This window comes from Streptomyces sp. NRRL WC-3605, assembly GCF_001509795.1.
Classification (GTDB): domain Bacteria; phylum Actinomycetota; class Actinomycetes; order Streptomycetales; family Streptomycetaceae; genus Streptomyces; species Streptomyces viridochromogenes.
On sequence record NZ_LLZN01000037.1, the window covers coordinates 57672 to 113786 of the forward strand.

The following is a 56115-nucleotide window of genomic DNA, read 5'->3' on the forward strand; positions in this document are numbered from 1 at the left end:
ACGCGGGGTAGCCGTGCTCCAGCAGGTGCGCGGTCCGCTCGGCGCGGCCGGGCTCGGCGCGGCGCAGGATGTCCAGGGCCTCGTCGCGGGTGAGGGCGTCCTGGAGGTAGCGGAAGTCGACCAGGTCGACCAGCTGTTCGGGGGAGAGTTCGGCCAGCAGCCGCCAGACCGGCTTGCCGGTGCGGCGTCCGTACAGGTCCCAGACGGCGTTGACGATGGCCGCCGCGGCCATGTGGATGGCCCCCTTCTCCGGTCCGAGCCAGCGCAGTTGGCTGTCGCCGGTCAACCGCCGCGAGAAGGCGCCGAGATCGGCCAGCACCTCCGCCACCGGGAGGCCCACGATCAGCGGAGCCAGGGCGCGTACGGCGGCGACCTCCACGTCGTTGCCGCGTCCCACGGTGAAGGCGAGGCCGTGTCCCCGGCCGCCGGCGCTCGTGCGGAGCGTCACGTACGCCGCCGAGTAGTCGGGTTCGGGGTTCATGGCGTCGGAGCCGTCGAGGTCGCGCGAGGTCGGGAACCGTACGTCCACGGCCTCGACCGCGCTGATGAGCTCACTCATCGCGTCCGGCAATGTCGGTTCGCAGGGTCCGGTGTCGTCCCGGCTCCATGGCCACCACCCTTCGTCGTGTGTCAACGAGATGTCCGCCCTGCTACGGCAGAGGCTGGACATGGGATGGATTTATAGAGTCACCCCTGCTCGGTGTCCATACCTCGGGAGGGAAATATGCAAGCGCCCGCGCTTCACCTGCTCGTTTGTGGTGAACGAATGAGTGAGGACTCCTTCGGTCCTCCCGTCTCTTCCTGAGTGATGGGATGTATTGCTACGCTGCCGCCGCCTGGGCAACGAGCAGGGAGCAGCCGCATGTCACTGACCGACAAGGCCATCGACCGCATCAGGGACCTCATCCAGTCGGGCGAGCTGCCGCCGGGCGCGAAACTGCCGCCCGAGCAGCAGCTCGCGGCGGAGCTGGGACTGTCCCGCAATCTGATGCGGGAGGCGGTCAAGGCACTGGTGGTCGCACGCGTCCTGGAGATCCGCCGGGGCGACGGCACCTACGTGACCAGCCTGGAACCGGAGCTGCTGCTGAGCAGCATCGGATCGGCGGTGGAACTGCTGCGCGGCGACACCCTGCTGGAGCTGACCGAGGTGCGCCGGCTGTTCGAACCGGTCGCCACGGGACTGGCCGCCACCCGCATCTCGGCCGGGGAACTGGCCGAGGTGGAGCGGCACCTGGACGCGATGCGGGCGGCCCGGGAGGACATCGAGCGGCTCACCGAACACGACGCGGCGTTCCACCGGGCGGTGGTGGCGGCCACCGGCAACGCCACCCTCGCCACCCTGCTGGAGGGGATCTCCAGCAGGACGGTGCGCGCACGCGTCTGGCGCGGTCTGGTCGACGACAACGCCGCCGCGCGCACCGTCGCCGAACACGAGGCGATCTTCCAGGCACTGGTCGCCGGCGACGCCGGCCTGGCGCAGGCCGCCGCACTACTGCACGTCAGCACCACCGAACAGTGGCTGCGCGAGCACCTGGAGCCGAACAGCGCCGTCCCGGACCTGCCGTGAACACCGGGTGGTGCACCACCCACCCTTTTCCATCACACGTCACCAGCCCCGTGCCCGGCCCGGACAGCCGTGGGCCACGGCCAGGCACGTCCGCTCAGTGAGGAGCACTTCGATGAGGTTTCTGCGCGTGGGCCCCGCGGGCTCGGAACGTCCCGCCGTCCTCGACACCGACGGCCTCGCCTACGACCTGACCCCGCTGACCGCCGACATCGATGGCGCCTTCCTGTCCGGTGACGGCGTGGAGCGCGCACGCACCGCGCTGGCCGGGGGAAGCCTGCCGCGCATCGACCTGCGCGGGCAGCGCACAGGCGCACCCGTGGCCCGCCCGGGCAAGGTCGTGTGCGTCGGGCTGAACTACGCCGATCACGCCGAGGAGACCGCGACCCCGCCGCCGGCGGAGCCGGTGATCTTCATGAAGGCGTCCAACACGGTGGTCGGACCCGACGACACCGTCCTCATACCGCGCACCAGCACCCGGACGGACTACGAGATCGAGCTCGCGGTCGTCATCGGCCGCACCGCCCGCTACCTGGACTCCCCGGCCGCCGCCGACGACGTCGTGGCGGGCTACGCCATCGCCGACGACGTCAGCGAACGTGCCTTCCAGCACGAACGCGGCGGCCAGTGGGACAAGGGCAAGTCGTGCGAGACCTTCAACCCCCTCGGCCCCTGGCTGGTCACCCCCGACGAGACCGGGGACCCCCAGGACCTGGCGCTGCGGCTCTGGGTCAACGGCGAGCCGCGTCAGCACGGCCACACCAAGAACATGATCTTCGGGGTACGCCATGTCGTCTGGTACCTGAGCCAGTTCATGGTGCTGGATCCCGGCGACGTGATCAACACGGGAACCCCTGCGGGCGTGGCCTTCGGCGCCAACGACTTCCCCTACCTGCGGGCCGGTGACGTGGTCGAGGCCGAGATCGACCGGCTCGGCCGTCAGCGGCACGTCGTCGGGCAGGCCTGATGTCCACCGCGGCGCACCCCTGGTATGCCGAACGGGTCCCCCTCGGACGCTCCCGCGTCACCGTCAGCCGCGTCGGGCTGGGCACCGCACCGCTGGGCGGTCTGTACTCCGCGGTCGGCGGCCGGGACGCCACCGGCACGCTGGAGGCGGCCTGGGCGGCCGGGATCCGCTACTTCGACACCGCCCCGCACTACGGTGCCGGGCTCGCCGAGCGACGGCTCGGCGCCTTCCTGACCGGTCTCGGCCCGGCGCGCGCGGACTGCACCGTGTCCACCAAGGTCGGCCGGCTGCTCGTGCCGGGAGAACCCGCACCGGGGGAGGAGGACTTCCACGGCGACCCCGACCTGGTCAGGATCCGCGACTACAGTGCCGACGGCGTGTACCGCTCTCTCACCGAGAGTCTGGAGCGCTCCGGCCTCGACGCCTTCGACATCGTGCTCATCCACGACCCGGACGACCACTGGAAGGAGGCTCTCACCGGCGCCTACCCGGCGCTGGCCCGGCTGCGCGCCGAGGGAGCCGTCCGGGCGATCGGCGTCGGGATGAACCAGACGGCGATGCTCACCCGCTTCGTCATCGAGACGGATCTCGACTGCGTCCTCGTGGCCGGCCGCTACTCCCTGCTGGACCGCAGCGCGGCCGACGAACTGTTGCCCGCGTGCGCCGAACGCGAGGTGGGCGTGCTGGTCGGCGGTGTCTTCAACAGCGGCATCCTGGCGAACCTCGCACCCGACGCCACCTACGACTACACGCCGGCCTCCGAAGCGGTGCGCCGCCACGCCCTCGCCCTAGGCGAGCGCTGCGCCGCCCACGGGGTGGCGCTGGCCGCCGCCGCCCTGCGGTTCCCGCTGCGGCACCCCGCTGTGACCGGCGTCGTCGTCGGAGCGCGCAGTTCCCAGGAGATCACCGTCAACATCGCACACGCCGGCGCGACGATCCCGGAAGAACTGTGGGCGGACCTCGACGCCCTCGACCGCGAACGGGACGGATCATGAACAGGGTCGACGCACACCACCACGTCTGGCGGCCCGCCTCGGCCCCCGGGCCCGCCCCGGGCTCCGGCCCGCGGCGCCGGGTGCACACCTGGCTCGACGCGCCCGGCATGGCCGACCTGCGCAGGGACTTCACGATGGCGGACCTTGCGCCGTCCGCCCGGGCGGCGGGCATCGACCGTACGGTCCTGGTCCAGGTCCTGCCCGACCTCGACGAGACCACCGAGTTCCTGTCCCTGGCCTCGGCGGACGATCTGATCGCCGGCGTCGTCGGCTGGGCCGACCTCACCTCGGACGGCCTCGCGGACACCCTGGACGCCCTGCGGGCCGCGCCGGGCGGCGACCGTCTGGTCGGCCTGCGGCACCTGGTGCAGAGCGAACCGGACCCCGGCTGGCTGAACCGGCCCGACGTGCGCCGGGGCCTGCGAACGATCGCGCGGGCGAACCTCGCCTACGACCTGCTCGTCCTCCCGCACCAACTGCCCGCCGCCATCAGCACCGTCCGGGAGCTGCCGGAACTCACGTTCGTCCTCGACCACCTGGCCAAGCCGCCCATCGCCACGGGCGCACTCGAGCCCTGGGCCTCGCTGGTCCGTGAACTGGCGGCCCAGCCCCACGTGTTCTGCAAGTTGTCCGGCATGGTCACGGAGGCCGACCGGGACGACCGGAGCGTGACCGCCCTGCGTCCCTACGCCGACGTCGTGCTCGAGGCCTTCGGCCCGCAGCGGGTGATGTTCGGTTCCGACTGGCCGGTCTGCCTGCCGGCCGCCTCCTACGCGGAGGTCGTCGGCGCCGCCGAGGCACTGACCGCCCGCCTCACTCCCGCCGAGCGCACCGAGGTCTTCGCCACGACGGCGGAACGCGCCTACGGACTGGCCGGAAGCGACCAGCCGGGACGATCCCCGGACGACGGCCCGCGGGGGGTGGCCCGGTGAAAGTACGCCTGGCCTACGGCCGGTCGGGGCTCGACATCGAGGTCGATCCGCACACGGCGACGGTCGTCGAACCCGTCCACCACGAAGCAGCCACCGACCAGATGGCCGCCCTGCGCGCGGCGCTGCGCGACCCGGTCGCCGGGCCACCGCTGCGCGAGCGGGTCCGCCCGGGGCAGACGGTGGCCATCTCGGCCTGCGACGGAACCCGCCCGCAGCCCCGCCACCTGATGATCCCGGCGGTCCTGGACGAACTGGAGGACGTCGTCCGCCGGGAGGACGTGGTCGTCCTCGTCGCGACCGGCACGCATCGCGGCAACGACGAGGCCGAACTGCGGGCGATGTTCGGCGACGAGATCGTCGACGGGGTACGGATCGTCAACCACGACGCCCGCGACGCCGGACAGCTGGCGTGGATCGGCACCTTCGGCAACGGCGTACCGGTGTGGCTCAACCGCGAGTGGTGGGAGGCGGACGTCCGCATCACCACCGGCTTCGTCGAACCCCACTTCTTCGCCGGCTTCTCCGGCGGCCCGAAGCTCGTCGCCCCCGGGCTCGCCGCCCTGGAGACCGTGCTGGTGCTCCACGACGCGGCCCGCATCGGGGACCCGCGCGCCACCTGGGGCATCACCCACGGCAACCCGGTCCACGACGACGTGCGCGCCATCGCCGAGGCCACCGGCGTCACCTTCGCGCTGGACGTGGTGCTCAACCGGGACAAGGACATCGTGGCCGCCTTCGGCGGTGACCTGCTGCCCATGCACGCGGCCGCGACGGCCACGGCCAAGCGGATGGCGATGCGCCCCGTCGAGGCCCCGTTCGACGTCGTCGTCACCACCAACTCCGGGTTCCCGCTGGACCAGAACCTGTACCAGGCCGTCAAGGGGATGTCGGCGGCCTACCAGGTGGTCCGGCCCGGAGGAACGATCGTGTGCGCGGCCGAGTGCCGTGACGGCTTCCCCGACCACGGCTCCTACCGCCGGGTGCTTGCCTCCGCGCCCTCTCCCCAGGCCCTGTTCGCCGACATCGGCGCGCGCACCGAAACGGTTCCCGACCAGTGGCAGGTGCAGATCCAGGCCCGCATCCAGTCGGGCAGCCGCGTCATCATGCACACCTCCTTCCTGAGCGACGAGGAGCTGGTCACGGCCCATCTGCGGCAGACCCACGACATCTCGGCCACCGTCGCCGAGGCGCTGGCCGCCGCGGGCCCCGACGCCCGCGTGTGCGTCCTGCCCGAAGGCCCGCAGACCATTCCCTACATCGGACGGGGGCGGCCGTGAACGACGTGCTGGACCTGGGATACGCCCGGCTCGACCTCGGCCGTGAGGCCCGGCAGGGGCTGCCGGAAGTGGTCTATGGCCCCGGCAAGACGGTGGAGCAGATCGCCGGGATCGTCACCGGGCTCCTGCGCCACAACACCGGTCCCGTCCTCGCCACCCGTGTCGCCTCCGAGACCGCGGCGGCTGTCCTGGGTCAGGTGGAAGGCGGCGTGTACGACGAGAAGGCCCGGCTGCTGACCTGGCGGACGGCCGCCACCGGAACGTTCTCCGTCGTGGTCGCGGCCGCCGGCACCTCCGACGGCCCGGTGGCCGCGGAAGCCGCCGCCGTGGCCTCGGCCGTCGGGCTGGACACGACGGTCGTCCACGACGTCGGAGTGGCGGGAATCGACCGCGTCCTGCAAGTACGCGGTCTGCTGCAGGAAGCCGACGCGGTGATCGTGGCGGCCGGCATGGAAGGCGCCCTCGCCAGCGTCGTCGGCGGTCTGGTCCGCACCCCGGTCGTGGCGGTGCCCGTCTCCACCGGATACGGCGCCTCACTGGAAGGCGTCACCGCATTGCTCGCCATGCACGCCTCCTGCGCCGCCGGGGTGACCGTGGTCAACATCGATTCCGGTTTCTCCGCGGCCATGGCGGTCCACCGCATCGCCCAGGCCCGGCCGGCGGCGGACCGCGGAGGTGCCGAGTGATCTGCTGGATCAACCCGTTCACCGGACTGGCCGGAGACATGCTGCTGGCCGCCCTGATCGACGCCGGGGCACCGCTGGACCGGATCCGGTCCGCCGTCGCCGCGACCGGCCTGACCGGCTGGAACCTGACCGCCGAGCGCATCACCGACCACGGACTGGCCGCCACCCGGGTTTATGTCGAGGTCACCGACCTCCACACCGAGCGCCGGGCCACCGAGGTGCTGGAGATGGCCACCCGGGCGACCCCCCGCCCCGTCGCGGCCCTCGCCACCGCCGCCGTCACCGCGATCGCCGAGGCGGAGGGGCGGCTCCACGACGCCGACCCGGCCGACGTCCACCTGCACGAACTCGGCGGCCACGACACCCTTGTCGACATCGTCGGCTGCTCCGCGGCCCTGCACGCCCTCGAAGTCACCGACGTCGTCAGCGCACCCCTGCCCCTCGGTCGGGGCCGGATCGACGCCGCGCACGGCGTCCTGCCCTGCCCCGCACCGGCCACGCTCGCCCTCCTGGCGGGAGCCGCCGTCACGGGCAGCGACCTGCCGGGCGAAACGGTGACGCCCACCGGCGCCGCGCTGCTGCACGCCCCCGGAGCCCGCTACGGCCCGCCCCCTTCCATGGCCCTGGGCACCACGGGCTACGGCGCAGGCACCCGCCGCCTGTCCGACCGTCCCAACGTCGTCTCCGTCAGCCTCGGTTCCCCCCTTCCCGGCGGGGCGGACGAGGACGTGGTCGTGCTGGAGACCAACCTCGACGACGTCACCGGCGAACTCCTCGGGCACGTCATCACCCGGGCACTGGACGCCGGCGCCCTCGACGCCTGGACGACTCCGGCAGTGATGAAGAAGGGCAGACCCGCGCAGATCCTGCACGTCCTCCTCCACCCGCACCACGAACGGCCGCTGCGCGACCTGTTGCTGACCGAGACCGGAGCCCTCGGCATCCGCCGCGTCGCCGCCACCCGCACCACGCTGCCGCGCGCCTTCGAGACGGTGCAGGTCGACGGGCATCCCGTACGGGTCAAGCACGGACCCTACGCGGCCAAGCCGGAACACGACGACGTGGTCGCCGCGGCCGCCGCGCTGGGCCTGCCTCTGCGCGTCGTCGCCGCGCGCGCACTGCGCCTCAGCCGGGCGGGAACGACGACGAGCCAGGAGGAAGAACGTGCCCGGTGACGCCACCTTGGAGCACCGGCTCACGGACCGCGTGCGCGCGCTCGGCGGCCCCGTGGCCGTCGCCTATTCCGGCGGCGCCGACTCCGCGCTGGTCCTCGCCGCGGCCGCACGGGTACTCGGTCCCGAGCAGGTCCTGGCGGTCACGGCCGTGTCGGAGAGCCTGGCCGAGGGGGAGGTCCGTGCCGCCCGGCGTCTCGCCGACGACTTCGGGGTCACCCATCTCACGCCGCGCACGCACGAGTTGGCCCGCCCCGGCTACCGGGCCAACGGCCCCGACCGCTGCTACTTCTGCAAGTCCGAGGTGCTGGACACCATCGCGGCGCTGGCCCACGAGCACGGCTTCGACACGGTGGCCACGGGCACCAACGCGGACGACGCCGCGGACCCCTACCGGCCGGGTATCCGCGCCGGCCGGGAGCGGGGCATCCGCACCCCGCTCCTCGACGCGGGGCTGACCAAGGCGGAGGTACGCCGCCTCAGCCGGCTCTGGTCGCTGCCCACCTGGAACAAACCGGCGACACCATGTCTCGCCAGCCGGGTTCGCTACGGCATCGAGGTCACTCCCTACCGCCTGGCCCGCGTCGACCGCGCCGAGGCGGCCGTCCGGACTCTGCTGGCCGGGGCCGGACTGCAGGTGACCGACCTTCGGGTCCGCGACCTCGGCGACCGGGCACGGGTCGAGGTGGACCCCGCGCTCGTATCCCGGACCGCGGCACTTCCGACACTCGGCGAGGTCCTCGCCGCCGCAGGCTTCGCCGGCCTGCCCCACCAGGTCGAACCGTTCCGCTCGGGACGGCTCAACACCGAGCCCTGAGACCAAGGCGGGGTCGCCAAAGGAGGGGCCGGCCTGTGTTTCTTCGGCCAAGTCGGTCGGGTGCGGGTGTGTGCCGTCCGCAACGCTGTGCCCGTGCATGTTGATGATCAGGTCGGTGCGGGTGTCCCTACGGAGCTCGCGCCGTTGCGAGAGGCGTCGGTGACGAGCCGCTGCCGAGGGCTGTCACCAGGCGCGCTCCACGGGAACTTGCCGAAGCTGAGGAGGGCCCTTCGCGAAGGTGGGCGTGGGGCAGCTATGCAGAGCCGTGGGGCCTGGTGTCCGAGGCGCCGTGGGCATCCGGCGTCCCGTATCGCGCGAGCATGGTCAGCACCGCTTGGTCGACCGCGTTGGCGACGGCGGTGTCGTCGGGCTCCCAGTGGGCGAGCAGCATCCGCGGCCAGAACACGTAGTTGGAGATCATCCCGAGGAATTGGGTCGCCGCCGTCTCCGCATCGTCGAGCCGGGCTGTTCCGGCGGCGTTCTCCGCTGCCAGGTAGCGGCGGACCGTTTCGAAGTAGGGCATCTTGCCGAGCTTGAACTGGGTCTCCCCGAGTTCGGGGAAGCGCGGTACCTCGGCGATGACGATACGGAAGAGGGCGGCCATGCCGGGCTGGGTGAGCAGGGCCACGTATCGGCGTCCGATGGTCTCAAGTCCGGCGCGGAGGTTCCCGGGCTCGGGGAGGGGCGCCTCCCCGTCGTCCACTTTCCAGTATTCGGTGACGATCGCCTCGAACAGGGCCGCCTTGGTGGTGAACTGCTTGAACAGGGTCGCCCTCGACACTCCGGCCGCCTCCGCGATGCGGGCCAGCGAGGTGCCATCGTAGCCGGAGTCGAGGAACAGCTTCGTCGCTGCCTCGATGATGGACGTCCGCTTCTGCGCTGCCACGCGCCGGTGGTACTCCGAAGGCTGTGCCGTCATGCCCCCAGTATGCCCTCCGTTCCGAGGTGAGTCACTTGACTCGCCTCTAGTCCTGCTCCTACCGTGAATAGGGAGGTGAGTCACTCGGCTCACCATTGTGCGAGCCTGGAGGAGGAGGCAGCATGGAACGCTTCGAGGGCCAGACCGTCGTCGTCACCGGCGGCAGCGGTGGTATGGGCAGCAGCCATGTGCGGGGCTACCACGCCGAAGGGGCGAACGTCGTCATCGCCGGCCGCGACGACGACGCCGGCCGCGATCTCGCTGCCCGTCTCGGTCAGCGAGCCCTGTCCGTCCACCTGGATGTCACCAGCGAGGCCGACTGGGCGGCACTGGTACGAGAGGTCGAAGACCACTTCGGGCCGATCACCATCCTGGTGAACAACGCGGGCATCCAGAACCCGGCGGCCCTTGTCGAACACACTGAACTCCGGGCCTGGGAGCAAACCTTTGGTGTGAACGTCACCGGTCAGTTCCTCGGTATCAGGGCCGTGGCTCCGTCGATGCGCAGGGGCGGTGGCGGAAGCATCGTCAACGTGGCCTCGACCATGGCCCACGTCGGCACGGCCTTCTACGCCCCCTACACCGCAAGCAAGTGGGCCGTGCGCGGGCTGACCAAGACGGCCGCGCTGGAACTGGGGCGGGACAACATCCGGGTCAACTCCATCCACCCCGGCGTCGTCTCCACACCGCTGATCCACGAACCCACCGTCGCAGGCCAGCCGGCCATCGCCGACCTCTACTCGCCCGATCCCTTCGCCATTCCCCGGCTCGCCGAACCGTCCGACGTCACCCGTCTGTTGCTCTTCATCACGTCCCAGGACGCATCCTTCGCCACGGGCTCGGAATTCGTCCTGGACGGGGGTCTGCTGCTCGGCCCCGCACTCCGACCCGAATCCGACATCGCAGCTTGACCCGGCATTGCAGGTCGGAGCGTGGAGTCGCGGCCGCCCATCAGGACCGCACGCTGTCGAGCGCGACACTTTCGCGGGCGAGTACGAACAGGAGGGTGAGGAGGGCGGCGCGTGCATTGCCGTCGTCGAAGGGGTGGAAGAAGCAGATGTCGAGGTAGGCGCGTGCGGCCCGGGCGGTCAGGGGGAGAGCCGGGTGGTGCTCTTGGCGCGTTGGGTGAGGCAGGCGTCGAGGCGGGCGTGGGTGTCGTCGGCGATGCCGTAGCGTTCCCGGCCGCCCCTGGCGAGAGCGCGCAGTCTGCGGTGTCGCTTCGGGCCGGAACGGCTTGGGTGACCGCCGCCCCCTTCCCGCGCGGCGAGATGCCTGAACGGTCAGTTCGAGATCTCCCACCACGGACTCCGGCGCTCGTGTGCGTCTGTGATCCGGATCGGTTCGTGCGGGGTGCTGTGCTGGTACCGCGAACGCTCATCGTCGGTCACGAACCATGGGGTCGCGGGCAGGTCGGCTTCGGGGAAGGACTCCTGCACGCAGAGGTACGTGAAGCCGATGGCGGCCCGCTGGCTGTCCGTGAGCGAGCGCACTGCACTGTCCGGGGCGCCGTCGAGGAGACCGCGAGTTCCTGCCGGGGGAGCCGCGGCGTCTTCGATCGGCAGGGGGTGGTCGATCAGCCGCCGGTAGACGCTGACGACCTCCTCCATCCCGAAGCGTGGCCAGGTCGAGGACACAGGAGGGAGGAGGCTGGACAGTTCGCGTACGGTGAACGAACCCCGGGCCCGGGTCCGCGCAGTCTGCCGGACTGCGTCCAGCCGGGACAGCCCGATCAGCCACCTGCTGCCCGCCCACCAGTTGATCAATGTCAACACGAACGCGAGAGCCACCAGCCAGCCATTGCCGCCCCAGTGAATCCCCGACGTGCCCCACCACCACGGTGGGACGGCAAGAAGGAGAAGGGCGCCGGCACCCCGGGCCACCCAGGCGGACGGATCGCGATGCGACATCCGATAGCCGAACAGGGGTCGGCGTCGAGGAATCGCCCGCGAGACCAAACCGTGGACGAAAGCGTTGGCACCGGTGGTGATCTCGTCGAACACCCAGCCCGCACGCTCAGCCGACGGCATGGCGGTCAGGTACTCCTCGATCTGGAGGGCGAGGAACCTGGCCGTGAACACGTGGGCGGCCGTCAACGCGGTGAAGACGAGCCACATCCGATCGACAGGCACGGAGACCGCGGCCACTTGAAGGGACTGACCACCCGCAAGAAGGCGGGTGAGGACGACGGCGACGGCGAGCAGACCGCCGACGGCCAGGATCCGTTCCGCATTACGGGCTCCGGCCACGAGTCGCCGTTGCGCAGGACTGGGATCACTCACCGGCACACGATCGCTCATCTGCGGTGGCATTGCCAAGCTTCCACCCGCGCAGCGACGCCTGGTGGCCCGGGCATTCGGTCGTAGGAGCGACGACGCCCGTCGTTGACGTCCGGGGCCCCGACATCCTGGCCCGATGGCGGACAGAACCGGCGGCGAGCCCCCTATCGACAGGCGCTCCACCCGATGGGAGGGGCACAAGGCGCAGCGTCAGCTCGAACTGGTGGACGCCGCCGTCGCCCTCATCGAGGAGGAGGGCCTGGAACATCTGGGTGTGGTGGGTCTCCTCGGTGCAGCGGTTGTTCCCGGTACCAGGGATGCGCGCCGAGGGCGTCCGCGCTGGTGAGGACCCAGCGCGGGTCGCTCGTGTCGGAACTCGCCTTCAGCACTCCCGCCACCAGTGCGGTGCGCGCCGGTACGTCGCATCCGCGGTTACGGCCCCTGGGGTCCCGGCATCACGCGACACCCCACTCCGAGATGACCGGCACATCAGCCGTACACCGTAATCAGCCTTCAGACGTCGAATGGCGGCGAGGCCTCGTCCGAACCACCGGCCCGGACGCAGTTCCTGACCCTGGACGACTCCCGCGTACGACTCGTCGGTACGACCGTCCCCGGTGACGCCAGCCTCATGGTGCGGGTGCAGTCGCTGGCCGACACCCCCCGTCACCTGCCGACTGCGCACCCCCTTCACCGTCACCCAGGCCGTACGCACCAACTACCTGGGCCTGGCTCCGCGCGACATCGAGCCGGACCCGGACCACGCCATCCCGATCGACATCGCGCCCCTCGGAACGGCAGCCGTGGTCCTGCACCTCGCGGCTCCGACCGGCGCTGATCGCGTGCGCGGCAGCTGACGCTGTGTCGCCGTACGGAGGGCGTGCGACGCAGAGTGCCGGCGGCCTGTCAGATCAGTTCGATGGTGTCGCCGAGTCGCACGCACCCCGTTCGCGTGACGGTGGCCAGTGCGTCCAGTCTCAGATCGTGGGCCTGCGCGATCACTCGGAGGATCAGTGGTGTGAGTGGGGCAGGCCCTCCTGGGCCTCGTTGGTCATCACGCATCGCTCGCTGGAGCGCACGAACCTGACGTGCAGTGCGTCGCCTATCTGTGCCGTGCTGCCGAGCCACGTGTCCTCCACGAACGGAGGTGTGCCCGGCGGTGTCCGCACCAGCAGGTTCGGCCGGAACCGGCGCTCGTCGACGGGCACGCCCGGAACGGCCGTGCGGACCCAGTCGAGGGTCGCCGTGGTGAGAAGGCTCAGCGGCAGCTGGTCGAAGTGCGAGATCGTGCCCTCGCGGGCCACTTCGACGTCGTTCCGGTCTAGGTAGCGCCGAACGAAGTCGCTGGGATCGGGTACCGGGATGCCGTCCGGGCCCAGCAGCTCGGGCACCGCGGTGACGACTCCTCCGGGGTATCGGGACCGCAGCCGCAGCAACCCCGGCATCCGCCGGAACCGGCGCGTGGCCTTGCCCGAACCGAACTTCCCCTCGGCGTCCCGCACCGCGTAGAGCCTGTCGCCAACGAGGCCCCGCGCGTCGACGGCGGCCTCACTCAACTGCTCGCCGCCGGTGGACTTGACGGGATACCGCCAGATCCGCTCGATCGTGCCGAGCGCTTTGCTCATGTCCGTCCCTTCAAGGACCGTCGGCATCGGGCAATCGGAGGATCCTGCACAACTGACCGACGCTGAGCGAGCGGGACCACAGACGATAGGGGTCACGCCCGAGAAGGATCAAGAATTCTGCCCGAATCCGGGCAGGGCATGGGGGTTACGGTGCGGTCCATGTGTGCTGTCGGTGCTCCGAGACGTGCATTGCCGTTGGCTTCCTGCGGGCCCGGGCCGGTCTCTTCACGGAGGGCGCGCCCCCGGCACCGAGACTTGTGACCACGTCCCCCCTTCGACCCGGCACCGTGGGAGATACCTCCGTATGCCGTCCGCCCGCTCCTTGAGCAGTTCGTGAACGACTCCGGACTGACCGCGCAGCTCACCCAGTTCGCGGCGACGCCCTGGCCCAACGGTGCCTTCGTCAGCGTGTACGCGGGGGAGGAGCGGCTGTTGTTGATCAGCTTGGTCTGGCTGCGGAGAACCCTGGGAGGGGTCATGGAGCGGCTGCAAGGCCCTGAATGAGTGATAACGGCACTGTGTCCAGCGACAGTTGCGGCTCCGAACGGCGAAGACACGAGGTTGGCGTCGTGCCAGTGCGGACGGATGAGGTCGGGTGCGCTCACCTTGGCGAGACGGGCCACCTCTTCCGGTGTCAGTCTCAACCCGCTGCCCCGGGTGCAGGGAAAAATGATGAGGGACAGGTCCCCCGTCGACGCTCAAGGCGGCGCCCGTGGTGGCCGCTGCCCGGTCCGACGCCAGGTAGGTGGAGAGACTCGCCACTTCCCCGCGAACTTGCGTTCCTGCTCGGCGGGGTCGACGCCCGGCTAGAGGTCGTTCCACATCGCCCGTACACCGGCGCTCAATGTCGGCCCAGGCAGCACACAGTTGACGCTCACACCGCTTCCGAGTGCGGGCCGCCTCGCACACCGCGCTTCCCCTGAATCGACGCCCTTATGATCCCTGGGGCCGGTCCGGTCCCAAGGACCGCTTCGCCGAGACTGTACTGATTCACAGCGGGCTCCTTGAGCGAACCGGGACAGCTAGTTGGCTCAAAATGTTCGTTTCCCGAGCTGCATCTGGCCCCTATGCGGCCTCAGTTGGCCTCTTCGGCGCCGAATCATGGCATGACGGTCGCCCCAAAGCTGTCACGATGAGCCGACTTCAGATATCACACGGGCACGTGACAGTGGATGTTTCCCGACGAATTCAACCGGTGCCGGGTCAGGGCACTCAGGTCGGGCCTTCGGGCACGGCTCGGTGACTAGCATGGCGGCGTGCTTGACCCGGAAGGGTCGCGAGTATCGCCCACCGCCGCCCTGATCAACGGCGACCCCCAGTCGTCACCAGGACTCCTGCCGCCAAGGACCGAGGGACCCCGGAATGTCAGTGCCTGCCCGCCCCCGCCAGCGCCGGAGTGCGAGAGGGGCGCGCTCCTCGCCGACCGTGTTCCCTGTCGCCCTCCTCGTCACTGCCGTGAGCGCCGCGGCCGTCATCGTCGTCGCCCCGGCCGAGGCCCGCGGCTGGGTGACCGGCACCGCGGTCGTCGCCTGGGTGTGCTCGGCGCTTCTCGTCGCCGTCGCCGCCCGTCTGCTGCGCAACGCCCGTCGGGATGCCGAATCCCGCAGCGACGAGCTGGAGATGGCCCGCAAGCACTCGATGCAGCAGGGCGCGGACACGTCGCAGCTGGTCAACGTCACTCTGCCGGGCCTCGTCCATCAGATGAAGGGCGGGACCCGGACCGCCGATGCCCTCGCTCGCCTCACGCCGCCGTCCGATCCGCACCTGCGCCAGGTGCTGGAGGTCTTCGCCACCGAGCTCGACGGGCTGGTCCGCAGAGCCGGCCACGCCGAGTCCGAACTGGACACCCTGCGCGGCGAACTGGCCCAGGGCAGCGCCGAGCTCAAGCGTCTGACCGCCGAGACGCTGCCGTCCGCCGTCGCGTTGCTGCGCGAAGGAAGTTCCGCGGACACCGTCCTGGCCAAGTTCGACTGGCCGCGCAGTCCGCTGCTGCGCGACCCCGCCGAGTGGTTCGTGCGCGAACTCGCCTACAGCGAACGCCGTTCGGCCGCCGCGCAGGCAGCGTCCGCCAAGGCTCTGAGCCGGGTGCAGGCCAAGACCGTCGGCATGCTCGCCGACCTGCGCGACATGCAGGAGCGGCACGGTGAGGACGTCTTCGGCGACCTGCTGCGCCTGGACCACAGCACCTCGCAGTTGGGCCTGATGACCGACCGGCTGGCCCTCCTGATGGGCGGCCGTTCCAGCCGCGTCTGGAACAAGCCGATCGTGGTCGAGAGCGTTCTGCGCGGCGCGGTCGGCCGGATCGCCGCCTACCGGCGGGTGCGCCTGCACAACTCCAGCAAGGCCGCCATCTCGGGCTTCGCCGCCGAGGGCGTGATGCACCTGCTGGCCGAACTCATGGACAACGCTGCCAATTTCTCGCCGCCCATCGACGAGGTCCACGTGTACGTGGAGGAGCGCAGCGCCGGACTTGTCGTCACGATCGAGGACAGCGGCCTGAAGATGTCCGACGCCGCCATGCACCGCGCGGAGGAGGCCGTCGCGGGCCGGGTGACCGACCTGGCCTCGCTGCAGGGCACCCGGCTGGGCCTGGCGGTCGTGGGACGGGTCGCCACCAAGTACGGCATCAGCGTCAACTACCGCCCCTCCTCCCGCGGCGGCACCGGCGTCGTCGTCCTCCTGCCGCCTCAACTGATGGCCCAGCAGCGCGAGCCCGTCGCCCCGGCGAGTCCCCGCCGCGGTCGGGAAGCGGCAGCCTCCGCGCCGGTCCCCGCCCCCGGACCGGCCCCGGCCACGGAGAGGCCGCTGCCGGTCCGCTCCCGATCAGCCGACACGGACACCGCCGCGACCGGCTCTCGTGGGCGCGGCCCGGCCACTCCGGGGGGCCTGCCCGTGCGGGCCCCCGGCCGCACCATGGCCGAGGCCGAGCGGGGACGCCCCCGGCCGGCCGCCGACACGTCCCCCGCTCAGCAGGGGGAGCCGGGCCCGGCCCGCGACGCGGGAAGCCGCTTCGGCGCCTTCCACCGCGGTCGGCACGGCACCGGGGAGGCCGGTGCCGAGGACCCGCGCGAGGCGTCGCCCGACGAGTAGATCGCGCACCCCAGCCCATCGGGCTCCCCCGCCCACCACTCCCGTACTGATCGCCCCCCTCGTTGGATTGGAGGTACGGGCCGGGTGACCCGCGAACGGTCGCACCCCGCCCCACCCACCATGGAGACCACTGACACCAGCCTGAGCTGGCTCCTGACGAACCTCATGGAGCGCACGCCGGGCACGCGCCACGCCCTCGTCCTGTCCCGTGACGGACTGAAGCTGTGCTGGACGGAGCACATGACGCTCGACCAGGCCGACCAACTGGCCGCCATCTGTTCCGGAATCCAGGCGCTGTCCCAGGGCGCCTCAGTGGAGTTCGGCGACGGAACGGGCGGCGTGCGGCACGCCATGACCGAGTTCCACGGTGGCCTGCTGTTCATCGTGGAGGCCGGTGACGGCGCCCACCTGGCGGTCATCGCCGACGAGAGCGCCGACCCGGGCGTGGTGGGCCACCAGATGACCGAACTGGTCCAGCAGATCGGCGACCACCTGCGGGCCGAGCCCCGCACTCCCGCCACCAGGGGTGCGACCACGTGATCCGCAAACCCGTGGACGTCGGTGATCCCGACCGGCTCTACATGGTCACGGGTGGGCGCAGCGAGGCCGACGACTTCTTCGACCTGGTGACGCTGGTCGTCAGCGAGAGCGAGCCCGCCTCCGGGATGCAGTCCGAACACGTCCGCATCCTGGAGATGTGCCGGCATCCCACGGCCGTGGTCGAGATCTCGGCCGAGCTGGCGCTGCCCGTCACCGTGGTGCGGATCCTGCTCGGCGACCTGCACGACATGGGCAAGGTCAGCGCCCGCCATCCCCGCGCCGCCGCATCCGTCGCCGGCCTCCCCGAAACCGCCCTGCTCCAGGAGGTCCTCCATGGGCTCCGTAACCTCTGAGCTGCCTTCTCAGCGCACGCCGCTGGCCGATGCCGCCGAGACCGGCCTGAAGATCGTCGTCGTAGGCGGTTTCGGTGTCGGAAAGACCACCATGGTGCGCTCGGTGAGCGAGATCCGGCCCCTGAACACCGAGGAGGTGATGACGCAGGCCGGGTACGGCATCGACGAGACCAAAGGCGTGGAGAACAAGAACACCACCACCGTGGCCTTCGACTTCGGGCGCATCAGTCTCAGTCAGCGCATGGTGTTGTACCTGTTCGGCGCCCCCGGCCAGGAGCGCTTCTGGTTCCTGTGGGACCGCCTGTTCTCCGGCACGCTGGGCGCCGTGGTGCTGGTCGACACCCGCCGCATGGAGGACTCCTGGTACGCGATAGACCGGCTCGAGCACCACGGCACGCCGTTCGTGGTGGCCGTCAACCGCTTCGACGGCGACGACGCCCGCTTCTCGCTCGAAGAGATCCGCCAAGCGCTCGCCCTGGGCGAGCACGTACCGATGGTCGACTGCGACGCCCGGCTCAGATCGTCCTGCAAAGAGGTCCTCATCACCCTGGTGAACCACCTGTACGCGCTGGCACTGTCCCAGGAGAGCACAGCATGAGCGACACCGACGGCTCCGCTCCCGGGGCCACTCCTCCGCCCGGCTGTCCGGCCCACTCCTCGGCCGTGCACCTGGGCGGCCTGGAGTACCAGCAGACGCCCGCCCAGTTGTACCGCGCCCTGCGGCGCGAACACGGTGCCGTCGCGCCGGTGCTGCTCGACAACGACATCCCCGCCTGGCTCGTGCTCGGCTATCCCGAGGTCACCTTCGTCACGAGCCACGACGAACTGTTCGCCCGGGACTCCAGGCGCTGGAACCAGTGGCCGAACATCCCGCCGGACTGGCCCCTGATGCCCTTCGTCGGCTACCAGCCCTCCGTCCTGTTCACCGAGGGTGCCGAACACCAGCGCCGCGCCGGGGTGATCACCCAGGCACTGGAGGGTGTCGACCAGTTCGAACTGGCCCGCGAATGCCAGCTGATCGCCGAGCAGCTCATCGCCGGCTTCTCCGGCAGGGGCCACGCCGAGCTGATGGGCACGTACGCCCACGCGCTGCCGGCGCGCGCCGTGCTGTGGATGTGCGGTATGACGCAGGGCAGCGCGGACACCGAGCAACTCGTCGAGGACCTTCGCATCTCACTCGACGCCGGTGAGGGCGAGGACCCCGTGGCCGCCTACGGGCGTGTCGGTGCGCGCATCATGCAGCTGGTGAAGGAGAAGCGGGACCGGCCCGGCCCCGACGTCACCTCGCGGATGCTGCTGGATCCGGCCGGGCTCACCGACGAGGAGATCGTCCAGGACCTGATCTCCGTCATCGCCGCCGCGCAGCAGCCCACTGCCAACTGGATCTGCAACACCCTGCGTCTGCTGCTCACCGACGAGCGCTTCGCGGTCAACGTCTCCGGCGGCCGGGTCAGCGTCGGCGACGCCCTCAACGAGGTGCTGTGGCTGGACACACCCACCCAGAACTTCATCGGCCGCTGGGCCGTGCGTGACACCCAGCTGGGGGGCCGGCTCATCCGCGAGGGCGACTGCCTCGTGCTGGGCCTCGCCGCCGCCAACACCGACCCGCAGATCTGGCCGGACTCCCATGTCGGTGCGGAGAACTCCGCCCACCTGTCCTTCAGCAACGGCGAACACCGCTGCCCCTACCCAGCCCCCCTCCTGGCGGACGTGATGGCGCGGACGGCCGTCGAGACGCTCATGGAGCATCTGCCCGACCTTGTGCTGAGTGTCGAGCCGGAGGAGCTGGCCTGGCGCCCGTCCATCTGGATGCGCGGACTGAAGTCCCTGCCCGTGGAGTTCACCCCGGCCGCACACTAGGCAGGCCGCTCACCCGTCCGGTCCGGCCGCCGCTCCGGTGCCTGCGAGATCGCGGGCACCGGAAGTCCCCGGCGTACGGCGGCCCTGGCGGCGGGCACCGCAGCCCTGGGAACGAGGCGCCGGCCGGGTGGAATCAGGTGGTGACCGGCGTGAAGCGCACCGGCAGCGACTGCGGGCCACGGGTGAAGACGCCTTGCTCCACCGGGTCGAACCCGTCGGCGAGCCGCAGATCGGGCATGGCGTCCAGCAGCTGGTCGACCCCGATCTCCACCTCGGCCTTGGCCAGCAGGGCGCCGACACAGAAGTGCCGGCCGAGTGCGAAGGCGAGATGGTCGGCGGCGGCGGAGAACGCCGAGGTCGTGCTGAGGTCGTCGCGGAAGATGTCGAAACGGTCGGGCTCGCGGTAGCGTCGCTCGTCCCGGTTGGCGGCACCGATCAGGCAGGTCACCGTGGCCCCGGCCGGGATGGTCCCGCCGCTGACCTCGACGTCCACGGCCGACTGGCGCATGATCATGTGGACCGGCGGGGTGTAGCGAAGCGTCTCGGCGAACGCCGACGGAATCAGGCTCCGGTCCTCCCTGACCGCTGCCAGCTGCTCGGGATGCGCCAGCAGGTTGGCCAGGATGCTGGCGATCGCCTTGTCCGTGGTCTCGCCTCCGGCGGCGAGCAGCAGACTGCAGAACGCCTTGATGTCCTCGTCGCTCATCCGGACACCGTCCACCTCGGCGGCGCACAGCGCCGACAGCAGGTCGTCGCCCGGCTTCTCGCGCCGCTCCTGGATGATCGGGATCATGTACTCGGCGAACTCGACCCGGGTCCGTTCCCCCGCGGCCGTTACCTCCGGGTCGCCCGAGAGGTTGCCGAGGAAGGCGATCACGGCCGTGTACCACCCGTGGAAGCGGGCGTGGTCGGCCTTGTCCAGCCCGAGCATGTCGGCGATGACGTTGACCGGAAATCGAGTTGCGTAGTCGCTGACGATGTCGGCGGACCCGGAGTCGCGGAAGGCGTCTATGAGTTCGCGGGAGTTGCGCTCGATGACCGGCAGGAACTTCTCCTGGAGGTCGCTGCCCCGGAAGGCGGGGGCCACGAGGGCCCGGCGCACCGCGTGCTCACGCCCGCTCATCTGCAGGATCGTCTTGCCGTGTACCGGCTCCAGCTGCCAGTTGTAGTTGTCCGTGGTGAACTCGGACTTCTTGTCCTTGAAGACGCGCTCGACGTCGTCGTAGCGGGAGAGGATGTAGCTCTGGGTCGCCTCGTGCCAGATCAAGGGCTCCTTCTCCCGCATCACCGCGTAGGCGGGGTAGGGATCCGCCGCGAACGCGGGGGAGAGGATGTCGAGAGGCTGCGGGGCAGCGGACACGGGACTCCTTGAGGTAGACGCTTGTGCTCCCGGGTCACACTATTGATCTTTCAATGTCTCAAACAGTCGAGCCTTGGCCGAAGTTGATGGAGCGTGTGGCTGTTCTCGGCCCAGGGAGAGCTCGTCTGAAGGCCGGGAGTGGACCACCACGGCCCCGAGGCCGTCCTCTGCCGCGTGGACGAAGACGCTGCCGTCGTCGGCGACGACTGCCGAACGGTGCGGCACGACCCGTGGTCCGCGGACACGCGGCTCCCCGTCGTCCGGGCATCGCGCCACCGGGGCCGTCGTGAGTCCGCGCACCGCCGCCGAACCCCCGGCCGAGACCAGGGGGCGGCCCTCTCCGCCACCGCTTCCATACCGACCGGGGGGGCGTCGGTCTCCCAGGCGGCAGTCGTCCTCGAGGGACGGCCGGAGCGAAGAGTGCGCGGGCCGCCACCACCGCCGACGTGCGGAGGGTCGAGCAGGCGATCCAGCGCGCCGGCGAAACGGCCCGCGGTCACCGGCACCGCCATCAGCGTCGAACAGCTCGATCTGTGCCCGCCCACGGAGGTGACCGACCTCTCGGCATGCTGGTTCCCGTCGGTGCAGCCGACCACACCCTTCAGGAAGGGCTCGACCTCACCAGCGTCCCCCAGCGCGTCGCCCTGCTGGCCCCTCCCGTGGCGAAGCTCGGCGACGCCACCGACACACCGCCCTGACCAGCCTCACCGGCGCCTCGCGGTGGGTGCCTGGGACTTCGCCGCATGCGTCCGCCCGCTTGCGGACACCTCCTGGGTTCGGAGGCTGGTGCCGTGAGTCTCGTCGATGACGCCCGTGCTGTCGGTCTCACGGATACCGAAGGGATGGCGATCAGGTCCCGATCAACGACGTCCACGTTTCGGCCGTGCGGAACCCGAGGCTCTCGAAGAGACCTGCTGCCTCATCGGTGGCGTGGAGGTAGGCCGTGTGTGCGCCAGAGGCCCTGCCGTCCTGCAGAATCCTTTCGACCATGACTCGGGCGTGTCCCCTTCTCCGGTGCTGCGGTGTCGTGGCGACGTTGATGACACCGAGGTGGCCATCTACCACGACCCCCAGGCCCGCGGCTACGGCGACCCCGTCCACCTCGGCCATGTAGGCGGTGATCCCCTGCGCGTCCAGAACAGCCGGCGTGTACAGACTGGAGATGATCACCGCAGGCGCGCCGAACCCTGCGGCCAGCACCTCGGCGAAGCCGCTGTACTCGTCACCGCTCAGAGCACGTACCCGCACCGGGCCGGTCTTTGGCGGGAGCGCCGAGGCGTCCTGCAGAGGCAGCACCATGAAGGGCTGCTCGGACCTGCCGGTGAGCCCGTACTCGGTTGCCGTGCGGGTCATCGCCTCGTCCGGGCCGCCGCGCAAGCGGATACTCCAGGGAAAGCCGCCGCGGCCTGCCTCCGCTGCCGCCACGGCGGCCAGTTCTGCGATCTCCTCCGCGTCGGGCTTCTTCAGCGTGCTCATCACGACGTTGAGAGCGGGTATCTGCGAGCGGGTGAGGGCGAGGAGAGTGCCCTGGGAGCCGCTGCGCCCGGTGGCGCCGGGCACGACGCTCACCAGCCGCTCCATGGCCGACCCGAAAGCGTACGCTGCCGCATCGGCCTGGGAAGCGAGAGACGTGTGATCCATGTGAACTCCACTGTCGAGGTGCTGTGCTGCCGGCGGGATGCCGGACGTGGGAGAAGAGCGATGGTGAGCGATGAGTGCGCCTGAGGTCGGATCCTGGGTTCAGGATGTCCGCGATCATGCGCGGAACTGGTGGGCCATGACGGCTGTTCTCCCCGGGAGAATCGCCGACGAGGGTGACGTCCCTGCCGGTGCCGTCCGTGCGAGGCGACGGAAGTCGACTGCCGGCGCCTCGCGGGCTCTGGCGGCGTGGTGCCCAACTTGTGCGGCACGGCGGTTCATTGGTGCTTTCCGTCAGGCCACCACGATTCGATAGTCGGAGACGGGCCGGTACCCGATGCGCCTGTACATACTGTTGCTCGTCGGGTTGGCGAGGTCGGTGAAGAGAAGTACGTGTTCCGCACCGGCGTCGCGAGCTGCCCGGGAGACGGCTGTGGTGACAGCGGCTCCGTAGCCCCGGCCCCGGTGTTCGGGGAGCGTGTAGACGGGGGTGATGCGAGCCGTGCCGGCTAGGACCGACGTCATGGCCGCCATGGCCACTGGTTCGTCCCCGACCGTCCACAACCGCCAGCCATCCCGGCTCATCCGCTCGTCGATGAATGCGTCGAGATCCACTCCGAGTGAGCCGGCCTCCGCGACGAAGCGGGTGCACCAAGCGTGGAGAAGAGCCCGGTCGGCGTCGGTCACCGGCCGCGGCGCCCCGGGCGGTACGACGCCAGGGCACTCAAGACGTCCAAGACGATGGAGGCGAAGCTGCGGTCCGCTGCTCGGCGCGGAGCCGGTGGCCGTCCGCCACGCTTCGGAGAAGGTGCGAGCCGATGAGTCGTCGGCCAGGAGGTGTGTGAACGGCTCAGACCGAGCGGACAGGAACACGGCCAGGTGTGTTGCCGCCGCCTGGTTGAGGCGGCTCGCGGTCAGCAGGTGCGGTGGCATCCACACGAACGCGGCTGTCGTCGCCGCCTCATCCGGCTCCCGCCACCAGCCCAGCACCGAGGCCGGGGGTTCACCCTGAGCCCGCAACTGCTCGATCGTCCCCAGTCCGGACAGCAGCATGGTGTGCAGGTCGGGACGTGCGGCGAGAAATTTCCCCGCCTCGACGCGAAACACTTCTGGCTTGTCCGTAATGAACCAGGTCACGAGAGTACGTCTCCTGCGAGGGTTGGCCGTCGATGCCGGTGTGGGGTCGGTGGTAGTCGTGCCCGTTGCAGATGCTCGGGGTCGAGCCACGCTGCAGGCGCCGGCGACGGCAGGGTCATTCGGACCTCGTGAGGCAGGTGGCGCGTTGCGCATGATGTGCGGGCCCATCATGTCGGCCGTCACCGCAGAGTGTCCACGTGATAGATGTCACTGACAATCTAAGCTGTCGGCCGTGTCGGGAGGCCATGCGGGCGCCTGGGTGGATGCCGGCCTGGAGCGGGACAGGTCATGACCGTCCCCGCCTCGCAGGCGTCGAGGGGTCCTCTGAGATCTGCCGTCTCCTGAGTTGCGGGACTTGTCACTCCGGAGTTAGATGATACTGGTAATCTAACGCCGCTGCGCGCCAAGCACGCGTGGCCTCCTCAAAGGAACCTTCCATGAGCGCCTACCTGATCAACCATCTCCGCATCCCTGGCGACATCCCGAACGAGCAGGGACTTTCGTACCTGGAGCAGGTCGAGGCCACGGTCCAGCCGTTCGGCGGCAAGTGGCTGGCGAACGGCGCCCCCGACGTGATCGAGGGCGCGTGGCCGGGCCTGGTCGTGCTGATGGAGTTCCCCGACCGTGCCGCGGCGGAGGCCTGGTACCGCTCGCCCGAGTATCAGGCGATCCTGCCGCTGCGTGTGCGCAACGCGATCTCGGACCTCGTCCTGATCGACAGCCTGCCCCCGGGGTACACCGTGAAGGGGTTCGCCCAGGAGGTGCGCGCCGCGGTCGCGGGGGCGGCCGGCACCTCTGAGTAACGTCGTCATCCCGGCCGCCGTCCAGGTGAGCGGCCGGGGACGTGAGGCGTAACGGCCGTTGTCCTTCCGGGCCGCCCGAGGGAGGGCGGTTGCCTCTACGTCATCGAACGCACGACGTCGTATGCGTGCGGCATGCACAGTCTGGCGGCGGCACTGCGGCCGGTGCACCACCTGAGCGGCTCATCACCAAAGAGGCGTGGTTGGCCGGGGACGCAGCGCCGCCGGCGTAGTGGGCCACGGCCTTGGCGGCGGCGCATGGCGCCCTTGATGGCCATGCCCCTGACCCTCGTGTACGGCACCGAGGGTTCGGCCGGCGGCTTGGGGCCTCAGCCGTCCGCCGACTCAGTACTGTCGGCAGCCCTCGTCGCCGCGGCATGTGAAGCCCGCAGGATCTGTTCCGACAAAGGCGTGCCCGCGGTGGCGCGGGCAAGGATTATGCCGCCGACGAGCGTGGCGTAAGCGGCCAGGCCGGCGTCACCGGGCGCAATCCACTCCGCGAGTTCCTGGACGCCCTTGGCGTAGGTCTCCCTGTGTTTGGGCTCTCGCGCGACATCGCCGGCGAACCCGGCCGCGGGGCAACCGGTACCAGGGTTGTCGCGATGCTCGACCGAGAAGTAGGACTCGAGCAGCGACTGCCACGCCGCCTCATGCTCCCCGGCCTCCTGGTCCAAAGCCAGGAGGTCTCGCAGATTGTCGGCGAACGCCTTGGCGGCCGCTTCGTCGACCAGCGCGGCTTTGGAGGCGAACTGCTTGTAGAAGCCGCCCTGGGTGAGTCCGATGGACTTCATCACGTCCGCGATGCCTACATTCGCCACCCCGTCTTCACGGAACAGCCGCGCGGCCGCGGCCACCACGCGCTCCCGGTTGGCACGCGCTTCTGCTTGCGAGACGCGGCTCATCCAACACCCTCCGTGACGTCGAGAAGTCATCCACTGCACTCTAAAGATTACGCCCACCGTCTATCGGTCGACGCAGTCGACGGCCTCCCGCACTGCCGACAGGCGCACGCCCGGTGGCAGCCCGCAGGCCGGTGGTGGATCGGGCCGGCACTACGACCATCCGCGGCACCGGCGAGAACAGGCAAAGCCGTCTCGTTGAAGATGGTCGCTGTCCCGCCGCATGGAAGATGGTGAACGCAATCTGGCGTGTGGTGCGCCATGATCGCATGCGCCTCCTCCGGCACGGGCGGAGTCGGCGGGTTGGTGACCACCGGCGAGGCCGCGTCCCTGTGGTGCACCTGCTCGGCGACCGCCGCGAAGGGCCCAGGCCCTGGGGCGCCGGTCAGGGGAGGATGACATCAGGCCCCACAGGCCCGAATCGGCTTGGTAGCCGCTCAAGTGCGGGGTCGGCACACTGTTCTCGCATCACGCGCCGCGTGGCTGGGCGGACCGCTCACCAAGGCGGCGATCCGCATCGGCGGGCAACAGCGGCCTGCGCTGCTGACGTCGCACGCCACGTCCACCCGGCCCATGTCCGAGGAGCGGTCGAAGGCCGCCGCCGACGCGCAGGTGGGCGTGCGGTTGCGGCTTCCTGGCAGGCAGATAAAGGGGCGTCTGTGCGCTGCGACCGGCATGGGCGGGGAGACGGCACCGGCCGCAGCGCCTTGAACGGGCCCGTCCGGAGACCTGTGGACTGTGGACCGGGCGAGCGAGTCTGACCCCTGGCGCCGGCACGGCACTGCCCGGTGGCCGAATGCCGTCAGCCGGGCGGAATGTTGTGGTTCACCCGGAACATGTTGGTCGGGTCGTACGCCTTCTTCGCGGCGGTCAGACGCCGGTAGCGCTCAGCGCCGTAGACCTCTCTCAACCGCTCGCTGTCGGTTGCCTCCTCGGTGGACAGGAAGTTGACCATCCGGCGCCTGTCTGCCCAGGGCTCCATCGCGTTCATCACCTCTTCGAGTTCGGCGCTCAGGAACTCGCCCCGCTCGGAGGTGCCCACGCCGAAGCCGAAGAGGACGAAGGGAAGCCCTCGGCTGGACACGGCGTTGGGGACCTCGGGCTCACGGTCGAGCGCACCGCCGAGCATGCGAATCTCGACACTCGCCAGAGGGGAGTCCGACCCGGGGCCGAGCAGTTCGATCAACCTGTCGGCCGCTTCGGCGGGAAACGCGCGCAACAGCGTCGTGCGATCGTAATAGGGCATCGGCGTCGGCGGGTCCATGTGGACGGCGCCCACGGCGGTGCAGGGCGTCTCCTCCACGGTGTCGATGAGCGCCGGGGCGGCCGCGCGAACAGGTGCGATCAGCCGTTCCCCTTCGACCGAAGGGCCGAGATAGGCGAAGCGCACATGCACCACGAAGGCCCCCCGGAGGGGCTCCGGCAATGCGGGCAGCGGAGGGAGCCGTTGCACGGCGACCGAGGAGGACATCTCCTCCGGCATGTCTGCTTGCCAGATGCGCCAGGTGTGGAGCACCTCGGCGAGTCGTTCGCCGGGGAAGTAGATGCCGCCGCCGTAGAAACTGGTCACCGGGAACAGGTCGAACTCCAGCGCGGTGACGACGCCGAAATTGCCCTTTCCTCCGAGCAGGCACCAGAAGAGTTCGGGATCGTTGTCCGGCGTGACATGCCGCAACTCGCCGTCAGCGGTCACCACCTCCAGTGAGCGGACATGGTCCGCCGCGTATCCCTGGCTCCGGCCGAAGACCGGGCTGAGTCCACCTCCGAGGGTGTAGCCGGTGACGCCCACCAGCGGAGCCGAGCCGCTCATCGGGGCCAGGCCGACCTTGGCGGCCTGGTCCATGACCTCCTGCCAGATCACTCCGGCCTCGACCCTCGCGCGTCTGCGGCCTGCGTCGACGGCGATGCCCTTCATCCGCCGGGTGCTGATCAACACGCCGCCCCGGGCAGGACGGACCTGTTGATGCCCCGTGGTCTTCACCGATACAGGCCGCCCCTGGCGGGCCGCGAAGCGGACGGCCGCCTGTACGTCGGCCGCGTCGTCGGCACCGACCACGAGGGCCGGCTCCAAGGGGACATTGAGGTTGTAGGTCCGGCACTCGGCGTCGTACCCCTCGTCGCCGGGCAGCAGAACAGGACCGCTCGCCAGCGATGCGAGTTCGGCCGCTTCGGCGGGCGAAACGCGTGGCAGCAGCAGATCGTCAAAGGTCATGGGTCCCTCGTCACTTGGCGCCAGGCTGAGCAGGCAGCTCCCCGCTGGTTCATCGCGACCTTGCGAACCGAGCCCACACGGGGCGAGCAAGAAGCCACATCCCTGGCGGGCGGACAACGGACACTTACATTACACCTATAATCTAACGTGTCTGCTGCGAGATGCCGGTGCTGGCGGGAACTACGGTGCTGGGATGAGTGATCTTGATGTCGCGGCGCGTCGCGCCCTGCCCGTCGTGTCCGTCGGTCTGCCGCATCACATCGCCGCTCGGCGGATCGAACTCGCGGCGGGCGGCCATGGGCGCCAACGAGGTGTCCCGACCGCCGGAGGCGCGGACCTAGACAGGTCGTGGCGGGTGAAGGGCAAAAGCAGGTGGAACGCCGCGCCCAGCCGGGAAGGGCGGGGCTCGGCTCTCCTGCTGTGGACCGACCGGGCTGTCCATCCGCTGTGCGCCAAGGCGTGAGTAACAGGGTGCTTGTCGTGAGTCAATCGTGACCCGGGCAGGCCGCGCGTGCCCACGATCTGGCTCGAGACGGCAGTGGCTCGGCTGGAGTCCCGAGCCGAGCCACTGCCGCTCGAGCGGAAGCGATGTCCTCCGGACTGGCGGGCGGACCCGCGGGGGCCTGGGTGGCGAGAGCTCTCAGATCCTCGCCCATTCCGGCGGTTCCCTCGGTCCGTTCGGAGCGACCCTGACGGCATTGACCCGGACGCCCTGCGGGGCCATACTCGGCTGCCCACGATTTCGTCAGCAGGTTCACGGCGGCCTTGCTCGGTCCGTACAGACCCATGCCCGCCATGCCGAAGTCGGCGACCATCGTGCTGACATTGACGATGGAGCCGCGGCCGCGTCAGCTTCGTATCGGGAATCCACGGTGGCGCGTTCGGGGCCGACATCGTGCTCCAAGTCCACCTCTCCGCAGCCGGCGAAGCAGGCCGGGGCGAGGCGTCCCGAACTGCTTCTGACCGGGCCGGCACTGACCGGTCAAGCGCGCCTGGTGACCGTGATACTTCCGGCCGGCTGGAGCCCTGAGCAGTTGCGGCACATCATCACCGACCGGACACTGCCGAACCAGGTGCGCACTTCGATCGGCGCGGTCATCGCTGCCCGGCTGCGCCCGGCCCACGGGTGAGCATAATTTCTGGCAATAGTGCTCATGGTGAGAAGTGAAGCGCCGCGAGGGCCTGTGAGGTCCACGGGGGTGGGGACCGTCTGGACCCAACGGATGGATGCCAGTCGACGGCCAGGTCTGTCCCTGGGCCAGGCGCCTGGCCCAGGCGCCACGAAGCCACACGGTGGCCCGAGACCCCTTCCGGCACAAGTCGTTCCATGGCCGACACAGGCCGTTTCCGGCGTCTTCAAGATGTCGTGGCACTTGGCGTGGATCTATAGGCTGCACTCGAGATGAGTGCGGAAGCAGCAGGGCTGGGACCTGTTGGAGCAGATGGTGCAGATCCCGTCGCGGTGGCGATGATGTGGATGACCTTCGATCCCCTCACGCTCCCGGCGGCGGCGTCAGCCCGAACCGCGCGATGACGTCCGGCAGCCAGTCAGGCTGACCGAATTCGAGCCCATATTTGGACGCGAGTGCGGGGATGGCGTCCGGGGAGGGGGGCGGGCCGTCGGCGAGCATCTCGGCGATCTCGCGGAAGCAGTTCTCGAAGCCGGCCGGGCTGATGATCTCGATCATGCGGGCAGGGACCGAGCCGGCGTTCCACATGGCGTGCAGTTCGCCGCGAGGTTTGGTGATGTAGCCGCCGGGGCCCAGCACGGCTTCGCGGTCGCCTGAGCGGAAGCCGATCTCGCCTTCGGTGACGATCGAGTACTCGTCCTCGCGGGTGTGCAGGTGGGGCGGCACCAGCGCACCGATCGGGAACGGGTGCTCGACGACCGACAAGGCGCCGTTGGTATCGGCACCCCGGAGCTTGAAGACCACACCAATGGAACCGAGGAAGCCCTCGGTGCCCTCGCCTGGGCGGACGACCGTGAGCGGAGGTACCAGTTCCTCGGTCATGGCGATCACTCCTCTGATCGTTTCGAGAAACACTGGTGTCCTACTAAAAGTGTCCACCTCGGACTTCCTGGGGCGCATCTCGGCGACCTCGATGATGAACGCCTCGTCGCCTCGCGAGTGACTGCCGACAGGACACTGATCCGGCGGTACGCCTCGGCCGCGGTGATGGGTCCCTGCAGCTACTGAACTTGAACCCGTGATGTCGGTCGTCTCGTGGTGACGGCGTCAGGGTCCGAGACCGCCAGCTGCTACCGGCTCGGGTTCAGGACGATGGCTGTAGCCAGCGCCGCGCTGCGGTGAGATTCACCTCGACGTCATCGCTCCAAGAACAGACCTCAAGCCATGAGAGGTAGCCGCCTCGCGCGAAGACCAGGACCTCGCCAGGGCACTCGCCGGTTTCGGTGAACAGCTGCACGTCGGCAGCCACGACGGTGCCGGGGCCCGTTGGCGCGGGCTCCACCGCGTCGGCGTCAAGGTCGAAGTAGGCAGTGCCGCAACCGCACTCACAGCGGGATTGCACCCTGAGTCGGGGCACCTGCCGTCGGAGGGCGACGTGAACGGCCTCGTCCGGGTTCAGGACGAGGCCAAGCACGTCGGCTACGTCCTCGGGCAGGCTGCCAGTCATGCCGCCACGTTAGCTGACCAGCAGCTTTGGGCTTCGATCAATTTCGGGTCGGCCGACCCCATGCTCACAGCTCCAGGGCCAGGTCGGTGCCGGCGAGGCAGCCGTCGATGGCCTCCGGTCGGCTCTGCGGCATCGACCTGGAACCCAGGTCGTCGGAAGCCACATAGGTGCCGCTGAACGGCAGCGCATCCGAGGGCACAGAACCCGTCGAGCACCGGAGCTGTCCTGCCTGCCTGTCGTGCCACATGTAGAACGTCGCCACCTCAGAGAAGCGCAGATCGCGAATGCGTTCTCGGATATCCGCAGCGGTCCGCTCGAAGGCGGCCACCGCCTCGGCGACGGACAGCGAACTCCTGTCCTCGTCAGTCGCATCCAGCGACCGGGTGTTGGTCTCCCACTCCACGCGCCGGTTCGCCGGCTCCAGTACCAGAGGCCCGTCCGCCACTTCAGCGATCCACGTCAACAGCACCACGGCAGTATCCCTGCACAGCTCAACCCGACGGCAAAGGGATCGAGGTCTCAGACTGCGGCCGCCCGGTTCGTGGAACGGACCAGTGGCCTGGCCGCGATCGGAGCGCTCGACGCCGCGTACGCCGTCGCCCACGGAACTTCGGCTCGTACGACCCGAACTCGCCATCGGATGACAAGCAGCAGGCGGCGAGCCGGAGAGTCGGAATGCGGGACGGTCGGCTCGTGGCCAAGGACCAGTGGCCCCTGCTGTCGACGCCTGGCGGGATCAAGACTCACAGCAGCCTGAAGGAGGACTTCCATGACCCGCACCATCACCGTCGGACTGGACGGCTCGCCGGCGAGCCTGGCTGCCGCGGACTGGGCCGCGCACGAGGCACAGTTCAGGAACCTGCCTCTGAGGCTCGTGACCGCGTGGGAGTGGCAGGCCCCAGCCTTCGCACCGGCGACCGGACTCGGCGTGCCGGTGCCGCCGAGCGAGCTCCAGCGGGCATCGGCACAGCACCTACTGGCCCAAGCGCGCTCCCGCGTCGGCGAAGCCCGCCCCGGGCTGCGGATCGACACGGACGAGATCCCCGGTCTGCCCGTCGCGGCTCTGCTGAAGGCCGCTGAGGAGGCCGAACTGCTCGTACTGGGCTCCCGGGGACTGAGCAAGACGGCGGGATACCTGCTCGGCTCCGTCTCCCAGGCGGTTCTGTCCTCGTGCGAGCGGCCGGTCGTCATCGTCCGTGCTGCCGAGCACGGCGAGGAGGAGGCACTGCCGGCGACCTCGGAACGCGAGGCCGCCGCCGTCTCCGGCCACCGTGACGTCGTCCTGGGCCTGGATCTGCACAAGCCCAATGACGCGGTGATCGATTTCGCGTTCGACGCGGCTTCACGGCGCGCAGCCCGCCTGCGGATCATTCACGGCTGGACGCTGCCGCCCTACTACTACGGCGGCGAGCTGATGCCCGACATGAACGACGACATGGTCAAGCAGGTACGGAGCGAACTGTCCGACGTCCTGCGACCGTGGCAGGACAGGTACCCCGCCGTTGAGATCCACGCGCAGGCAACGATCGGTGGCGCCGGGCGCCACCTGGTCGACGCCTCCTACGACGCCGCCCTGGTGGTGGTGGGCAGGCAGACCCGCCGGGCGGCGGTCGGCGCTCATATCGGTCCGGTGACCCAGGCGCTGCTGCACCATGCCGTCGCTCCAGTGGCGGTGATCCCGCACGACTGACCGAGAAGGACTGCTCAGGACAGGGAACGCCACCAAAAGGCATCCCCTGTTCGATCGACAGCCCGCCTGTACGCGAAGGGTGAGACACCGCCGCGTACAGGCGGGCTGTTCCATCGCCGGTGGTGGCCGAAGGTCCCTGTGGATTGGGGCTGTTGAGTCCCTGGGGTGTGGACCTTCGGCGTCGGGTGCGTGGTGGTGGAGTCCGGGAGGGTGAGTGGTGTCAGGAACCAGCCGGGTCTTCTTTGAAGGAGTCACTGTCATGGCCGTGCACCAGTCCACGCACCGTGGTTCGGGTTTCCATCTGCTGTCCCTCCGCCGTAACGGCGTGGATTCCGCGTCGGGGGCGGCGAGTTCACAGGCCGGCGTGCTCACTGCGCGGGCTTACGTCTTCGCTTCGGCGCGGGTGCTGATGGGGTTCGTGTTCCTGTGGGCGTTCCTGGACAAGACGTTCGGGTTCGGCTACGCGACCGTGTCCGGGAAGGGCTGGGTCGAGGGGGGTTCGCCGACGGAGGGGTTCCTGGGGCATGTGGCCGTCGGTCCGATGGAGTCGACGTTCCACTCGTGGGCCGGGGCGGCGTGGGCGGACTGGCTGTTCATGCTGGGTCTGTTGGGGATCGGGTTGGCGTTGACGGTGGGCGTGGCGCTGCGTCTGGCCGCTGTGGCGGGCAGCGTGATGATGGCGTTGATGTGGGTGGCGGAGTGGCCGCCGGCGAAGCACTTGTCGGACGGGTCGGCGAGCATGTCGACGAACCCGTTCGCCGACTACCACCTGGTGTACGCGGTGGTGCTGATCGCGTTGGCCGTGGCATCGGCCGGTGACGCGCTCGGCCTGGGCCGACTGTGGGCCAGGCTCCCGATCATCCGCGACTACACATGGCTGCGCTGAACACCACTGGCGGTAGGGACCGCCGGCCCCATTCCGGGACCACAGGCCCCTGCCCCCCGGGAACGCCCGAAGAGACGCTGAGAACAGAACCAATGACACAGGAGGTGTCCGGAATGGCCCGCACGATCACCGTAGGACTCGACGGCTCGGCCGAAAGCCGGGCAGCCGCAGAGTGGGCGGCCCGCGAGGCCGCGCTGCGCCAAGTGCCGGTACGGTTGCTTCACGTGTGGCAGCCGGTCCCGGAGCCGCTGGCCCAGGCACCGCTCCTCGGCGCCGAGACGCATCAGCACTGGACCGAGCGGATCCCCCGGGACGCCGCCGAGGGGCTGAGGCTGCGGCACCCCGGTGTCGAGGTGATCACCGAGCAGCGGGCCGGGGCTCCGGCGGAGGTGCTGCTTGAAGCCTCTCGGGACGCGGAACTGCTGGTGCTGGGCTCGCGTGCCCTGAGCGGCCTCACCGGCTTCCTGATCGGGTCCGTCGGCCAGTCGGTGGTCGCACGTGCCGAGGTGCCGGTTGTTCTCGTCCGGGCCGGCGAACAGGCCGCCGACGAACACGTCAAGGACCCCGCCGGCATACCGTCCTCCGCCACCGGCTTCCGGCCCGTGGTCCTGGGCCTCGACATCGAGAACCCCGACGACACGGTCATCACCTTCGCGTTCGAGGAGGCTCGCCGCCGAAGGGCCGTGCTGACCGTCGTCACCGGCTGGAACCTGCCGCCCTACTACGTCTACAGCCTGGCCGTCGGCGTCGACCCCCGCGAGGAGATGATCCGCGAGCAGGCCGCCGCCCTCACAGAAGCGCTGCTCCCGTGGCGGGAGAAGTACCCGGACGTCGAGGTGACCGAACAGTCCCGACTGGGCAGCCCCGCCAACCACCTCGTCGACGCGGCCCACGAGGCGTCCCTCGTCGTCGTCGGCCGCCGCGTCCGCCGCAACCCGTTCGGCGTGCACATCGGCGCCGTCGCCCACGCGGTCATGCACCACGCCACCACCCCCGTCGCCGTCGTCGCGCACGCCTGACGCGGCACACCGAGGACAAGCGGAGAAGAAGGAGCAGCACCATGAAGGCAGCGGTCGTCCGGAAGTTCGGCGAGCCCCTGGTCATCGAGGACAGGCCCGATCCGGAACCCGGCCCGGGGCAGGTGCTCGTGGCCGTCGAGGCGTCCGGGCTGTGCCACACCGACATCCACGCCGCGCACGGCGACTGGCCGGTCAAGCCCACCCCGCCGTTCGTCCCCGGGCACGAGGGCGTCGGCCTGGTCGAGAAGCTGGGCGACGGCGTCACCCACCTCGCCGTCGGACAACGAGTCGCCGTGCCCTGGCTCGGCAAGGCATGCGGGCGGTGCGAGCACTGCCGGTCCGGCTGGGAGACCCTGTGTGAGAGCCAGATCAACACCGGGTACGGCTGCGACGGCGGTTACGCCGAAAAGATGCTGGCCTGGGCCGACTTCGCGCAACCGGTGCCCGAGGGCGTCAGCGCCCTCGACGCCGCCCCGCTCACCTGCGCGGGCGTCACCACCTACAAGGCCCTGAAGGTCGCCGGGGTCGGGCCCGCCCAGCTCGTCGCCATCTCGGGTGTGGGCGGACTCGGGCACCTCGCGGTGCAGTACGCGAAGATCGCCGGTGCACGGGTCGCCGCGATCGACGTGACCGACGACAAGCTGCAACTGGCCCGGGAACTCGGCGCGGACATCGTCATCGACGCCCGCACCCAGGACGTCGGCGCCGAGCTGAAGCGACACGGCGGCGCGCACGCCGCGCTCGCCCTCGCGGTGAACCCGGCCGCCTTCCAGGCCGTCAACTCCGGTCTGCGGCGCGGCGGGAAACTCGTCATGGTCGCCCTGCCGGCGCACGGCACCCTCCAGGTCCCGATCTTCGACACCGTCCTCAATGGAACTTCGGTCATCGGCTCCATCGTCGGCACCCGCCAGGACCTCGCCGAGGTCTTCCAACTGCACGCCGAGGGCCGCACGAAGGTCATCAGGGAGCCCCGGCCGCTCGCCGCCGTCAACGAGTGCACCGACGAGGTCCTCAGCGGACAGGTGAAGGCCCGGATCGTGTTCGACCTCAACGCGGGAGGCTGAGAACGATGTCCCTGCCCATGGTCGTCGGCGTCGACGGCTCCGAGGCGAGCCTGCGGGCCGTCGACTGGGCGGCCGACGAGGCCGCGCTGCACGGAGCACCCCTGCGGATCGTCCACGCCTACCATTGGGACCGCTACGAGGGAGCCTCCCTCGCCCAAGAGCTCGGCGGGCCGTCCGGTCACGTCACCTCCGACGACATCCTCGTCGTCGCCACCCGCCGCGCCCGCCGTCACAACCCGGACCTCGCCGTCACCACCGAAGCGGTGGCCGAAGAACCGGAGTACGTCCTCCTGCGCGAGGCGCACCACGCCTCCGCCGTGATCGTGGGTACCCGCGGGCGCGGCGAGCTCGCCGACCTCCTGCTCGGTTCCGTGAGCCTGGCCGTGGCCACCACGGCGGACTGTCCCGTCATCGTGATCCGCGGGAACCACGACAACCGGGCCGCTCACGGCAGGCGCGGCCGCCTGGTCGTCGGCGTGGCCGACGCACCCACCGGGGCGGTGGTCTTCGCCTACGAGGAGGCCCGGCGGCGCGGCGCCGCCCTGGACGCGGTACGGGCATGGCGATGCCCCACCCACGACACTGTCGACCACCCGCTGCTCGCCGGCACGCCCGAGCGAGTGCACGAGGAACGGGCGGCCAAGGAACTGGAGGCCGCGCTCGCCGACGCTCCGGCAGACGTACGCCTGCACCGCCACACGGTCGAGGGACCCGCCCGCCGAGTGCTGCTGACCGCCTCGCACGAGGCGGACCTGCTGGTCGTCGGCCGACGGCGTCCCGGGCAGTTCGGGCACCGCCTCGGCCGGGTCGCGCACACGCTCCTGCACCACTCCGCCTGTCCGGTCGCGGTCGTACCCGACACGGCGTGACCACCCGGTCTCCCGCCGCCCGGGACGGCCGGCGGGAGACCAGGGCCGACCGGCCCCGCGGGCACCCCCGGCCGGTCCCTGGGCCGCGACCGACGCTCGACAGGGCGAAGAAGCCGAGCGGCTCGAAGCAGAACCGCCCTGAAGGACGACATGCCACCCCGCCCCGCGGTCCACGCACACTTCACGTACGGCACCACCGTCCGTATCCGCGCCGTCGAGCCCGGGGGCCGCGACCAACTGGATGGGCTCTACGCGGAGATGTCGCCGGACAACGCCTGCTGCCTCTCGTCTGCGGTACCGACCAACTCGTCGACCAGCAGATGACATCGATTGAGGTGGGTGCGATGCTGTGGCCATGATCACGATCGCTGGCTCTTCGGCCGCAGATACATCCGACCCGATAGGGGTCCTGATCCTCTTCGCAGTCCTCGGCGTTGCGGCTGTCTGTCTCGGAGGGAGGTGGGCGTTCAATCTGCGCGGTGCTGTTGAGTCGACGCTGGCGCGAAGACGGGCTGCTCTGGAGGTGAGGGGTCGGCGCATGGGTGACCTGAGCCTGGCAGACACCGAAAGTCTCAGTCCCTTCTTCTTCAGGTTTCTCGGCAGCGTCATTGCTGCGGCGGGACTCGCCATGGTGGGTTTGAGTCTGATCCTCGCGACCCGCTGAGTCACCTGTGAGGTTGTCCGGATGAGAGTGGTCTCTCGAGTAGGGGATCGGTCGTGGACTCGGGTGCTGGCAGGCATGCCCTGGTGAACGCGGTCGCCCTGAAGCCCACGATCCAGCCGTGACTTGGTCTCGCTGAGTTCGCATCATGCCCCTCAGGGGTGGTCCGGGATGAGTGCCTCCAGCGCTCGGGCGAGGACGAGTCCTGGAAGAGGATCCGCGAAGACGCCTGCGCGCTGACCGCGCCGTAGGGATGCGACGGCTTCGGCGCGGGCCCGGTGCCAGGATGGTGCGGGTCTCGCCCTCGCAGCTCACCCTCCGCTTCCTGTGTCAGGTCGGCCGAAAGCGGATGTCGGCCGGGGAAGTGTCCGCAGAGGGTGCGCCGGGCGACGCCGGCCGCCTGCGCGATGCTGTCGAGGCTCGTGGCCGGACCCCCGGCGGGTTCTGCCGGGTGGTCGCGAGGATGCGTCGGCGGCCTCGACGAGCGGGATGTGATCCGTGATGAGGGGGCCAGGTCGAGGCGGCCGGCCGAGGTCGGCTGCACCAGCTCGGAGACGGACTCGGGGAAGCCGCCGTAGTGGCCGCGCACCTGCTTCTGCAGGTAGTTGAAGGTCAGGCCTTCGGTGATGGCCAGCGGTCGAGAGAACCGGCAGCGCGGGTTGCCGACGTTCAGTGGCGGTAGGCAACTGTCGCGGTCTTGATGAAGGACCGGATCAGAGGGTTGGTGTCACCCTTGTTCCACACCGCCACCACGCGGCTCGGCGCCATGTCGATCAGCGGTACGACCGCCAACTCCGCGGGCAGGTCGTGCCCGAGCGGGGCCAGGCCGACCGTGCCGTTCCACAGCACGGCGTGCAGACATTCCTGGACGGCGCGCACCACCGGCCCCTCGCGTGGCGTGCCGCCGTTCCAGTACGACTGCCAGAGGGGATCGGTGCCCTGCGGGAACTGGAACCAGCGGCGATGGCCCAGCTCGGCCAGCCGCAGCCGGTCGTGGCGAGCCAGCGGATCGTCGGCGCGCAGGACCACGCCGACCGGATCGCTTCGCAGCGTACGCACCGTCAGGGCGGTCTCGTCGAACGGCGCCCGGGTCAGGGCGACGTCGACCAGTCCGGCGCGCAGCCCGCACGTCGGGTCGGTCAGATCGGTGTCACGGACGCGGATGTCGATGCCGGGGTGGGTGCGGCGGTAGGCGGCGGCCAGCCTGGCCACTCCCGGGTCGGTGCCGTCGCCCAGGATGCCGACGGTGATGGCCGCGGCGCCGGCGGCCTCGCTCACGCGTGCACGGACGCGGTCGGCGTGCTCGAGCAGGGCCCGCGCCTCGTCGAGCAGCACCGTGCCCACCGCGGTGAGCGTGACGCCGGTGGGTGAGCGGGCGAGCAGCAGGGCCCCGGTATCGGCCTCCAACTGCTTGATCGCCCGGCTCAGCGGCGGCTGGCTCATGTGCAGGCGGGCGGCGGCCCGGCCGAAGTGGAGTTCCTCGGCGACGGCCACGAAATAGCGCAAGGTTCGCAGCTCCACACTGCAACGATACCCACGAGGTATCGGCGCTGCGGGACGGGTCTTGGACACGGCCGGGCCAGCGGCGGTGCACTGATGGCATGACCGAACAAGCAGCGGCTCACACGCCGCAGGCCGACCCCGCCCCATCGGTGGTGGGTCCCGACGACGGCGAGACGATCGTCCTGGGCACCACGCGCATGCGCGTCCTGGAGGACGGCAGCCACACCGGGCACCGCCTCGCGATCACCGAGTCCGTCCTCGCCCCGCACACCCAGGGACCGCCCCAGCACCGCCACGCCTGGCACGACGAGGGCTTCTACATCCTCTCCGGCACCGTGCGGTTCACCGTCGGCCACGACACCTACGACGCCGCCGCAGGCACGCTCGTGATGGTTCCGCCCGGTACTCCGCACACCTTCGCCAACCTGAGCGACCAGCCCGCCGTCATGCTCAGCACCTTCACCCCCGACCTGTACGTGCAGTACTTCCGAGACCTTCAGGAGGGCCTCGCCGGCGGCCAGCCGCCGACCTCTCGGTCCGGCATCGAGGCGATGAGCCGCTACGCGACCGAACCTGCCGCCGACCTCGCCTGAAGCAGTCGACGACTTGTGTGAACCACTGACCCATGAACGGGAGCCATGAACATCGCCTACTGGATCGTCGCGGGCCTGCTCGCCCTCTTCTACGGCTACGCGGGCACGCTGAAGGTGATCCACAGCCCCGATCAGCTCCGGCCGATGATGGCCTGGGTCGACCGCCTCCCCTTGCCCGCCCTCAGGGCACTGGGGACGGTCGAAATCCTCGGCGCGGCCGGCCTGATCCTGCCCCCGCTGACGGGCATCGCACCCGTGCTGGCGCCGGCCGCGGCCATCGGCCTCGTCCTCCTCCAGGCCGGTGCGATCGCCGTCCACCTGACCGGCGAAGACCGCCGGATCGCACTCAACGTCGGCCTTGCCACCACCGCGGCGGTGACCTTCTGGCTGGCCACCACACGGTGACGCAGTACAACGCTCGACCGGTGGAAGCACCCCCAGGGACAGCCGTCACACGGCCGCTGTCAGGCGTCTCCCGCCGTTGACTGGGCCCACACTTCCTCGACTGCACCCTGCGCACCGTAGGGCGGTGGGTAGCCACGGTGTCGGCCGAACCCGACTACTGGAAGGAACGGCCCGCACCACTCCTTTGCCTCCTGGTGCCCGTCGGGATCTGGCCGGCCAGTTGCGGGCGGCAGGAACCGAACATCCCTGGCACAGGCGGGAATTCTCTGCCGGCTGGGGCGGCTCTGGCGTGTTGGAGCACCGGCCGGGGATCGAGCTCGTAGCCAAATTGCCAGGGGGATGCCCGGAGTCGACGAGGGCGGTACCGACATCCGGTGCGCTTCGTGCGGCTGCGTGAAGACGTGACCGCGGCGGGCTGACCACGAAGGTCCATCTCGCCTGCGACGGCCAGGGCCTGCCCTGGGGTGCCGCATCATGCGGCGCGCGTCTGAATGCTGTCTTGTCCGCACCGGTGCGGTCGGTCACTGTCGTAATGATCGTTTCGTCCCGTCCGATGACCGACCACCATCGGAGACCTCATGCTGCGGGTCCACTTCACCGCTGACGACCTCACACGCGTACGCGTCGCGGCCGCCCCCGATCCCCTGTGGGAGATCACCAATAGTTTCCAACTGCTGATCAGCAAGGACGCGCCGCTGCTGTTCGGGCAGTGGCGTAAGCTCGTGCGGCCGCGCATGGGGCGGGCCCACAGCCTGCTGGCCGCTCTGCTGCCTCCCAGGGGATACTCTCCGGACTTCCTCACCCCTGATCTGCAAGGTTTCTTCGATCTGGCGAGCGCGGTCGAGACCGTACTCGGAACGCCCCGGTTTCGGTTGCGTCGCGATTTGGCTCTGCTTGCCGCCTCCACGCACCGATTACATCCGATGCCACCCTCGACTCGGGCGCTGGCAGAGGGCGAGCCCGCGGCGCTGCGCCGCCTGGGCGCTGCCCTGCAGGCTCAGCACCACAGCGCGCTCGCGCCGTTCTGGAACCAGATCTGGGCCCAGGTGGACGCCGACCGGGCGATACGGGCCCGGTCGGTGCTGGACGGGGGTACCGACGGTCTGCTGGAAGGGTTCCGTCCGGTTCTGCGCTGGCATCCGCCTATCCTGGAGGCCGACTACCCGGTCGAACGGAACGTGTACCTGAGTGGGCGAGGACTGCTGCTCCAGCCGTCCTTCTTCTGCCTGCGCCGACCCGTCACGGTCGCCGACGACACGCTCACGCCCGTCCTGGTGTACCCGATCGAGCACACGCTCGGCTGGGCCCTGCAGAGCACCGGCGCTGAGGGCGACGCATCCCTGGCCGCGCTCATCGGCCGGACCCGAGCCGCCATCCTGGAGAACGTTGTCATGGGAGCGACGACCGGTGAACTCGCCATGCGCCTGGGTGTCTCCGGCGCGGCGGTCAGCCAGCACACGGCTGTCCTGCGCCAGGCCGGCCTCCTGGTCAGTGTGCGCCGCGGCAGGTATGTCCTGCACACCGGTACTGCCACGGGCCTCGCCCTTCTCGACGGCGTACGGCCTTCCGTTTAAGGCACTGCTTCAGCGTGTGGCGCAGAAGGAGCCGGCAGGAACAGCCTCGGGGCACGCACCAACGACCAGGGGGTTCAACGAATGCGCACAGCGCGTGCCCAGCGTTCCGTCCTCGGCGTCCTCGGCGCCCTCATACTGGCTCTGGCGGCCGTGTTTGCCGCCGGACCCGCCCAGGCTGTGTCGCCCTCGTCCGGCGCCGTAGCCGACCAGGCTCTCCTCATCGCCCCACCCGCCCCGTCGGACGCCCAGGCGGGCGCGTCCCTCGCCGCCGCGTCACCGGGGATCTCGCCGGCGGTCAACACCCAGCATGTACCGGCGGGCGGCTCCTTCAGCTGCGGCGACGGCAACTTCTGCGCTGCAGTATGGGACCCGACCACGAGCGACTGGAAGATCTTCTTTCTTTTCGCCTGCCAGCGGTACTCCGTGTCGAACTGGCTCGGCGACGGTGCCTACTACAACCAGCAGACCGGCAACGCCACCGCAAGCATCTATGGTCAGAGCGGCAATCTCCTGGTCAGCGCCCCGGCTGACGGCGGCATCATCCACGACATCGACTGGGACGCCGTCTGGTCCATCCGAAACTGCTGACTGCTCTGCACATCTCGCCAGGGCATGGGGCGACCACCGCTCCGGACTCTCCTGCTCCTCTCACATCGATCCGGTTCTTGACAGGAGTGAGGCTCCTCCGAACTGGCGGCAATGACGGCGAGTTGGACAGACCTGCACAACGACGAAGCTCCTGGTGGACGGGTTCTCGACCAAGACCACCCAGGTTCGCCAAGAGCTTCGTGTGCTCGTCTGCCCGTCCTCGATCGACTTGTCCACCCGCACACTGAGCTTCTTCAGAACGGCCACGATCGGGTGACGGACGTATCTGCCAGGCTGCCGCAGCTCAGAAGCCGGGTCGACCGGTGAAAGCCACTCACCGCATGCTCTGGCCGCTGAAGAAGCTCTGCGATGCCTGGCCGGACGCCTGAAGATCAGGCATCGGGACATCGGGTCCCCGTGGCGACGGCTTCCCTGGCACGTATGGCCCTGCCAGAGCTCGCCCAATCGCGGTGCGGTGGCACCTACGCCCACCCCGCGGACGAGTTCGGCCGCGGAATCGCAGCGGTCTACCGCATACATGTGTGTGGCCGTCGAAGATTTTGGCCGCTCTCGCCTCGATCTTGACCGAAGCGATGAAGACCATCCGGACAAAGGCGCTTGTCATCTCCGATAGCTCAACCACCTCCGAAGATGGGTAATCCACCATGCACACCCCGCATCCACTGCATTCAACCGAAGCGGTCAAGGCCGACCTCACCTACGCCTCCACCGAGATCGGAAACAATCCTGAGGTGGCGATGGCGTGTGGCGGCATCCTCCAGCTCACGAACCGGCATTGAGCCATGGCCCGTTGGAGCAAGTGGCGTCTCATAGCCGCGCTGGGTGCGATGACCGTGGCCCTGATCGCGGCCATGCTGAGCCCGTCGGCGACCGCAGCGGCGCACGCAAAGTCATCCCCGCTGCGTGACGCAGCCACCGTCACAGTGCCGCCCGGTGTTACGGCAGGAGTGGCCGTTTTCGACCGGCAGACCGGAACCTTCACCGAACAACTCAACTCGACCATGCAATTCCGGTCGGCCTCCCTGGTCAAGCTCCTGATCGCATTGGATTACCTCTACAACCGTGACCCGGCCCAAGAGATCCCGGCCAGTGACCGCGCCCAGCTGAACACAATGCTCCGCAGCAGTGACGACGGCGCAGCCAGTGACTTCTGGGTACGTAATGGCGGAGGCGCGATCGTCACCCGGATGTCCCGCCTGCTGAAACTCTCCGACACGAACCCCCCACCGGCCGGCCAGGAGGGCATGTGGGGCTACACGACCATGTCGGCTGCGGACACCGTGAAGATCTACCGCTATGTGCTGGACGAAGCAGCCACCCCCGTCCGCGACCTGATCATGGGCAATCTGAGGCAATCCACACGCTGCTCCACGACAGACCTCTTCGACCAGCACTTCGGTATCGCAGGCGCCTTCGACCGGCCGTGGGCGGTGAAGCAGGGCTGGTCAGGCTTCGGCGGTCGTGAGAACGGAACGTGCCGCCCCGCCACGTCGGCCCGCAGCGGCAAAGCGCCGGCCATCAACGTCACGGACCCGGCGCTGCACACGACCGGGACCGTGGGCGCGGGCGACCGCTCCATCGTGGCCGTGTTCACCCTGCATCCCACTGGCACCCCCTATGGCAAGGCGTACACCGACCTGGGCAGGCTGACGCGTTCGCTGACCGTTCCCGGCAGCGTGCGTCCAGCAGGGACGTGGTTCGGCACCTGGAGCTCCGGAGTGAACGTCCGCCCCAGCGCCTCCACCAACCCTGACGCGCTCCTCCAACTGCCGGCCGGCGTTGAGGTGTTGGTCGGCTGCCAAAAGGAGGGCCAGACCGTCTCGGTCCCCCCGTACACCAACCAGTGGTGGGCCTACCTGCCTCAGTACGGAGGCTATGTCACCAACATCTACATCAGCAGTCCAGACAATCAACTGCCCGGCGTACCGGTATGCGGTGAGCAGTGACGTCCACGTCGGCACGGGGACGGTGGACAAGTGCCGGACCGCCGCACGGCACCTTCGGCCGAGTCCGGAAATTGGTGAGAATCGGATAGGTGGAATGAACAGGATCAGTAAGCGTCTCTCCCTCTGCCTGGCAGCTCTCGCTCTGACGGTGGGTGGTGTGATTGCCGCTCCCACGGCCGGTGCCGCCTCGGCTGCAGACTGCGCGGTTCGGGTGAGCGACAGCCGACTGTGGTGCGAAAACGGAGCGCCGGCCATCCTGCGCCAAGGCGCCTATCACGAGGCGCCCATCACAGGGCAACTGCTGTCGACGTACAGCTGGTTCGACTGCTGGACCAGCGGCGGACTGCACGGAGGCAACAACACCACCTGGTACCACACCTTCGGCGACTGGATCGCTCCCGGCTACGACGGGTGGGGCTACGTCCCAGCGGACTGGGTGTACACAACAGGCTCGTTCGACGCCGACCCCAGCGCACACGGTCTGCGGCACTGCTGAGAGTCACGGGACCGCTCTTCGATGTCACCGGTCTCGTCGACGAGACCGGTGACATCGTCCCTATGACGCCCGGCATCGGCCCACCATTTGGGGCTACGGTCCGGCGGAGGGCGGGAAGGCGAACGGCGGGGTGCGGTCGGTGAGCAGGCGCACCACGAACTTGCCGGTGCCACAGTCGGGGCGAGGAGCACGACGGGGCGCGGGTCATCGGCGGTGGCCGTCGCGCCGAATCCGAGCCAGTGCTCGGCCAGCACCCACCCACGCAGCTCCAGCAGCCCGCCCTCCCCGCCGATAGGGAGCCCACCCTCCCCGCCCACCGGCGGACCGTCGGGCCCCCTGCCGCCCTCGCCCTGACGACCCAGGCACGTACCGGCAGACCCGCCCCGTCGACCACGTGCGCAGCGACGCGCTCCAGCTCGGTCAGATCCTCCGCGTCACTGGGCACACAGACATGCCCTGCCCCATGAATGGGCAGCGGGCAGTGCAATTCGGGCGCGCGCCAGGCGTCGTGCAGACGGGCGCGCAGAGCTGAGGCGTCCACGTGGCCAAGTGAACAGCAAGGCACTGACTTGGAGCCTTTTCAACCTGCTCGCGAATGGCGCGACCGTTTATGCGTTCGGCAGGTCGCGGCAACGGTGACCTGGGCGGTCCAGGACCCGGGTTCCCGGGGCGGATCCCAGGTCACGTCGACGCGTACTTCGTGGCAGTCGTGTGCAAGTTCCACCACCATGGCCGCCGCGGCGGCCGTGCCTCGGCTGGGCCGGCGTTGACCGGAACGTCGGCAAGGCGCCCGCAGAGCATCCGTCCTTCGACGGCGAGCACACTGTGGCGCCGGCCTTCGGGCGTCGCCAGCAGGATGATGCCCTTCGGCATGCCAAAGGCAGGTCGCCTCTTCGTCTCCTCGGCGCCTGCGCACCGCGCCGACGCAGGACACCCAGCTCCGACAGCTCATCCCGAACCGGCATTAGCACGCCGTCGGCTGGGGGGCGTCACCCCGACGCCCTGCAGCCGCACTGCCGCCGCGAAATCTCCCTCCGCGGAAGCCGCTGTCGGCGATTCGGCCAATCGCCCCCTGCGCAGCCCTGTTGTGGGGCCCGGGTCCGTGCATCTTCCATGTGCCCGCACCCGCTGCGTTTCGGGAAATCCGAAGCGACTCAAATACACCAGTTCGATATCTCGGTGTGGTCGTTGAGCCTCACGACGACGCCGGACGACTGTCTAGGGGGACCCGCCTTGACCTCAGCCGCGATGAACGAACAGCGGAAGACCGTACCTCCGCCGCCCCCGCCAGCGGAGATCACGTACAGCGGGCAGTACTCCGTCAATCCGCTCGCCGAGGTCTCCTTCCGGCGGATGTGTGCCCAGATCCCGGCCGTCCTGGGCCGGATCGCGCGGCTGTCGTGGCGAACCGACCGGCAGGCTGTGCAGCTCTTGCTCGGCTGCCAGGTGGTCACAGGTGTCTCTGCCGCCGTTCTGCTGGCCGCCACGGCCCACGCCATGGCACCGATCCTCGGGGACGGCACCGCACGCGAGCGGCTACACGGCGCCCTGCCGGCGCTGCTCGTGGTGGCGCTCACCGCCGCGTTGGCACGCGCGGCGGTGGCGGTCGCCGCGTACGCCGAGCGGCGGATCACTCCGCGGCTGACCACGGAGACGGACACCGCGCTGGTCGAGGCGGTGTGCCGAGTAGAGGCCTCGGCCTACGCGGAGGACGGCTTCTCGGATCGGCATGAGGCGGCCGAGATGGGGGTGATCCGCACGCATGTCATGGTCACCGACGCGCAGCGGTTCCTGTCCGCGCTGATCCGCATGGTCACCGCCAGCGGCGTCCTGTCGGTGCTGAACCCGTGGATGTTGCCACCGCTCCTGCTCGCGGTGCTGCCCGCCGGCGTCGGCGCGGTGCTCACCGCCCGGGTCGACTACGAGATCCACTACGCGAACATCGCCGACCGCAACGTGCGCGGCATGATGCGCTGGTGGGCGACCGAGTCGAAGTACGGCGACGAGGTCCGCGCCAACTCGATGACCGACTACCTCATCTTCTGGTACCGGGCTCTGTCCGACCGGTGCGACCGGCGCACCCTGGCCGCCGCGCCGCGGACCCTGCGGATCGCCTTGCTCTCCGCCCTGGTCGGCGGTGTCTTCCTCGTCGCGACCTGGGGGGCGTTGGCGTGGCTGGCGGTCTCCGGCCGGGTCGAGCTCGCGGTCGCGGCGACGGCGGTCATCGCCGTGCAGACCACGCTCGCCGCGCTGTCCCAGGTGGTCATCAACGGCGCCGCGGTCTTCCACACCAGCCTGTTTCTCAGTGACATGCAGGCCTTCCTCGAAGATGCCGCAGCCCGCGCCCCCGAGCGCGGCCCCCACTCGCATGCCACACCGACCGAGGAGATCCGGCTCCATGAGGTCGTATACCAGTACCCCGGCAAGGACAAGCCCGCCGTGAACGGTGTCTCGCTCGCGCTGCGGCGTGGCCAGATCCTCGCGATCGTCGGTGCAAACGGGTCAGGGAAGTCCACGCTCACCCGGCTGCTGACCGGGATCTACCTGCCCGACAAGGGAACGGTCACGTGGAACGGCACCGACTTGGCCGAGATTGACCCCGCCACGGTGTGGGCGAGCACCGGCCTGGTGCCGCAGATCTTCGCCCAGTGGCCGCTGCGGGTCCGCGAGAACGTCACCCTCGGCCAGCCCCGCACCCACGACGACACCCTTGTATGGGAGGCCGTCGACGCGGTAGGCCTGCGCGAGGCCGTCGAGGACCTCCCCGCCGGTCTCGACACCCTCCTGGCTCGCGACGTCTTCGGCGGCTCGGAACTCTCCGGCGGGCAGTGGCAGCGCATCGCCTGTTCAAGGGCCTTGTACAGGCGCCCGGGACTGCTGATCCTCGACGAGCCCACCTCCCAGATGGACCCCCGCGGCGAGCACCAGATCTTCGAGCAGATCAAGGCCATCGCTGCGGACCGCATCACGATCGTGGTCACGCACCGCCTGGAGAACACCAAGATCGCCGACCACATCATCGTGATGGAGGACGGCCGAATCACCGAACAGGGCAGGTACGACGACCTCATCCACGCCGGCGGCACCTTCGCCGAACTGCTGGAACTCTCCCAGGACCGCTGACAGTCGAGCCGTCCATGTCCGTGCCCGGCCCGAGCCGGCTCCGCGTGACCCACCCGTCCCCTCAGCGCCGAGGTTCTGATGTCGCCCTCCCTTTCTCACATCCTTACCGTGGTCACCTCCTACCTTGACCGGAATCCCGGCGAACGAGACGCCCTGGCCGGCCTGCTGGCGGCTCTGGACGCCAGCGCCGAGCCGACCAACCGCGCCACCCTTCCTGCCCACATCACGTGCAGCGCGGTGGTGATCGACCGGCACCGGCGGGTCCTGCACATCCGTCACGAGGCGAGCGGAGGACTGCTGCTCGCCCCCGGCGGGCACGTCAAGGCGGACGACGACACTCTCCTGGCCGCAGCCGTGCGCGAGGTCAAGGAGGAGGCCGGAATCCCAGCCTCGGCCCTCGTCCTGACGCCCGAGCTCCGGGACGAGCCGATCGACATCGACGTCCACGCCAAAGACCCCAACCCGGCACGAGGTGAAGCGGCTCACCGGCACTACGACGTGCGCTTCGTCTTCTACCTCGCAGACGGCGCACCCGAGTTCGCGCCGCAAGCCGAGGAGGTCACGGGACGGGCTTGGCTGCCGTTCGACGAAGTGTCCTCCCCGACGCTGCGCGAGAAACTTGGCGACGCAGCTCTGGACGGGGTGATCGTTGCGGTGAACGCTTCCGCGATCATCCACGACGGCAACGGCCGGTACTTGCTGCACCTACGGGACGCCAACAAGCCGTGGATCTGGGAGCCCGGGTGCTGGTCGCTGCTCGGCGGCGGCCGGGAGCCGCAGGACCGTACCCTGCTGGACACGGTTCGTCGGGAGCTGCGCGAGGAGGCCGGCCTGACGGTCGCGGACCTGGAGCCGTACGCGGTTGAGCAGGTCACCGGCACCCACGGAACAAGGGTGCCGATCCAGCTGTTCACCGGCCTCTGGAACGGCGACCCGGCCCGTCTGCCGCTCACCGAGGGTGTGATGCTCGCCTGGGTGCGGCCCGAGAAGTTCCCGCACATGACGATGCTGCCCTCGACCCGGGAACTGCTGGAGCGGCACCTCGTCGATCATCCACTGCCCGCCGACGGTCCGACGGCGCCCGCAGGGACCGCGCGGGCGGAGGCGCCGTCCGGAACCGTGCTGAACGTGGTCGGTGTCCACCTCTACCTTGAGCGGGACGGCCAGGTCCTGCTGGGCCTGCGGCATCCCGACTCGGCGTACGCGGGCGGGTCCTGGCACGTGCTGGCGGGCCACTGCGAGGCGGAGGCCGCGAGTGCCTGCCTCGTGCGGGAGGCAGACGAAGAGGCAGGACTGGTCATCGACCTGGCCGACGTCGAGCTCGTCCACACCGTGCACATGCGAGAACAGCCCACGGAACCGCCCCGCGTCCAGCTCTTCTTCCGCGCCCGCCGCTGGGAGGGTGAGCCGAAGCTGCGGGAGCCCGACAAGTGCGTGTCCTGGCGGTGGTGGAGCGTCAAGGACCTCCCCGAGCCGATCGTCCCCTACACGCGAACGGCCATCGAGGGCATCCGGGCCAGCCGGACCTACACGGAGCTGGGGTGGGGGCGGTGACCACGTTCGACTCGGTGGGCGCCGCGTACGCCGCCCACTCCGACAGCGCGCGAGGCAGCCTGCGGCACGACCTGGTGGAACGCCGACTTCTTGCCGAACTCCCGGCCGCACCCCGTCTGGTGGCCGCCGATGCGGAGCTGCGGGCCGCCGTGATCAGCGCGGTGGGAGGCCGGTCCCTGGACGGCGCCGCGTACCCGCCCGAGAAGCAGCGCCGGAGCTACGGCATCCCCAAGCCTGGCGGACGGCACCGGGCGATGCCGGATGTCGAGGTCACCGCTCAGGTGTTGATCCGCCTCCTGGATGACGGGTGCGCGACCGGCCGGTGCGAGCACGCTGCTTGAGCTGGACATGGCCGCCGGATTGCAGCCCACCCAGCCGCCCCCGACTCCGGACGCGGAACAGGGGCCCTGTTCTGACCGGCGGCCCGCCGTAAGGAGACATCGCGCGGCCGACACCATCCCGGAATCACACCCCTAAGGAGACTTTTCACTGTGAGCGTCCCGCGCCTGCCGTCGCTGCTGGGAGTGTTCGCGCACCCGGACGACGAGAGCCTCCTAGCTGGCGGCGTGCTCGCTCAGCATCATGCCGCCGGCGCTCGTACCGCCGTCGTCACCGCGACCTGGGGGCCGGACAGCCGCCGCACTCCCGAACTCACAGACGCCCTCCATGCCTTGGGCGCTGGCACCGCACGCCCGCTCGGCTACAACGACGCCCGCAACCCCGAGGCGGCCCCCGGCCAGCCCCGACTCGTGGACGCTCCCCTCGACGAAGCAGTCGGCCGCCTCGTCGCTCATATCCGGGCCTTCCGGCCCGACGTCGTCGTCGGGCACGACGCGGTCGGCCAGCTGACCGGCCATCCCGACCACGTACGCACGCACCAGATCACTCTGCTCGCTGTCGAAGCGGCCGGCCTCGCCCACCTGTATCCCGAAGCGGGCCCGCCCTGGCAGCCGAGCGCCCTGTACGCGGCTACGCACCCCGAGTCCGGCGTGGGCCTGCTCGGCCCGCTGTTGGAAGGGGTGGGCAAGTCCATCCTCGCGGTACCGGACTCGTACGTGACCACCAGCGTCGACGTCACACCGTGGGCCGACATGAAGTGGGCTGCGATCCTCGCGCACCGCGGCGAAGTCGGACGCGAGCGGTCCCTGCCCGGCATCCTCGCCCGCCTTCCCGAAGCCGACCGCAACAGGATCATCCAGACCGAGCACTTCACCCGCCTCACCCCCGGCCCCGCAAAGGGCGACCCAGTCCAGCAAGGGCGTGTGTCGAAAATCGATCGTGGTCTGTGAATGATCACGGTTCATGGGTCGGGGAGATCTCACGGACGAGCAGTGGGCAGTGCTGGATCCGTTGTTGCCGAAGGGTGCCAGGTTGGGGAGGCCGCCCTTCCGGCCTCTGCGGCGGCTGATCGACGGCATACGATTCCGGGTCCGGACCGGTGTTTCGTGGCGGGACGTCCCCGTCGATTACGGGCCATGGGGCCGAATCTACGACCTGTTCCGCCGGTGGCAGCGGAACGGGACCTGGCACCGGCTCCTCACCCGTCTCCAGACCCGGGCCGACGTGAAAGGCGCAATAGTCCGGGACCTGAGCGTCGACTCCACGGTCTGCCGTGCCCAACAGCATGTGGCCGGAGCCCGCAAGCAGGGCGACCTGCAGAAGGAACCACCGAGCGGTGTGTTCACCGAGCCCGGAGATCACGGGCTGGGATGCTCGCGCGGCGGGTTCACCACCAAGCTCCACCTGGCCATCGAGCAGGGTCAGAAACCCATTCGATCGTGGTGACGGCAGGACAACGCGGGGACTCACCGCAGTTCGAGCCCCGCGCGCCCCGAGTGGGGCCGGGTCGGCCGCGCGTCCACCCTGATCGGGTGCGGGCCGACAGGGCGTACGCCTCACGCAGGAACCGGACCTACCTGCGCAGACGTGGGATCCGCTGCACCATCCCGGACAAGGCCGACCACGTCCGCCACCGTAGCGCGGCTCCCTCGGTGGCCGTCCGCCGAAGTTCGACCGGGAGGACTACGCGGCCAGGCACGCGGTCGAAGTGCGGCATCAACCGCCTCAAAAGACAGCGGGCCGTCTCCACCAAGTACGACAAGCTCGCAGTCCGCTACGCTCAACTTCTGCTGTTCGCCGTTCATCTGGAACAGCTGCGTCACCGGATCGCCCCGCGCCACCCTCAGGCCCTGTGGGGGGCAGAGTCAAGCCAACCTCACCGAGGTTCTCGGCCTGCGTACCAACGCCGAGATCTCCCGGCCGCCAGCGCATCGCCGACGACCCCCGCCGGCGCTTCGCACTTTCTGACGTCGCCGCCGTCCACGCCACCGCGGAGAGCGGGACCGCAGTGGGGAAGGTCGTGATCGACGTCAGCTGACCGCGCGAGTCCGACGGGCGGTATCCGCGGCCCGGTCGGCCCCGAGCGGTGTCAGGAGGGGAGATCTTGAGTACGGTCGGTGTGTTGGAACTCCGCATCGGACAGCCGAGGGGGAACGGTGGCGCCGCGCATCGGTCTGTACTTCCCGTACGTCCACATCCGGGACGCCGCGTGGGTGAAGGCCACCGCGCTGTACTGGCCGGCGCTGGCCCGCGTCGCCGGGGCGGACTACCCGGTCCACGACTCCGACACCGTCCGCGCCCTCGCCGACGGGCTCGACTTCATCCGGCAAGTGTCTCCGGGCCCGGCGGCGGAAGCGATCGCCCCGCACTTCATCAGTGTCATCCGCGAGCATCACGCGGAACTGCATCGCTACTTCGGCGTGTCCCCTGACGACATCGACGAGAGCGACCCCAGCGATCCGCAGTGGCGGCCCGTAAACCGCTACGGGCGCCCCGGGGAGGTCTGGCGGCCGCGTGACGAGCGTACGTCCCTGGTCGAAGTGCACTGGGAAGAGTTCGCTCCCACCCTGCGCCAAGCACTCCTCGACTCCGAACTGGGCCTCAATACCCGCCGCCCGACCCTCCTGTCAGGCGACGAGGAGTACGACTGGATGTCCGTGGACCCGAAGTTCGCCTGGGTCTACAAGATGGCGCTGACCGACGAACTGTCCCGGCGCCACGGGCTGACACCGATCACCGACAACCCTGCCTCCCAACAGCAGGTGCACGACTGGGATCAGGCGCGGATCGCCGCGGAGCTCTTCGACCACCGCCCGCCCGGCCCGAGCCCGGTATCGGCGGTCGCCCTGCTGACCGCACAGCTCCCGCTACCCGAGGGCCTCGCGGACGTACGCGTCGACGACATCGTCAAGCTGCGCACCGACTACGCAGCCGAGTTCGACCGTTTCGTCGACGCCCTCGACGCGGCCGCCGCCGAACTGACCGGCTCCCTGTCGGAGGAGCAGGACCCGCAGATCGTCGCTCTCCACGTGGCGCACATCCGCCGGACACGCTTTGAGCAGCCGCTTCAGGACCTCAAGGCCGCGATCAAGGGGCTCAAGCTCGGCACAGGACTCGGACTGGTGAATCTGCAGACCCAACTGCCCGCCCTGGGAGCTATCGGCGGCGCGGCAGCGCAGTGGCCCGCAGTCACCGCCACGTCGATCGGCTTCGGCCTTGTCGGGCTCCACCATGTCACGGCCAAGGAACGCGACCGCATCCGGGCCGACTCGCCCGTCACCTACCTGCTGCAGGCCGAGAAGGTGGCCGACCCGGCCTCCTTCATCAACCGCTGGACGCTTGCGGGCATGCGGGGTCTCGGCATCAGTATCTAGGTGTATTGATCACGAGCGTTGTTGACGCTCGCTGAGCTTGATCAGCGCGAAGACCTCCGGGAGCGTGTCCGCGCGGGCCACCGAGTTGCGCACGTCGCAGCTACGGGTCGAAGGCTTTCCGTGCAGTTCAAAGGCATGATCGGTGGTGCAGGCAAGTAAGGCACGTAGCCGGGAACGGTTCGGTCGAACCGTTCACAGGGATTCGCCGGCCCGGGGCAGAGCCGTCAGCGTTTGACGCGGTTGCGGACGGCGAGGACGGCCAGGCCGAGAAGGACGGGTTCGGTCAGGCGGGAGGTCATCTCGATGTAGGTGCCGGCGGTGGTCAGGTCCTGGCCGGAGGAGCGGAACACCACCGAGTTGAGGGTGACGTTTAGAGCGTTCTCGAAGCGCTTGCCGGTGAACCGATTGCCGGTGGGGTTCTGCGGATCGTCCTTGTCGATCTCGAAGGTGACCTTGCCCCCGCCGGCCGGGACGGTGCCGGTCGCGGTCTGCTTCGGGGTGTCTTGGGCAAGGCCGAAGGCCATCAGCAAGACGATGGTGAGGAGCATGGCGGCGCCGAGCCAGGCCAGAGCTCGGGATGCGCGCAGTCCGTAGCCGGACAGCGCCCAGTACGCGGTCAACAGCTTCCGTTCACTGCGGGGGATGTCGTCGGCGTGCCGGCGCATCTCCATCTCCCCGTAGTAGAAGTCCGCAGCCCCCGGCTCGTGCTTGCCGTCCTCGAAAGCCTTGCGCAGAGCCCGGTACACCGAAGCCAGCTGCAACGGCCCAGCGCGTCCAGCGCCGAGGACCGCCACGTTCCAGCCCTGCACTGCTCCCGGCTGGCTGGCACGCCAGTGGTGTTCCTCAGCCAGGACGCGGCGCTCGGTGAACCGCACGGGCGGCCAGCGCCACCACACGGCGGGCGGGGTGGTGTCGAAAGTGCAGGCCCCCTCCAGACGGAGTTGGTCCAGGTGCACGGTGCCGGCAAACAGGCATCCCGACAGATCGAGGTCTGAGAGGACCAGATGGGCCGCGTCCACCCCACGCAGCGACGCCACCCGCACCCTGGGGTCGCGGGGGATCGGCAGGATCGGAAAGGGATCTTCGGCGAGCTGTCGGCCGTTGGTGAGCACGAACGGATCCGGCTCGGCGGCGATCGTGAGGGGGTACTCGAACACCGCATGCGCGAAGTCCACCGTGGCGTAACGCAGGCGGATCTCCGCTGTCGATGACCAGCGAGTACGACGGCACTCCAGACGGCGCGCAGCGAACGAGAGAGTCACCGGGCCACCGAACGCCGCACCGGACAGCACAACCCGTCCAGCACACGCCATAGGTCCGAGCTGGTCAGCTGCTACGAAGGTCGTCGACTCGAACCAGGCGTCGCCCTTGAAGGTCGCAGAGTTGAACCAGGTGTTGCCCTTGAAGGTCGCGTCCACGAACAGGGCGTCGCCCTGGAAGGTGGCCGAGATGAACCTAGCGATATCCTTGAAGATCGCCATGAGGAACCCGGCGTCGTCCTCGAAGGTCGCCGAGTCGAACAAGGCGATGCCCGCGAAGGTCGTCAGGCCGAACTCGGCGCGGCTCTCGAAGGTCGCCGCCTCGAAGGTCGCCGAGCCGAACCCCGCGGTGCCCACCTCGAAGGTCGCCTCGTCGAACATGGCGCTGTCCTTGAAAGTCGCCTGGCTGAACCCGGCTTGGCCCTTGAAGGTCGCCTGGCTGAACCCGGCTTGGCCCTTGAAGGTCGCCCGGTCGAACAGGGCATTGTCGCCCTTGAATGTCGCCGACTCGAACAAGGCGTCGCCCTTGAATGTCGCCGACTCGAACAAGGCGCAGTCCTCGAAGATCGCCAACTCGAACAAGGCAGCGCCCTCGAAGGTGGCCAATTCGAACTTGGCATGGCCGAGGCGGGGGTGCCCGGTTTCAGGGTCGCGGAGGGCGTTGAGGAGGGCATTGAGAAGGGACTCGGTGAAGTTTGTGCCCCGGTGGTCGATGCTGGCGCCGGGAGTCAGGGCGGCCAGGTAGGCGTCGCGGTCGTCGGCGGCGAGGTGGGCGAGGCATACGGTGTGGCCGGGGACGTGGATGCCGCGGCAACCAACGGGGTCGGCAGCAGGGTCTGCACCGTGTACGCAGTGCGGCCAAGGCGGCGGTTCGGATGTGCTCATGGTGCGGGGGCTCCACGGTGTCGGGGTGCCCGTATGGACGCCCTGCGGACGGGAACGGTTCAGGCTCGACGGTGACAGGCAGCGTCGGGGAAGCTCCCACCCCACGAAGATGTCGTACGTGCCTGAAGAACTCGTAGATGGCCCTGAACTGTTGGCCAACCGGTGTGACCGCAGCTCATTTTCGGGCGACTTTGGGTACGGCCCAGAGACGCTGCGTCGTCACTCAGAGTGGCCGTGTCACAGAAGTTGGGCCAGAATCGATGACAGTGAACGATATAGGCCACTGATCAGGCCCCCCGCGCCGATCGAGCGCACTGGGACCCGGTGATCCGCTTGGCAAGCGGCGCGTTCGGACGGTCGGACAAGAGTGGTGGACGTTGAATCATGGCCGGTCGGGCGCGCTCTCTTCTAGGGTCGGCGGGGAGCCGATCGTGGTCACGCCCCTGGTTCAGCCGCGTACAGCTCTGTGTCCTTGCCGGGGAAGGCCCCGGTTGTTCCTGCTCGAAGGCCGATTCATGACCACCGCAATACACGGCAAACCCACCATTCTGCTTGTCCACGGTGCCTGGCACGGCGCCTGGTGTTGGGACAAGTTTGTTCCGGCGCTCACCGCCCAGGGGTGGCACACCCTCACGGTCGACTTGCCGAGTGCGTCGATGGGCAGCAACGAGACGGCGGGTATGTACGACGACGCGCGCATCATCCGCGCCCGGCTGGGAGAGATCGACGGGCCAGTGACTATCCTCGCGCACTCGTACGGGGGCGTTCCGGTCACGGAGGCTGCCGCTTCGGCGCCCAACGTGTCGCGCATCCTCTATCTCGCCGGCTTCCAGCTGGACGAGGGCGCTTCCCTGGTCAGCGAGAGCGGGGGACAGTTGCCGAGCGGCGACACGGGGACTCTGCCCGTTCCTGACAACCCGGCCAAGGTGCTGTTCAGCGACATCATTGCGGAGGAGGCCGATCGGGCCGTGCAGCGGCTGGTCCCGCAGAGCATACGGTCCTTCAGCGAACCGCTCACTGCGGCGGCATGGAAGAAGGTCTCCTCCAGGTACATCGTCTGCGAGCACGACGAGATGCTCCCCCCGGCGTACCAGGAGTCGATGGGCCAGCGCGCCGGCCGCCTGTACCGGCTGCCTTCAGGCCACTCCCCGTTTCTTTCCATGGTGACCGCTCTGGCGGAGCTGATCACCGCGGACGCCGACAGCTAGGGTGCGCCTTTTGGATCGCTGATCGCGATGGCGTCCTCGGGCCGTGTGAATGGCCGCACTGCCGGCACCGCCACCGACGGCGCCGCCATGTCATCTGCCCCTGCTGATGGTCTGCCGCCCGGCCGGTTCCTGTCTTCCGGCCGGGCACGTGTGTGGGTCTCGGGTGAATTCCCACCATGACGTCGAGTGTCTGTGGCCTCGTCTGTTCAGCGAGCAGACAGCTCGCGGTCTGGTTCAGAGGTATATGTCAGCGACTGCCTGAACCAGCTCTGTCCGGGCGTCGCGGCGCGACGAAGGCGGGCAGGGCTGCCGGTCATGAGGCCGGCGAGGAGGCGAACGCGTCGAGAGCGAGCTCGGCGACCTCAGTGAGTGATGCGCGATCGGGGTTGATCGCCCCCATGACCCGCAGTCCGTGCATCGTCGTGACGAGGTAGCGGGCCACGACGCGGGCGTCCCTCTCCTTGGAGAACTGGCCGTCGGCCTGCGCCTCCGCCACGACCTGCGCCAGTGCGTCCTCGAGCATGTCCGATGTCGACTGCACATGGGCGGACACCTGGGGGTCGTGAGCTATCCGGCCGACCGCCGCCCCGACCATGAGGCAGGCCCGGCGGCTTCCGTCACAGACGATCTCGTCCACGGCAGCCACCAGGACCTCCCGCAGCAGCTCCCGTCCCGGGGCCCCGTCCCGGAGCAGCTCGACCAGCGGCAACGCGTAATTGGCCCGGAAGCGGTCCATGGCCGCCAGGTACAGGCCTTCCTTGCTCCCGAAGGCCGCGTACAGCGAGCCACGGCCCACGCCAGTGGCTTCGACGAGGTCCTGGATCGACGTGCCGTCGTAACCGTTGAGACGGAAGGCGTTCATCGCCGCCTCTACGGCCTTCTCAGTGTCGAACTCCCGGGTGCGTGCCATACCCGTGAGTATACGCGCATTGGGAACGAACGGTACAGATTTGCAGTCGGGAACGTTCTATCTTGACTGATCGTTCCGTATTTGGTCTACTGATGCACCTGGAAGCCCGCCATCGGTGTCGCGACCGGGGTCTGTACGCCCCCGGAGCCGCGGCGGCCCGCAAACCGCGGTGTCGCCGCTCGGATACACCCTTCGCGGGTGCTGGCCGCGACCGCTGGGCATCGGATGGCCGTCAGCCTCGGCTGCTCAACGCCGGAAGCGAATCGATCTTCGCGTCCCGTATCTCTCGATCGATGAGGAAAGAATCATGGATGACAGTGCTCAGATAGGTGTCGTTGGGCTTGCCGTCATGGGGCGCAACCTCGCCCGCAACCTGGCACGTCACGGCTACA

The 56115-nt window shown here is 69.5% G+C and carries 58 protein-coding genes and 1 pseudogene (2 of these 59 running past the window's edge); 41 read left to right on the forward strand and 18 right to left on the reverse strand.

Going from position 1 to position 56115, the window contains the following annotated elements; all coding sequences use genetic code 11:
- Positions 1-559: the start of an enolase C-terminal domain-like protein gene (locus ADL34_RS06430; protein WP_062668361.1), read on the reverse strand. 749 nt of this gene lie to the left of the window's left edge; the window shows 559 of its 1308 coding nt (coding positions 1-559); the start codon lies at positions 557-559; its stop codon lies beyond the left edge, outside the window.
- Positions 560-862: 303 nt separating this feature from the next.
- On the opposite strand from ADL34_RS06430, the gene ADL34_RS06435 reads away from it, so the two are divergent.
- The 8 genes from ADL34_RS06435 (at position 863) to larE (ending at position 8410) form a co-directional block, all read left to right on the forward strand.
- On the forward strand, positions 863-1567 hold the full coding sequence (locus tag ADL34_RS06435; protein WP_062668319.1) for a FadR/GntR family transcriptional regulator: 705 nt from the start codon (positions 863-865) through the stop codon (positions 1565-1567).
- Between the two features lie 112 nt (positions 1568-1679).
- Positions 1680-2531, forward strand: coding sequence for a fumarylacetoacetate hydrolase family protein (locus ADL34_RS06440; protein WP_062668320.1), 852 nt, complete (start codon positions 1680-1682; stop codon positions 2529-2531).
- Entirely contained in the window at positions 2531-3526 is a 996-nt protein-coding gene (locus ADL34_RS06445) for an aldo/keto reductase (protein ID WP_062668321.1), read from the forward strand. The genes ADL34_RS06440 and ADL34_RS06445 overlap by 1 nt, the downstream gene beginning before the upstream one ends.
- Positions 3523-4458: an amidohydrolase family protein gene (locus ADL34_RS06450; protein WP_079034159.1), complete on the forward strand. Its 936-nt coding sequence runs from the start codon at positions 3523-3525 to the stop codon at positions 4456-4458. Before ADL34_RS06445 ends, ADL34_RS06450 begins: the two co-directional genes overlap by 4 nt.
- Positions 4455-5735, forward strand: coding sequence for a nickel-dependent lactate racemase (gene larA, locus ADL34_RS06455; RefSeq protein ID WP_062668322.1), 1281 nt, complete (start codon positions 4455-4457; stop codon positions 5733-5735). The genes ADL34_RS06450 and larA overlap by 4 nt, the downstream gene beginning before the upstream one ends.
- Positions 5732-6421, forward strand: a complete 690-nt coding sequence (gene larB / locus ADL34_RS06460) for a nickel pincer cofactor biosynthesis protein LarB (protein WP_062668323.1) — start codon at positions 5732-5734, stop codon at positions 6419-6421. Before larA ends, larB begins: the two co-directional genes overlap by 4 nt.
- The gene (gene larC / locus ADL34_RS06465; RefSeq protein ID WP_062668324.1) at positions 6418-7596 is read left to right on the forward strand and encodes a nickel pincer cofactor biosynthesis protein LarC; all 1179 of its coding nucleotides are present in this window, start codon (positions 6418-6420) and stop codon (positions 7594-7596) included. Before larB ends, larC begins: the two co-directional genes overlap by 4 nt.
- Positions 7586-8410 (forward strand): ATP-dependent sacrificial sulfur transferase LarE, encoded by an 825-nt coding sequence (larE, locus tag ADL34_RS06470; protein ID WP_199835527.1) that lies wholly within the window; start codon positions 7586-7588, stop codon positions 8408-8410. The genes larC and larE overlap by 11 nt, the downstream gene beginning before the upstream one ends.
- A gap of 253 nt (positions 8411-8663) precedes the next feature.
- Here the strand turns inward: larE and ADL34_RS06475 are convergent, their stop codons facing one another.
- Positions 8664-9329 carry a TetR/AcrR family transcriptional regulator gene (locus ADL34_RS06475; RefSeq protein WP_062668325.1) on the reverse strand — a complete coding sequence of 222 codons (666 nt, stop codon included), beginning with the start codon at positions 9327-9329 and terminating at the stop codon, positions 8664-8666.
- A gap of 122 nt (positions 9330-9451) precedes the next feature.
- On the opposite strand from ADL34_RS06475, the gene ADL34_RS06480 reads away from it, so the two are divergent.
- The gene (locus ADL34_RS06480; RefSeq protein ID WP_062668326.1) at positions 9452-10240 is read left to right on the forward strand and encodes an SDR family NAD(P)-dependent oxidoreductase; all 789 of its coding nucleotides are present in this window, start codon (positions 9452-9454) and stop codon (positions 10238-10240) included.
- A gap of 40 nt (positions 10241-10280) precedes the next feature.
- Here ADL34_RS06480 and ADL34_RS34595 read toward each other — a convergent pair whose 3' ends face one another.
- On the reverse strand, positions 10281-10631 hold the full coding sequence (locus ADL34_RS34595) for a Fic family protein (RefSeq protein ID WP_324610562.1): 351 nt from the start codon (positions 10629-10631) through the stop codon (positions 10281-10283).
- Positions 10610-11626, reverse strand: a complete 1017-nt coding sequence (locus ADL34_RS06485) for a hypothetical protein (RefSeq protein WP_159038894.1) — start codon at positions 11624-11626, stop codon at positions 10610-10612. The genes ADL34_RS34595 and ADL34_RS06485 overlap by 22 nt, the downstream gene beginning before the upstream one ends.
- 115 nt (positions 11627-11741) lie before the next feature.
- On the opposite strand from ADL34_RS06485, the gene ADL34_RS36565 reads away from it, so the two are divergent.
- Both ADL34_RS36565 and ADL34_RS36020 read left to right on the forward strand, forming a co-directional pair.
- Positions 11742-11951, forward strand: a complete 210-nt coding sequence (locus ADL34_RS36565) for a hypothetical protein (protein ID WP_234374953.1) — start codon at positions 11742-11744, stop codon at positions 11949-11951.
- Positions 11952-12222: 271 nt separating this feature from the next.
- A complete protein-coding gene (locus ADL34_RS36020) occupies positions 12223-12462 on the forward strand; it encodes a hypothetical protein (protein WP_159038895.1) in 240 nt (79 codons plus the stop codon).
- Positions 12463-12615: 153 nt separating this feature from the next.
- Here ADL34_RS36020 and ADL34_RS06495 read toward each other — a convergent pair whose 3' ends face one another.
- Positions 12616-13230, reverse strand: a complete 615-nt coding sequence (locus ADL34_RS06495; RefSeq protein WP_234374954.1) for an MOSC domain-containing protein — start codon at positions 13228-13230, stop codon at positions 12616-12618.
- Between the two features lie 333 nt (positions 13231-13563).
- On the opposite strand from ADL34_RS06495, the gene ADL34_RS36025 reads away from it, so the two are divergent.
- From ADL34_RS36025 to ADL34_RS06520, 6 genes are all read left to right on the forward strand, one after another.
- Complete coding sequence (locus tag ADL34_RS36025; protein WP_159038896.1) at positions 13564-13734, forward strand: hypothetical protein; 171 nt, start codon at positions 13564-13566, stop codon at positions 13732-13734.
- A gap of 858 nt (positions 13735-14592) precedes the next feature.
- Positions 14593-16320 carry a sensor histidine kinase gene (locus ADL34_RS06500; RefSeq protein ID WP_107115635.1) on the forward strand — a complete coding sequence of 576 codons (1728 nt, stop codon included), beginning with the start codon at positions 14593-14595 and terminating at the stop codon, positions 16318-16320.
- A 120-nt stretch (positions 16321-16440) separates the two neighbouring features.
- Positions 16441-16860 (forward strand): roadblock/LC7 domain-containing protein, encoded by a 420-nt coding sequence (locus ADL34_RS06505; RefSeq protein WP_062668329.1) that lies wholly within the window; start codon positions 16441-16443, stop codon positions 16858-16860.
- The gene (locus tag ADL34_RS06510; protein ID WP_062668365.1) at positions 16857-17213 is read left to right on the forward strand and encodes a DUF742 domain-containing protein; all 357 of its coding nucleotides are present in this window, start codon (positions 16857-16859) and stop codon (positions 17211-17213) included. The genes ADL34_RS06505 and ADL34_RS06510 overlap by 4 nt, the downstream gene beginning before the upstream one ends.
- Complete coding sequence (locus ADL34_RS06515) at positions 17194-17811, forward strand: GTP-binding protein (RefSeq protein ID WP_062668330.1); 618 nt, start codon at positions 17194-17196, stop codon at positions 17809-17811. The genes ADL34_RS06510 and ADL34_RS06515 overlap by 20 nt, the downstream gene beginning before the upstream one ends.
- Complete coding sequence (locus tag ADL34_RS06520; RefSeq protein ID WP_062668331.1) at positions 17808-19073, forward strand: cytochrome P450; 1266 nt, start codon at positions 17808-17810, stop codon at positions 19071-19073. The genes ADL34_RS06515 and ADL34_RS06520 overlap by 4 nt, the downstream gene beginning before the upstream one ends.
- A 133-nt stretch (positions 19074-19206) precedes the next feature.
- Here ADL34_RS06520 and ADL34_RS06525 read toward each other — a convergent pair whose 3' ends face one another.
- Entirely contained in the window at positions 19207-20433 is a 1227-nt protein-coding gene (locus ADL34_RS06525) for a cytochrome P450 (protein WP_062668332.1), read from the reverse strand.
- A 566-nt stretch (positions 20434-20999) separates the two neighbouring features.
- Between ADL34_RS06525 and ADL34_RS36985 the strand changes: the two genes are divergently transcribed.
- Positions 21000-21131 carry a hypothetical protein gene (locus ADL34_RS36985; protein ID WP_267891482.1) on the forward strand — a complete coding sequence of 44 codons (132 nt, stop codon included), beginning with the start codon at positions 21000-21002 and terminating at the stop codon, positions 21129-21131.
- A 151-nt stretch (positions 21132-21282) separates the two neighbouring features.
- Here ADL34_RS36985 and ADL34_RS06530 read toward each other — a convergent pair whose 3' ends face one another.
- Together ADL34_RS06530 and ADL34_RS06535 are read right to left on the reverse strand one after the other, a co-directional pair.
- Complete coding sequence (locus tag ADL34_RS06530; RefSeq protein ID WP_062668333.1) at positions 21283-22074, reverse strand: GNAT family N-acetyltransferase; 792 nt, start codon at positions 22072-22074, stop codon at positions 21283-21285.
- 291 nt (positions 22075-22365) lie between these two features.
- Entirely contained in the window at positions 22366-23208 is an 843-nt protein-coding gene (locus tag ADL34_RS06535; RefSeq protein WP_062668334.1) for a GNAT family N-acetyltransferase, read from the reverse strand.
- Positions 23209-23645: 437 nt separating this feature from the next.
- Between ADL34_RS06535 and ADL34_RS06540 the strand changes: the two genes are divergently transcribed.
- A complete protein-coding gene (locus ADL34_RS06540; RefSeq protein WP_062668335.1) occupies positions 23646-24011 on the forward strand; it encodes a DUF1330 domain-containing protein in 366 nt (121 codons plus the stop codon).
- Positions 24012-24337: 326 nt separating this feature from the next.
- On the opposite strand, the gene ADL34_RS06545 is transcribed toward ADL34_RS06540, so the two are convergent.
- The 4 genes from ADL34_RS06545 to ADL34_RS34605 all read right to left on the reverse strand — a co-directional run bounded on the left by ADL34_RS06545 (position 24338) and on the right by ADL34_RS34605 (position 27952).
- Positions 24338-24910 carry a TetR/AcrR family transcriptional regulator gene (locus tag ADL34_RS06545; RefSeq protein ID WP_062668336.1) on the reverse strand — a complete coding sequence of 191 codons (573 nt, stop codon included), beginning with the start codon at positions 24908-24910 and terminating at the stop codon, positions 24338-24340.
- A 799-nt stretch (positions 24911-25709) separates the two neighbouring features.
- Positions 25710-27119, reverse strand: a complete 1410-nt coding sequence (locus ADL34_RS06550; protein ID WP_062668337.1) for an FAD-binding oxidoreductase — start codon at positions 27117-27119, stop codon at positions 25710-25712.
- 142 nt (positions 27120-27261) lie between these two features.
- Positions 27262-27417 carry a hypothetical protein gene (locus tag ADL34_RS36030; RefSeq protein WP_159038897.1) on the reverse strand — a complete coding sequence of 52 codons (156 nt, stop codon included), beginning with the start codon at positions 27415-27417 and terminating at the stop codon, positions 27262-27264.
- Between the two features lie 187 nt (positions 27418-27604).
- The gene (locus ADL34_RS34605) at positions 27605-27952 is read right to left on the reverse strand and encodes an SDR family oxidoreductase (RefSeq protein ID WP_267891485.1); all 348 of its coding nucleotides are present in this window, start codon (positions 27950-27952) and stop codon (positions 27605-27607) included.
- A 162-nt stretch (positions 27953-28114) separates the two neighbouring features.
- Here ADL34_RS34605 and ADL34_RS36990 point away from each other — a divergent pair, with 162 nt between their 5' ends.
- Complete coding sequence (locus ADL34_RS36990) at positions 28115-28249, forward strand: hypothetical protein (protein WP_267891483.1); 135 nt, start codon at positions 28115-28117, stop codon at positions 28247-28249.
- 363 nt (positions 28250-28612) lie between these two features.
- Here ADL34_RS36990 and ADL34_RS06555 read toward each other — a convergent pair whose 3' ends face one another.
- The 3 genes from ADL34_RS06555 to ADL34_RS06565 form a co-directional block, all read right to left on the reverse strand.
- Positions 28613-29131, reverse strand: a complete 519-nt coding sequence (locus ADL34_RS06555) for a cupin domain-containing protein (RefSeq protein WP_062668338.1) — start codon at positions 29129-29131, stop codon at positions 28613-28615.
- A 262-nt stretch (positions 29132-29393) separates the two neighbouring features.
- Positions 29394-29756: a hypothetical protein gene (locus ADL34_RS06560; RefSeq protein WP_062668339.1), complete on the reverse strand. Its 363-nt coding sequence runs from the start codon at positions 29754-29756 to the stop codon at positions 29394-29396.
- Positions 29757-29820: 64 nt separating this feature from the next.
- On the reverse strand, positions 29821-30228 hold the full coding sequence (locus ADL34_RS06565; protein ID WP_234374955.1) for a hypothetical protein: 408 nt from the start codon (positions 30226-30228) through the stop codon (positions 29821-29823).
- Between the two features lie 297 nt (positions 30229-30525).
- Between ADL34_RS06565 and ADL34_RS06570 the strand changes: the two genes are divergently transcribed.
- The 6 genes from ADL34_RS06570 to ADL34_RS06595 all read left to right on the forward strand — a co-directional run bounded on the left by ADL34_RS06570 (position 30526) and on the right by ADL34_RS06595 (position 35948).
- The gene (locus ADL34_RS06570) at positions 30526-31446 is read left to right on the forward strand and encodes a universal stress protein (protein WP_062668340.1); all 921 of its coding nucleotides are present in this window, start codon (positions 30526-30528) and stop codon (positions 31444-31446) included.
- A gap of 259 nt (positions 31447-31705) precedes the next feature.
- On the forward strand, positions 31706-32332 hold the full coding sequence (locus tag ADL34_RS06575; RefSeq protein ID WP_199835528.1) for a DoxX family membrane protein: 627 nt from the start codon (positions 31706-31708) through the stop codon (positions 32330-32332).
- A gap of 113 nt (positions 32333-32445) precedes the next feature.
- Entirely contained in the window at positions 32446-33351 is a 906-nt protein-coding gene (locus ADL34_RS06580; RefSeq protein ID WP_062668342.1) for a universal stress protein, read from the forward strand.
- 41 nt (positions 33352-33392) lie between these two features.
- Positions 33393-34415 carry an alcohol dehydrogenase AdhP gene (gene adhP, locus ADL34_RS06585; protein WP_062668343.1) on the forward strand — a complete coding sequence of 341 codons (1023 nt, stop codon included), beginning with the start codon at positions 33393-33395 and terminating at the stop codon, positions 34413-34415.
- A gap of 5 nt (positions 34416-34420) precedes the next feature.
- Positions 34421-35284, forward strand: coding sequence for a universal stress protein (locus ADL34_RS06590; protein ID WP_062668344.1), 864 nt, complete (start codon positions 34421-34423; stop codon positions 35282-35284).
- A gap of 355 nt (positions 35285-35639) precedes the next feature.
- Complete coding sequence (locus tag ADL34_RS06595; RefSeq protein ID WP_159038898.1) at positions 35640-35948, forward strand: hypothetical protein; 309 nt, start codon at positions 35640-35642, stop codon at positions 35946-35948.
- Positions 35949-36614: 666 nt separating this feature from the next.
- Here the strand turns inward: ADL34_RS06595 and ADL34_RS06600 are convergent.
- Entirely contained in the window at positions 36615-37466 is an 852-nt protein-coding gene (locus tag ADL34_RS06600) for a LysR substrate-binding domain-containing protein (RefSeq protein ID WP_234374956.1), read from the reverse strand.
- Between the two features lie 80 nt (positions 37467-37546).
- Here ADL34_RS06600 and ADL34_RS06605 point away from each other — a divergent pair, with 80 nt between their 5' ends.
- From ADL34_RS06605 to ADL34_RS06660, 13 genes and pseudogenes are all read left to right on the forward strand, one after another.
- Positions 37547-38041, forward strand: coding sequence for a cupin domain-containing protein (locus tag ADL34_RS06605; RefSeq protein ID WP_062668347.1), 495 nt, complete (start codon positions 37547-37549; stop codon positions 38039-38041).
- Positions 38042-38086: 45 nt separating this feature from the next.
- Positions 38087-38446 (forward strand): DoxX family protein, encoded by a 360-nt coding sequence (locus ADL34_RS06610; RefSeq protein ID WP_062668348.1) that lies wholly within the window; start codon positions 38087-38089, stop codon positions 38444-38446.
- 578 nt (positions 38447-39024) lie between these two features.
- Positions 39025-40020: an ArsR/SmtB family transcription factor gene (locus ADL34_RS06615; RefSeq protein WP_062668349.1), complete on the forward strand. Its 996-nt coding sequence runs from the start codon at positions 39025-39027 to the stop codon at positions 40018-40020.
- An 81-nt stretch (positions 40021-40101) separates the two neighbouring features.
- Entirely contained in the window at positions 40102-40608 is a 507-nt protein-coding gene (locus tag ADL34_RS06620; RefSeq protein ID WP_062668350.1) for a hypothetical protein, read from the forward strand.
- A 665-nt stretch (positions 40609-41273) separates the two neighbouring features.
- Positions 41274-41408, forward strand: coding sequence for a hypothetical protein (locus ADL34_RS36995; protein WP_267891484.1), 135 nt, complete (start codon positions 41274-41276; stop codon positions 41406-41408).
- 48 nt (positions 41409-41456) lie between these two features.
- Positions 41457-42575: a hypothetical protein gene (locus tag ADL34_RS06625; protein WP_079034166.1), complete on the forward strand. Its 1119-nt coding sequence runs from the start codon at positions 41457-41459 to the stop codon at positions 42573-42575.
- A gap of 211 nt (positions 42576-42786) precedes the next feature.
- A complete protein-coding gene (locus ADL34_RS06630; RefSeq protein ID WP_234374957.1) occupies positions 42787-43071 on the forward strand; it encodes a hypothetical protein in 285 nt (94 codons plus the stop codon).
- A gap of 1233 nt (positions 43072-44304) precedes the next feature.
- Entirely contained in the window at positions 44305-46194 is a 1890-nt protein-coding gene (locus tag ADL34_RS06635) for an ATP-binding cassette domain-containing protein (protein ID WP_062739775.1), read from the forward strand.
- 108 nt (positions 46195-46302) lie between these two features.
- Positions 46303-47748 carry an NUDIX domain-containing protein gene (locus ADL34_RS06640; RefSeq protein ID WP_400094825.1) on the forward strand — a complete coding sequence of 482 codons (1446 nt, stop codon included), beginning with the start codon at positions 46303-46305 and terminating at the stop codon, positions 47746-47748.
- Positions 47745-48089 (forward strand): hypothetical protein, encoded by a 345-nt coding sequence (locus ADL34_RS36570; RefSeq protein WP_234374959.1) that lies wholly within the window; start codon positions 47745-47747, stop codon positions 48087-48089. Before ADL34_RS06640 ends, ADL34_RS36570 begins: the two co-directional genes overlap by 4 nt.
- A 150-nt stretch (positions 48090-48239) precedes the next feature.
- Entirely contained in the window at positions 48240-49037 is a 798-nt protein-coding gene (locus tag ADL34_RS06650; protein WP_199835529.1) for a PIG-L deacetylase family protein, read from the forward strand.
- A gap of 13 nt (positions 49038-49050) precedes the next feature.
- Positions 49051-49904: pseudogene (locus ADL34_RS34625) on the forward strand (IS5 family transposase); the annotation flags it as partial.
- Between the two features lie 396 nt (positions 49905-50300).
- Positions 50301-51461 (forward strand): DUF6236 family protein, encoded by a 1161-nt coding sequence (locus tag ADL34_RS06660; RefSeq protein WP_159038899.1) that lies wholly within the window; start codon positions 50301-50303, stop codon positions 51459-51461.
- 224 nt (positions 51462-51685) lie between these two features.
- On the opposite strand, the gene ADL34_RS06665 is transcribed toward ADL34_RS06660, so the two are convergent.
- On the reverse strand, positions 51686-53605 hold the full coding sequence (locus tag ADL34_RS06665; RefSeq protein ID WP_063892264.1) for a pentapeptide repeat-containing protein: 1920 nt from the start codon (positions 53603-53605) through the stop codon (positions 51686-51688).
- 491 nt (positions 53606-54096) lie between these two features.
- Between ADL34_RS06665 and ADL34_RS06670 the strand changes: the two genes are divergently transcribed.
- A complete protein-coding gene (locus ADL34_RS06670; RefSeq protein WP_062673470.1) occupies positions 54097-54813 on the forward strand; it encodes an alpha/beta hydrolase in 717 nt (238 codons plus the stop codon).
- A gap of 313 nt (positions 54814-55126) precedes the next feature.
- Here the strand turns inward: ADL34_RS06670 and ADL34_RS06675 are convergent, their stop codons facing one another.
- The gene (locus ADL34_RS06675; RefSeq protein WP_062673467.1) at positions 55127-55723 is read right to left on the reverse strand and encodes a TetR/AcrR family transcriptional regulator; all 597 of its coding nucleotides are present in this window, start codon (positions 55721-55723) and stop codon (positions 55127-55129) included.
- Between the two features lie 307 nt (positions 55724-56030).
- On the opposite strand from ADL34_RS06675, the gene gndA reads away from it, so the two are divergent.
- Positions 56031-56115: the 5' end (the start) of an NADP-dependent phosphogluconate dehydrogenase gene (gene gndA, locus ADL34_RS06680; RefSeq protein ID WP_062673464.1), read on the forward strand. The gene runs 1358 nt beyond the window's last position; only the first 85 of its 1443 coding nucleotides appear in the window; it begins with the start codon at positions 56031-56033; its stop codon lies off the right edge, out of view.

Coding starts and splice junctions, on each gene's coding strand:
- ADL34_RS06435 (WP_062668319.1), top strand. CDS start 863: ATGTCACTGACCGACAAGGCCATCGACCGCATCAGGGACCTCATCCAG.
- ADL34_RS06440 (WP_062668320.1), top strand. CDS start 1,680: ATGAGGTTTCTGCGCGTGGGCCCCGCGGGCTCGGAACGTCCCGCCGTC.
- ADL34_RS06445 (WP_062668321.1), top strand. CDS start 2,531: ATGTCCACCGCGGCGCACCCCTGGTATGCCGAACGGGTCCCCCTCGGA.
- ADL34_RS06450 (WP_079034159.1), top strand. CDS start 3,523: ATGAACAGGGTCGACGCACACCACCACGTCTGGCGGCCCGCCTCGGCC.
- ADL34_RS06475 (WP_062668325.1), bottom strand. CDS start 9,329: ATGACGGCACAGCCTTCGGAGTACCACCGGCGCGTGGCAGCGCAGAAG.
- ADL34_RS06480 (WP_062668326.1), top strand. CDS start 9,452: ATGGAACGCTTCGAGGGCCAGACCGTCGTCGTCACCGGCGGCAGCGGT.
- ADL34_RS06485 (WP_159038894.1), bottom strand. CDS start 11,626: ATGAGCGATCGTGTGCCGGTGAGTGATCCCAGTCCTGCGCAACGGCGA.
- ADL34_RS36565 (WP_234374953.1), top strand. CDS start 11,742: ATGGCGGACAGAACCGGCGGCGAGCCCCCTATCGACAGGCGCTCCACC.
- ADL34_RS06495 (WP_234374954.1), bottom strand. CDS start 13,230: ATGAGCAAAGCGCTCGGCACGATCGAGCGGATCTGGCGGTATCCCGTC.
- ADL34_RS06500 (WP_107115635.1), top strand. CDS start 14,593: ATGTCAGTGCCTGCCCGCCCCCGCCAGCGCCGGAGTGCGAGAGGGGCG.
- ADL34_RS06505 (WP_062668329.1), top strand. CDS start 16,441: ATGGAGACCACTGACACCAGCCTGAGCTGGCTCCTGACGAACCTCATG.
- ADL34_RS06515 (WP_062668330.1), top strand. CDS start 17,194: ATGGGCTCCGTAACCTCTGAGCTGCCTTCTCAGCGCACGCCGCTGGCC.
- ADL34_RS06520 (WP_062668331.1), top strand. CDS start 17,808: ATGAGCGACACCGACGGCTCCGCTCCCGGGGCCACTCCTCCGCCCGGC.
- ADL34_RS36985 (WP_267891482.1), top strand. CDS start 21,000: ATGCTGGTTCCCGTCGGTGCAGCCGACCACACCCTTCAGGAAGGGCTC.
- ADL34_RS06530 (WP_062668333.1), bottom strand. CDS start 22,074: ATGGATCACACGTCTCTCGCTTCCCAGGCCGATGCGGCAGCGTACGCT.
- ADL34_RS06540 (WP_062668335.1), top strand. CDS start 23,646: ATGAGCGCCTACCTGATCAACCATCTCCGCATCCCTGGCGACATCCCG.
- ADL34_RS06545 (WP_062668336.1), bottom strand. CDS start 24,910: ATGAGCCGCGTCTCGCAAGCAGAAGCGCGTGCCAACCGGGAGCGCGTG.
- ADL34_RS06550 (WP_062668337.1), bottom strand. CDS start 27,119: ATGACCTTTGACGATCTGCTGCTGCCACGCGTTTCGCCCGCCGAAGCG.
- ADL34_RS36030 (WP_159038897.1), bottom strand. CDS start 27,417: ATGGCCGCCCGCCGCGAGTTCGATCCGCCGAGCGGCGATGTGATGCGG.
- ADL34_RS06555 (WP_062668338.1), bottom strand. CDS start 29,131: ATGACCGAGGAACTGGTACCTCCGCTCACGGTCGTCCGCCCAGGCGAG.
- ADL34_RS06560 (WP_062668339.1), bottom strand. CDS start 29,756: ATGACTGGCAGCCTGCCCGAGGACGTAGCCGACGTGCTTGGCCTCGTC.
- ADL34_RS06570 (WP_062668340.1), top strand. CDS start 30,526: ATGACCCGCACCATCACCGTCGGACTGGACGGCTCGCCGGCGAGCCTG.
- ADL34_RS06575 (WP_199835528.1), top strand. CDS start 31,706: ATGGCCGTGCACCAGTCCACGCACCGTGGTTCGGGTTTCCATCTGCTG.
- ADL34_RS06580 (WP_062668342.1), top strand. CDS start 32,446: ATGGCCCGCACGATCACCGTAGGACTCGACGGCTCGGCCGAAAGCCGG.
- adhP (WP_062668343.1), top strand. CDS start 33,393: ATGAAGGCAGCGGTCGTCCGGAAGTTCGGCGAGCCCCTGGTCATCGAG.
- ADL34_RS06590 (WP_062668344.1), top strand. CDS start 34,421: ATGTCCCTGCCCATGGTCGTCGGCGTCGACGGCTCCGAGGCGAGCCTG.
- ADL34_RS06595 (WP_159038898.1), top strand. CDS start 35,640: ATGATCACGATCGCTGGCTCTTCGGCCGCAGATACATCCGACCCGATA.
- ADL34_RS06605 (WP_062668347.1), top strand. CDS start 37,547: ATGACCGAACAAGCAGCGGCTCACACGCCGCAGGCCGACCCCGCCCCA.
- ADL34_RS06610 (WP_062668348.1), top strand. CDS start 38,087: ATGAACATCGCCTACTGGATCGTCGCGGGCCTGCTCGCCCTCTTCTAC.
- ADL34_RS06615 (WP_062668349.1), top strand. CDS start 39,025: ATGCTGCGGGTCCACTTCACCGCTGACGACCTCACACGCGTACGCGTC.
- ADL34_RS06620 (WP_062668350.1), top strand. CDS start 40,102: ATGCGCACAGCGCGTGCCCAGCGTTCCGTCCTCGGCGTCCTCGGCGCC.
- ADL34_RS36995 (WP_267891484.1), top strand. CDS start 41,274: ATGCACACCCCGCATCCACTGCATTCAACCGAAGCGGTCAAGGCCGAC.
- ADL34_RS06625 (WP_079034166.1), top strand. CDS start 41,457: ATGACCGTGGCCCTGATCGCGGCCATGCTGAGCCCGTCGGCGACCGCA.
- ADL34_RS06665 (WP_063892264.1), bottom strand. CDS start 53,605: ATGAGCACATCCGAACCGCCGCCTTGGCCGCACTGCGTACACGGTGCA.
- ADL34_RS06675 (WP_062673467.1), bottom strand. CDS start 55,723: ATGGCACGCACCCGGGAGTTCGACACTGAGAAGGCCGTAGAGGCGGCG.